The sequence below is a fragment of the Mycetocola miduiensis genome (genome assembly GCF_900115155.1).
GTDB classification, from domain to species: Bacteria; Actinomycetota; Actinomycetes; order Actinomycetales; family Microbacteriaceae; genus Mycetocola_A; species Mycetocola_A miduiensis.
The window spans coordinates 1-57671 of record NZ_FOVM01000008.1; the positions used below are offsets into that span (position 1 = coordinate 1).

The 57671-nt window shown below is 65.9% G+C and carries 53 protein-coding genes and 1 rRNA gene (1 of these 54 running past the window's edge); 40 read left to right on the forward strand and 14 right to left on the reverse strand.

Features of this window, described 5'->3' with window-relative positions:
- The 5 genes from rrf to BM197_RS12840 form a co-directional block, all read left to right on the forward strand.
- Window positions 1–88 (forward strand): 5S ribosomal RNA (gene rrf, locus BM197_RS12820); the annotation flags it as partial.
- 124 nt (window positions 89–212) lie between these two features.
- Window positions 213–1364: an NAD(P) transhydrogenase subunit alpha gene (locus BM197_RS12825; RefSeq protein ID WP_090712154.1), complete on the forward strand. Its 1152-nt coding sequence runs from the start codon at window positions 213–215 to the stop codon at window positions 1362–1364.
- A complete protein-coding gene (locus BM197_RS12830; protein WP_090712156.1) occupies window positions 1364–1672 on the forward strand; it encodes an NAD(P) transhydrogenase subunit alpha part 2 in 309 nt (102 codons plus the stop codon). The genes BM197_RS12825 and BM197_RS12830 overlap by 1 nt, the downstream gene beginning before the upstream one ends.
- Window positions 1669–3048, forward strand: a complete 1380-nt coding sequence (locus BM197_RS12835; protein WP_090712157.1) for an NAD(P)(+) transhydrogenase (Re/Si-specific) subunit beta — start codon at window positions 1669–1671, stop codon at window positions 3046–3048. The genes BM197_RS12830 and BM197_RS12835 overlap by 4 nt, the downstream gene beginning before the upstream one ends.
- 71 nt (window positions 3049–3119) lie before the next feature.
- Window positions 3120–3617 carry an FBP domain-containing protein gene (locus BM197_RS12840; protein WP_090712159.1) on the forward strand — a complete coding sequence of 166 codons (498 nt, stop codon included), beginning with the start codon at window positions 3120–3122 and terminating at the stop codon, window positions 3615–3617.
- A 4-nt stretch (window positions 3618–3621) separates the two neighbouring features.
- Here the strand turns inward: BM197_RS12840 and BM197_RS12845 are convergent, their stop codons facing one another.
- The 3 genes from BM197_RS12845 to BM197_RS12855 form a co-directional block, all read right to left on the reverse strand.
- Window positions 3622–4398 carry a DNA-formamidopyrimidine glycosylase family protein gene (locus tag BM197_RS12845; RefSeq protein ID WP_090712161.1) on the reverse strand — a complete coding sequence of 259 codons (777 nt, stop codon included), beginning with the start codon at window positions 4396–4398 and terminating at the stop codon, window positions 3622–3624.
- Complete coding sequence (locus BM197_RS12850; protein WP_090712163.1) at window positions 4391–9028, reverse strand: ATP-dependent helicase; 4638 nt, start codon at window positions 9026–9028, stop codon at window positions 4391–4393. The genes BM197_RS12845 and BM197_RS12850 overlap by 8 nt, the downstream gene beginning before the upstream one ends.
- Window positions 9029–9091: 63 nt before the next feature.
- Complete coding sequence (locus BM197_RS12855) at window positions 9092–9727, reverse strand: alpha/beta hydrolase (protein WP_090712165.1); 636 nt, start codon at window positions 9725–9727, stop codon at window positions 9092–9094.
- A 96-nt stretch (window positions 9728–9823) separates the two neighbouring features.
- On the opposite strand from BM197_RS12855, the gene BM197_RS12860 reads away from it, so the two are divergent.
- Window positions 9824–10393, forward strand: a complete 570-nt coding sequence (locus BM197_RS12860; protein WP_090712167.1) for an NUDIX hydrolase family protein — start codon at window positions 9824–9826, stop codon at window positions 10391–10393.
- 12 nt (window positions 10394–10405) lie between these two features.
- On the opposite strand, the gene BM197_RS12865 is transcribed toward BM197_RS12860, so the two are convergent.
- The 4 genes from BM197_RS12865 to BM197_RS12880 all read right to left on the reverse strand — a co-directional run bounded on the left by BM197_RS12865 (window position 10406) and on the right by BM197_RS12880 (window position 13830).
- Entirely contained in the window at window positions 10406–10924 is a 519-nt protein-coding gene (locus BM197_RS12865; RefSeq protein WP_090712170.1) for a GNAT family N-acetyltransferase, read from the reverse strand.
- A gap of 62 nt (window positions 10925–10986) precedes the next feature.
- Window positions 10987–11403, reverse strand: a complete 417-nt coding sequence (locus BM197_RS12870; RefSeq protein ID WP_245762537.1) for a DUF3052 domain-containing protein — start codon at window positions 11401–11403, stop codon at window positions 10987–10989.
- Between the two features lie 100 nt (window positions 11404–11503).
- On the reverse strand, window positions 11504–12985 hold the full coding sequence (locus BM197_RS12875; protein ID WP_090712507.1) for a DEAD/DEAH box helicase: 1482 nt from the start codon (window positions 12983–12985) through the stop codon (window positions 11504–11506).
- 332 nt (window positions 12986–13317) lie between these two features.
- On the reverse strand, window positions 13318–13830 hold the full coding sequence (locus BM197_RS12880) for a hypothetical protein (protein ID WP_090712171.1): 513 nt from the start codon (window positions 13828–13830) through the stop codon (window positions 13318–13320).
- 140 nt (window positions 13831–13970) lie between these two features.
- Here BM197_RS12880 and BM197_RS12885 point away from each other — a divergent pair, with 140 nt between their 5' ends.
- Together BM197_RS12885 and BM197_RS12890 are read left to right on the forward strand one after the other, a co-directional pair.
- The gene (locus BM197_RS12885; RefSeq protein WP_090712173.1) at window positions 13971–14435 is read left to right on the forward strand and encodes an EVE domain-containing protein; all 465 of its coding nucleotides are present in this window, start codon (window positions 13971–13973) and stop codon (window positions 14433–14435) included.
- Window positions 14436–14475: 40 nt separating this feature from the next.
- On the forward strand, window positions 14476–15027 hold the full coding sequence (locus tag BM197_RS12890) for a 2-phosphosulfolactate phosphatase (RefSeq protein ID WP_090712174.1): 552 nt from the start codon (window positions 14476–14478) through the stop codon (window positions 15025–15027).
- 21 nt (window positions 15028–15048) lie between these two features.
- On the opposite strand, the gene BM197_RS12895 is transcribed toward BM197_RS12890, so the two are convergent.
- The 6 genes from BM197_RS12895 to BM197_RS12920 all read right to left on the reverse strand — a co-directional run bounded on the left by BM197_RS12895 (window position 15049) and on the right by BM197_RS12920 (window position 19484).
- A complete protein-coding gene (locus BM197_RS12895; protein ID WP_090712176.1) occupies window positions 15049–15684 on the reverse strand; it encodes a CGNR zinc finger domain-containing protein in 636 nt (211 codons plus the stop codon).
- A 54-nt stretch (window positions 15685–15738) separates the two neighbouring features.
- Window positions 15739–16269, reverse strand: a complete 531-nt coding sequence (locus BM197_RS12900) for a DUF1697 domain-containing protein (RefSeq protein WP_245762538.1) — start codon at window positions 16267–16269, stop codon at window positions 15739–15741.
- On the reverse strand, window positions 16266–16760 hold the full coding sequence (locus BM197_RS12905) for a SprT-like domain-containing protein (protein WP_090712180.1): 495 nt from the start codon (window positions 16758–16760) through the stop codon (window positions 16266–16268). The genes BM197_RS12900 and BM197_RS12905 overlap by 4 nt, the downstream gene beginning before the upstream one ends.
- A gap of 43 nt (window positions 16761–16803) precedes the next feature.
- Complete coding sequence (locus BM197_RS12910) at window positions 16804–17328, reverse strand: tetratricopeptide repeat protein (RefSeq protein WP_245762539.1); 525 nt, start codon at window positions 17326–17328, stop codon at window positions 16804–16806.
- Window positions 17329–17449: 121 nt separating this feature from the next.
- Complete coding sequence (locus BM197_RS12915; RefSeq protein WP_245762540.1) at window positions 17450–18607, reverse strand: PQQ-dependent sugar dehydrogenase; 1158 nt, start codon at window positions 18605–18607, stop codon at window positions 17450–17452.
- A gap of 1 nt (window position 18608) precedes the next feature.
- Window positions 18609–19484 carry a spermidine synthase gene (locus tag BM197_RS12920; protein WP_090712183.1) on the reverse strand — a complete coding sequence of 292 codons (876 nt, stop codon included), beginning with the start codon at window positions 19482–19484 and terminating at the stop codon, window positions 18609–18611.
- Window positions 19485–19623: 139 nt separating this feature from the next.
- Between BM197_RS12920 and BM197_RS12925 the strand changes: the two genes are divergently transcribed.
- Genes BM197_RS12925 through BM197_RS12935 form a run of 3 tightly spaced genes read left to right on the forward strand, consistent with a single transcriptional unit; the run spans window position 19624 to window position 21868 of the window.
- Complete coding sequence (locus BM197_RS12925; protein WP_090712185.1) at window positions 19624–20379, forward strand: LamB/YcsF family protein; 756 nt, start codon at window positions 19624–19626, stop codon at window positions 20377–20379.
- On the forward strand, window positions 20376–20993 hold the full coding sequence (gene pxpB / locus BM197_RS12930) for a 5-oxoprolinase subunit PxpB (protein ID WP_090712187.1): 618 nt from the start codon (window positions 20376–20378) through the stop codon (window positions 20991–20993). The genes BM197_RS12925 and pxpB overlap by 4 nt, the downstream gene beginning before the upstream one ends.
- A complete protein-coding gene (locus tag BM197_RS12935) occupies window positions 20990–21868 on the forward strand; it encodes a 5-oxoprolinase subunit C family protein (RefSeq protein ID WP_245762541.1) in 879 nt (292 codons plus the stop codon). The genes pxpB and BM197_RS12935 overlap by 4 nt, the downstream gene beginning before the upstream one ends.
- Window positions 21869–21918: 50 nt before the next feature.
- Here the strand turns inward: BM197_RS12935 and BM197_RS12940 are convergent, their stop codons facing one another.
- Complete coding sequence (locus tag BM197_RS12940; protein ID WP_090712191.1) at window positions 21919–22878, reverse strand: DUF559 domain-containing protein; 960 nt, start codon at window positions 22876–22878, stop codon at window positions 21919–21921.
- Between the two features lie 390 nt (window positions 22879–23268).
- Here BM197_RS12940 and rpoB point away from each other — a divergent pair, with 390 nt between their 5' ends.
- From rpoB to BM197_RS13085, 29 genes are all read left to right on the forward strand, one after another.
- Window positions 23269–26760: a DNA-directed RNA polymerase subunit beta gene (gene rpoB / locus BM197_RS12945; RefSeq protein ID WP_090712193.1), complete on the forward strand. Its 3492-nt coding sequence runs from the start codon at window positions 23269–23271 to the stop codon at window positions 26758–26760.
- Window positions 26761–26804: 44 nt separating this feature from the next.
- On the forward strand, window positions 26805–30686 hold the full coding sequence (locus BM197_RS12950) for a DNA-directed RNA polymerase subunit beta' (RefSeq protein WP_090712195.1): 3882 nt from the start codon (window positions 26805–26807) through the stop codon (window positions 30684–30686).
- 158 nt (window positions 30687–30844) lie between these two features.
- Window positions 30845–31510: a hypothetical protein gene (locus tag BM197_RS12955; protein WP_090712197.1), complete on the forward strand. Its 666-nt coding sequence runs from the start codon at window positions 30845–30847 to the stop codon at window positions 31508–31510.
- 536 nt (window positions 31511–32046) lie between these two features.
- Window positions 32047–32439 carry a hypothetical protein gene (locus BM197_RS12960; protein ID WP_143095078.1) on the forward strand — a complete coding sequence of 131 codons (393 nt, stop codon included), beginning with the start codon at window positions 32047–32049 and terminating at the stop codon, window positions 32437–32439.
- 63 nt (window positions 32440–32502) lie between these two features.
- The gene (locus BM197_RS12965; protein WP_090712202.1) at window positions 32503–34173 is read left to right on the forward strand and encodes a GspE/PulE family protein; all 1671 of its coding nucleotides are present in this window, start codon (window positions 32503–32505) and stop codon (window positions 34171–34173) included.
- Between the two features lie 19 nt (window positions 34174–34192).
- Window positions 34193–35503 carry a type IV pilus twitching motility protein PilT gene (locus BM197_RS12970; RefSeq protein WP_090712204.1) on the forward strand — a complete coding sequence of 437 codons (1311 nt, stop codon included), beginning with the start codon at window positions 34193–34195 and terminating at the stop codon, window positions 35501–35503.
- Window positions 35504–36736 carry a type II secretion system F family protein gene (locus BM197_RS12975; RefSeq protein WP_090712206.1) on the forward strand — a complete coding sequence of 411 codons (1233 nt, stop codon included), beginning with the start codon at window positions 35504–35506 and terminating at the stop codon, window positions 36734–36736. It abuts the gene before it with no gap.
- 125 nt (window positions 36737–36861) lie between these two features.
- Window positions 36862–37272, forward strand: a complete 411-nt coding sequence (locus BM197_RS12980) for a type II secretion system protein (protein WP_090712208.1) — start codon at window positions 36862–36864, stop codon at window positions 37270–37272.
- 110 nt (window positions 37273–37382) lie between these two features.
- On the forward strand, window positions 37383–37826 hold the full coding sequence (locus BM197_RS12985; protein ID WP_090712210.1) for a hypothetical protein: 444 nt from the start codon (window positions 37383–37385) through the stop codon (window positions 37824–37826).
- The gene (locus BM197_RS12990) at window positions 37823–38377 is read left to right on the forward strand and encodes a PilW family protein (RefSeq protein WP_090712212.1); all 555 of its coding nucleotides are present in this window, start codon (window positions 37823–37825) and stop codon (window positions 38375–38377) included. Before BM197_RS12985 ends, BM197_RS12990 begins: the two co-directional genes overlap by 4 nt.
- Window positions 38368–39999, forward strand: a complete 1632-nt coding sequence (locus BM197_RS12995) for a pilus assembly PilX N-terminal domain-containing protein (RefSeq protein ID WP_090712214.1) — start codon at window positions 38368–38370, stop codon at window positions 39997–39999. Before BM197_RS12990 ends, BM197_RS12995 begins: the two co-directional genes overlap by 10 nt.
- Window positions 39992–40810, forward strand: a complete 819-nt coding sequence (locus tag BM197_RS13000) for a prepilin peptidase (protein ID WP_090712511.1) — start codon at window positions 39992–39994, stop codon at window positions 40808–40810. Before BM197_RS12995 ends, BM197_RS13000 begins: the two co-directional genes overlap by 8 nt.
- An 8-nt stretch (window positions 40811–40818) precedes the next feature.
- Window positions 40819–41874, forward strand: coding sequence for a type IV pilus assembly protein PilM (gene pilM / locus BM197_RS13005; RefSeq protein ID WP_090712216.1), 1056 nt, complete (start codon window positions 40819–40821; stop codon window positions 41872–41874).
- Window positions 41871–42539, forward strand: coding sequence for a hypothetical protein (locus tag BM197_RS13010; RefSeq protein ID WP_090712218.1), 669 nt, complete (start codon window positions 41871–41873; stop codon window positions 42537–42539). Before pilM ends, BM197_RS13010 begins: the two co-directional genes overlap by 4 nt.
- Window positions 42536–43204: a type 4a pilus biogenesis protein PilO gene (gene pilO, locus BM197_RS13015; RefSeq protein ID WP_090712220.1), complete on the forward strand. Its 669-nt coding sequence runs from the start codon at window positions 42536–42538 to the stop codon at window positions 43202–43204. The genes BM197_RS13010 and pilO overlap by 4 nt, the downstream gene beginning before the upstream one ends.
- A 293-nt stretch (window positions 43205–43497) precedes the next feature.
- Window positions 43498–44325, forward strand: coding sequence for an amino acid ABC transporter substrate-binding protein (locus BM197_RS13020; RefSeq protein ID WP_090712222.1), 828 nt, complete (start codon window positions 43498–43500; stop codon window positions 44323–44325).
- 25 nt (window positions 44326–44350) lie between these two features.
- The gene (locus BM197_RS13025) at window positions 44351–45022 is read left to right on the forward strand and encodes an amino acid ABC transporter permease (RefSeq protein WP_090712224.1); all 672 of its coding nucleotides are present in this window, start codon (window positions 44351–44353) and stop codon (window positions 45020–45022) included.
- Window positions 45009–45800 (forward strand): amino acid ABC transporter ATP-binding protein, encoded by a 792-nt coding sequence (locus BM197_RS13030; RefSeq protein WP_090712227.1) that lies wholly within the window; start codon window positions 45009–45011, stop codon window positions 45798–45800. The genes BM197_RS13025 and BM197_RS13030 overlap by 14 nt, the downstream gene beginning before the upstream one ends.
- 107 nt (window positions 45801–45907) lie before the next feature.
- Window positions 45908–47065 (forward strand): hypothetical protein, encoded by a 1158-nt coding sequence (locus BM197_RS13035; RefSeq protein ID WP_090712229.1) that lies wholly within the window; start codon window positions 45908–45910, stop codon window positions 47063–47065.
- A 1-nt stretch (window position 47066) separates the two neighbouring features.
- The gene (locus BM197_RS13040) at window positions 47067–47327 is read left to right on the forward strand and encodes a hypothetical protein (RefSeq protein ID WP_090712231.1); all 261 of its coding nucleotides are present in this window, start codon (window positions 47067–47069) and stop codon (window positions 47325–47327) included.
- Window positions 47328–47390: 63 nt separating this feature from the next.
- Window positions 47391–51893, forward strand: coding sequence for a type VII secretion EssC family protein (locus BM197_RS13045; RefSeq protein WP_090712233.1), 4503 nt, complete (start codon window positions 47391–47393; stop codon window positions 51891–51893).
- Window positions 51894–51995: 102 nt separating this feature from the next.
- Window positions 51996–52292: a WXG100 family type VII secretion target gene (locus BM197_RS13050; RefSeq protein WP_090712234.1), complete on the forward strand. Its 297-nt coding sequence runs from the start codon at window positions 51996–51998 to the stop codon at window positions 52290–52292.
- Window positions 52293–52391: 99 nt separating this feature from the next.
- Window positions 52392–52721 (forward strand): hypothetical protein, encoded by a 330-nt coding sequence (locus BM197_RS13055; RefSeq protein WP_090712236.1) that lies wholly within the window; start codon window positions 52392–52394, stop codon window positions 52719–52721.
- A gap of 32 nt (window positions 52722–52753) precedes the next feature.
- Entirely contained in the window at window positions 52754–54133 is a 1380-nt protein-coding gene (locus BM197_RS13060; protein WP_090712237.1) for a hypothetical protein, read from the forward strand.
- 20 nt (window positions 54134–54153) lie between these two features.
- Window positions 54154–54756, forward strand: coding sequence for a hypothetical protein (locus BM197_RS13065; protein ID WP_090712239.1), 603 nt, complete (start codon window positions 54154–54156; stop codon window positions 54754–54756).
- On the forward strand, window positions 54753–55376 hold the full coding sequence (locus tag BM197_RS13070) for a hypothetical protein (protein ID WP_090712241.1): 624 nt from the start codon (window positions 54753–54755) through the stop codon (window positions 55374–55376). The genes BM197_RS13065 and BM197_RS13070 overlap by 4 nt, the downstream gene beginning before the upstream one ends.
- Window positions 55369–56220 carry a hypothetical protein gene (locus BM197_RS13075; RefSeq protein WP_090712243.1) on the forward strand — a complete coding sequence of 284 codons (852 nt, stop codon included), beginning with the start codon at window positions 55369–55371 and terminating at the stop codon, window positions 56218–56220. The genes BM197_RS13070 and BM197_RS13075 overlap by 8 nt, the downstream gene beginning before the upstream one ends.
- 20 nt (window positions 56221–56240) lie before the next feature.
- Entirely contained in the window at window positions 56241–57074 is an 834-nt protein-coding gene (locus tag BM197_RS13080; RefSeq protein WP_090712245.1) for a PP2C family protein-serine/threonine phosphatase, read from the forward strand.
- Window positions 57075–57082: 8 nt separating this feature from the next.
- Window positions 57083–57671, forward strand: partial view of an FHA domain-containing protein gene (locus BM197_RS13085; protein WP_090712246.1) — the 5' portion only. It continues 710 nt past the right edge of the window; the window shows 589 of its 1299 coding nt (coding positions 1–589); its start codon is at window positions 57083–57085; its stop codon lies beyond the right edge, outside the window.

Here is a 57671-nt window from a genome sequence, read left to right on the forward strand (position 1 = left end):
CGGTCACATTCCGAACCCGGAAGCTAAGACTCTTTGCGCCGATGGTACTGCAGGGGGGACCCTGTGGGAGAGTAGGACACCGCCGGACTTAACTTGAAAACCAGAAAAGCCACCCTTCGGGGTGGCTTTTCTGCGTTAACGGCCTTTTCTTCACGACTGCAGCCGAACCGACTACTCTCGGAGACACCATCGCTCACGAACGAGGGAGTTCCGTGTCAAGCAGGGTTTTCGTCCGCGCTGAAAAGGTCGCAGGTGAGAAGCGGGTTACTGCGACGGCCGACAGCGTACGGAAGCTGAAAGCCGCCGGCCTCGACGTGAGTGTCGCGCCCGGGGCCGGGCGGTTCGCCGGTATCACCGATGAGGCGTACGCCGCAGCGGGGGCGACCATCGAGTCATCACTGCCACGGGGTGCGGGCGACGTGCTGTTCCACGTTCGTCCACTGACGGCATCCGACCTCGACGCACTGCCGTCAGGAACGGTCACGGTGGGCGTCGTCGACCCGTTCAACAACGTCGGGGTGCTGCAGAAGGCGGCATCATCCAGGCTCACAACCTTCGCGCTCGACTTCCTGCCGAGAATTTCTCGCGCCCAATCAATGGATGTGCTGTCGTCCCAGGCGCTTCTCGCCGGATACAAGTGCGTTCTCCTGGCGGCGGATGCCTTCGATCGCATGTTTGGGATGACCATGACTGCCGCGGGCACACTGGCGCCGGCTCGGGTGCTCGTCCTCGGCGCCGGAGTCGCCGGCCTGCAGGCGATCGCCACCGCGAAACGCCTCGGCGGGGTCGTCAGCGCGTATGACGTCCGTTCGTCCTCAGCCGACGAGGTGCGCTCAGTCGGCGGAACGTTCATCGCCCTCGACCTCGAGGCGGCGGATGCCAGTGGCGGTTACGCCAAGGAGCTGGGGGCGGCCAGGGCTCAACGCCAGCGGGAGCTGCTCACACCTTTCGTAGAAGCGGCTGACATCATCATCACCACCGCTGCGGTTCCCGGCCGGCCTGCTCCGCTTCTGATCACCTCGGCGATGATGGGCGGGATGAAGGCGGGATCCGTGGTCGTCGACCTGGCTGCCGAGACAGGCGGCAATGTCGAAGCGTCGATGCCTGGAACATCGATCCCGTTCCCGGTCGCGGCAGGCCAGGTCACGGTCATCGGTGTCCGGGACATCCACTCCGACCTGGCCATTGACGCGTCGAAGTTGCTGGCGATGAACTTCGCCAACTTCGTCACGGCCCTCACCGTCGAGGGCGAGGTGGTGCCCGACTTCAGCGATGAACTGGTGAGCGGGTCGTGCCTCACCCACGACGGCGCCATCATCCACCCCAGGATCACCGAACTCTTTCCCGAGGAGGTTGCACGCTGATGGACGTCTTCGCCCTGGTCACCATTACCGTCCTGGCGGTGTTCCTCGGTTTCGAGGTCGTCTCCAAGGTATCCAGCACCCTGCACACCCCACTCATGTCCGAGGCGAACGCGATCCACGGCATCATCCTGCTCGGGGCGATCATGGTCGCCGGACAAGCGACCGAACCCCTTCCGCTCGTACTCTCCGTGCTCGCGGTTTTCCTTGCCACCATCAACATCGTCGGTGGTTTCGTCGTCACCGACCGGATGCTCGTGATGTTCGCTGCCAAGCCTTCTCGCGCGGGGAAAAAGGAGGTCTCCAAGTGAAAATCCTCAACGAATCCGTCGTCCTCACGGGCTATCTGGTAGCCGCCATCCTGTTCATCCTTGCTCTCAAGGGCCTGAGCTCACCGCGCAAGGCGCGGCGCGCGAACCGGCTCGGAGCGACCGGTGCTGTCATCGCGATCGCCGCCTACGTGCTTGGCCATGACATCCGTAACGGAGCGTGGATCGCCCTGGCGGTTGTCGCCGGTGCTGCCATCGCCGTTCCGGCCGCACGTCGTGTGCACATGACCCAGATGCCTCAGCTTGTCGCGGCCTTCAACGGTGTCGGCGGCGGCGCTGCGGCGCTTGTCGCTGTCGTCGAGTTCACCCACGGTGCCGATGCCTGGGCAGGTAGCGTGATCGCGTTCACTGTTTTCATCGGGGGGCTGTCGCTGACGGGCTCCTTCATCACCTTCGGCAAACTGCAGGGCATCATCACCTCGAGGGCGGTCGTCTTCCCGGGGCTCGGCGTCCTCCTCGGGGTTCTTACACTCGCTGCGATAGCCACCGCCGTCGCGATGGTCATCACCGGCAACCTTCTCTACGCTGCGGCCCTGCTCGGGATCGGCCTGGTCATCGGAGTCCTCTTCGTCCTGCCGATCGGCGGCGCGGATGTGCCTATCGTCATTTCCCTGCTCAACGCGTTCACCGGGCTCGCGGTCGCGGGATCTGGCGTCATGCTCTCCAACGTGCTCCTCCTCATCGCCGGCACGCTCGTCGGCGCCAGCGGAACGATCCTCACCATTTCGATGGCGACCGCGATGGGCCGCAGCGTGACCGGGATCGTCTTCGGGGCGTTTCGACGCGCCAGGAAGAGCGGGGCGGATGCAGGTACTGAGGACCGCCCGGTCCGCACGGTAACGCCCGAGGACGTTGCGATCCTGCTCGAGTACTCGTCGAGGATCGTCATCGTCCCCGGTTATGGCCTTGCCGTCGCCCAGGCGCATCACGCTGCGGCGGAACTGGCGGAGCACCTGACGTCGAGGGGAGCGGATGTCGTCTTCGGCATCCACCCGGTCGCCGGACGGATGCCGGGGCATATGAATGTGCTGCTGGCCGAGGCGAACGTGCCATACGAATCGCTCGTGGAGATGGACGTCGTAAACGGGCAGTTCAAGTCCACCGACCTCGTCCTCGTGATCGGAGCGAACGATGTGGTCAACCCGGCCGCGAAGTCGTCACCCGGGTCACCGATTTACGGCATGCCGATCCTCAACGTGTCAGAGGCGAATCAGGTCGTCTTTCTCAAACGCAGCCTGAACCCCGGATTCGCCGGGATCGAGAACGAGCTGTTCTACGACCCGAAGGTGTCCATCGCCCTCGGCGACGCGAAGGCAACGCTGACACAACTGCTCGCGGCGGTCAAGGCGGCGGTGTAACCGGGGCTGCGGATTGAAGCGTCCTGCGCCGGACCTTATGCTGGGGACGCAGTGGCGATGAGGGAGACCTGATGCAAGAGCTGACCGAAGGGCAAATCCGGTCATCGTTCGTGAACTGCGGGACGGCTGACGCGACCCGCATGTTTGTGCCATCCGGCCTCGCTTTTGCGCCATGGGCTGAGCTCGACTATTTCGGTTGGGGCGATCCGAACACCCCAGGGCGGTACTCCCTCGTCTACTGGCGTGAAGATTCTCCGGCGGGGATCGTGCTCCGACGCGCCGACCGGGTCGCATCCCGTATCCAGGTCCACCTGTGCAGTTTCTGCCACACGCCGCAGCCGGCGAACGACGTTGCCCTCTTCGTCGCCCCTCTCGCGGGTGAGGCTGGCCAGAACGGCAGCACGGTCGGCACCTATATCTGCTCCGAGCTGACGTGCTCCGCGCACGTTAGGCTCCAACCGCACGCGGCGCCGATCCAGCCCTACCCGTCGACGGTCATGCGTGCGTACCGGGCACGGCTGCTCGAGAGGGTCGACCGCTTCGTCGCAGACATCGAGCGCGTACGCTGAGCGTTCAGGTCTGGCAGCGCGGGCACCAGTAGGTCTCCCGCTGCTGGGTCGGGGTAGGCCCGAGCAGACCGGAACGGATTCGTGTGCCGCAGCGGCGGCACGGTTTACCGCCGCGCCCATAGACCCAGGTCTGCCTCCCCGGCCGGGTGTCGCCGGTCGTTGTCCGTTCCACCCGATCGCGATTGGCGTGGATTAGGCGATGCGACAGGGCGACGAGGGCGACGGCATCCGTCTCGCCGATCGGATGGGTGGGAAGGATCCCGCGAAGAAAACACAGTTCGTTGGCGTAAACGTTGCCGAGGCCCGCGAGGTTGCGCTGGTCCAGCAGCGCGACCGCGGCGGGGCGCTCAGGCACGGCTTCCAACCGGGCGAGCGCCTCGGCGCTATCCCAGTCGTCGCCGAGAAGGTCAGGCCCGAGATGGCCGACGACCGTGTGCTCGTCGCTGCGGGCGATCAGCTCGACCACTCCGAGCTCGAAACCGACGCTGAGCCACTCCGCCGAGCCGACCAAGGCCCTGGCCTGGTACGCGGGTCGCTTCCATGCCGATCCGGGCCGGTAGAGGTGCCAGGTGCCCTCCATCTTGAGGTGACTGTGCAGGCTGTAGTCGCCGACGCGATGCAGCAGGTGTTTGCCCCGGCTGATGACCCCCTCGATTTGTTCCCCGGTGAGGTCGCTCGTCGCGAAGGCAGGTACGCGGATGTCCCACGTGGTCACGGTCGCGCCTTCGAGTACATCGTTCAGGTGGCGTGCCGCGCGGTAGACCGTGTCGCCCTCAGGCATGCCGCATCTTCAGCCCCCGCGGCGTCTCGGTGAACCCGGCCTCCCGCAACGCTGCTGCTACCGGCGTGCCGAGCACGAACGAGCCGTTCACTTTCTCGATGGCGAGCTTGTCGATCCGGCCCCGGCGCACGAGGTCGGCGACGGATGCCGCAGCGACCGCGAGTACGGATTCGTCGTCGGTGAACGTGAGGAGAGTCTTTCCTCCCCGCTCGACGTAGAGGGTGAGCGCGCCGTCGACGAGCGTGACGAGGCTGCCCGCTTTGCGGCCCGGACGGTGTTTCGTGCCGGCGCTTTCCACGGTTGGCCAGGCCAGGGCCGCGCCGTACGGGTTCGCCGGGTCGGTGGCGGCGAGCGTGACGACCGTGCGGTCCGCCGCATCCGGGACGTCGTTCGCGTCACTCCGGGCGAACGACCGCAACCGGTCAACAGTTCCGGCGGTGGCGAACTGGGCGGCGCCGAGACCGTCGATGAAGTATCCGCGGCGAGCCCGGCCGGTGTCCTCGAACGTGCTGAGCACCCGGTAGGTGAGCGCGAACCCGCCGGGGACGCCTTCGCTCATCACGGAGCCGCGGGTGACGACACCGTATCGTTCCAGGAGCGTTTCGGCGGTGGCTGCCGTCCGGACGGTCGGATCCTGTTCGCCCAGGGGCAGGATCGACCAGCGCCCACCGAGCGCCGGTGCCACACGTGTCGACATGCTCGGCCGGCTGAGCGGGCGGCCACGGTACATCCGGGACCGGGGCGCGGCACGCTGGGTACGGTGTGCCCCGCCGCCGTGACCGGTGAGGGTCCTCAACGGCGCGAGCGTGTCATTCGTGATGAGCCCGGCCCAGACCAGCTCCCACAGGGCGGCGACGAGGGCTTTGTCGTCGGTCGCCCCTGTGGCCTCGGCGAGCTGGGGGAAGAAGAACGCACCGCCACCGCCGAGGGCAAGCAGGACCTCGCGCTGAAGTTCATCTGGCTGGTGCTCCGGAACGAGGGGCAGGGTGAGATGCGCGGTTTCGGCCAGGTGCATCGCGACCCAGCCGTCGTTGCCTGGCAGTGCACCGGCTCCTGACCACAACACCTCGCCGGTTGCGGTGAGCTCGTCGAGCATCGCTGGCGAGTAGTCGGTCACGCGTTGGGGCAGGATGAGCGATTCCCAGGCAGAGGCGGGGATGTTCACGCCGGCGAGCTGGTCGATGACGGCTGCCACGCCGTCGACCCCGCGCAACCGGCTCCCCACGTTCTGCCAGCTCGGCAGGAAGCGCGCGAAGGCATCCTGCTCGACCGGTTCGACCTCGTGGCGGAGCGCGGCGAGCGACCGGACCCGCAGGCGTCGAAGTACTTCGGAGTCGCACCATTCGGTGTTGTCGCCGATGGATTCACGGCCGGTGGCGAGGAACTCCCCGCGCATCACCCTGCGGGAGTCGGCGAGACGGACGAGCGTGTGCTGGGCAACGGCGCTGCCGAGGCCGAAGCGGTCGGCAACCTCCTGTGTGGTGAACGGGCCGTGCGTGCGGGCGTATCGGGCGATGAGGTCGCCGACGGGATCCGCGACGGGGTCGAGGAATGCGTCGGGGACTCCGATCGGCAGCGGCACGCCGAGTGCGTCGCGCAGCCGCGCCGAGTCTTCGATCGCCGCCCACCAGGCCGTGCCGGCGAAGCTGACCCCGATGACACGTTTCGCCCGCGCGAGTTCGGCGAGGTGCACGGTGGCATCCTCGAGCGGATGCTCTGATTCGAGCCGGGCAGCCACCTCGTCGAGAGTGAGCGGGCCGAGCATGCGCAGCAGGTCGGCGACACCTTCGACGCCCCGGCCTTTGCGGGACTCCGCCAGCCGCTGCAGTTCGCTTTCGGTCTGCGCGATCACACCGGGGTCGAGCAGTTCGCGCAGCTCCACCTGGCCGAGAAGTTCCGCAAGGAGAGCCGAGTCGATGGTGAGGGCGGCGGCCTTGCGTTCGGCGATCGGGCTGTCGCCCTCGTACATGAACGCCCCGACGTAGCCGAACAGCAGGGACTTGGCGAACGGCGACGGTGAATCGGTCGTGGTTTCGACGATCCGGATGCCGCGGCTGGCGAGTTTCTTCGCGATGCCGAGGAGCGCGGGCAGGTCGTAGGCATCCTGGAGGCACTCACGAACGGTTTCGAGGATGATCGGGAACGCCGGGTATTTGCGGGCGACGTCGAGCAGCTGCGCCGAACGCTGGCGTTGCTGCCAGAGCGGAGCACGTTTGCCGGGGGAGTAGTTCGGCAGGAGGAGTGCGCGGGCGGCGCACTCGCGGAAGCGTGAGGCGAACAGCGCGGAGCCGCCGACCTGCTCGGTGACGACGGCTTCGAGTTCGTCGGCGTCGAAGACGAACAGCTCGGCGCCGGGGGGTTCGACCTCGGTGTCGGGGATACGCACGATGATGCCGTCGTCGCTCGCGATCGAGGCGCCGTCGATGCCGAACCGCTCCTGCACGCGAGCCCCGACGGCGAGAGCCCACGGCGCGTGCACCTGCATGCCGTACGGGGAGTGAAGAATCACCCGCCAGTCGCCGAGCTCGTCGCGGGAACGTTCGACGACCAGTGTCGTGTCGCTCGGGATGTGCCCGGTCGCCGTTCGCTGCTCGATCAGGTAGGCGATGAGGTTCGTGGCCGCCCGCGAATCGAGACCAGCGCCGGTGAGCCGCTGGGTGGCATCCGTCGTGCTGGCCGCATCGATGTCGCGCATGAACGCGCCGACGGCTTCACCGAGTTCCGCAGGCCGGCCGAGACCGTCGCCCTTCCAAAACGGGAGTCGACCGGGCTGGCCGAACGCCGGAGTGACGAGCACGCGGTCGTGGGTGATCTCCTGGATCTTCCAGCTTGTCGCGCCGAGCGCGAACACGTCGCCCACCCGGGATTCGTAGACCATCTCCTCGTCGAGTTCGCCCACCCGTGAGCCCGTGCCTTCCGCAGTGCCCGACACCATGTAGACGGCGAACAGTCCCCGGTCCGGAATCGTGCCACCGCTGGTGACCGCAAGGCGCTGTGCCCCCGGCCGCCCGGTGAGCGTTCCGGCGTCGCGGTCCCAGACGATGCGGGGACGCAACTCGGCGAACTCATCGCTGGGGTACCGCCCGGCGAGCAGGTCGAGGGTGGCCTCGAACGCCGAGCGGGGCAGCCGGGTGAACGGCGCGCTGCGCTTCACCTGCTCGAACCACACCTCCACGTCGATCGGCTCCAGCGCGGTCGCCGCGACGGTCTGCTGGGCGAGGATGTCAAGGGGGTTGGACGGGACGGCGAGGGATTCGATCTGGCCGGAGACCATCCGTTCGGATGCCACGGCCGAGTTCACGAGATCGGCTCGGTGTTTGGGGAACAACACCCCACGGGAGATCTCACCCACCTGGTGCCCGGCGCGGCCGACGCGCTGGAGCCCGCTGGCGACGGACGGTGGCGATTCCACCTGCACGACGAGGTCGACCTCGCCCATGTCGATGCCCAGCTCGAGGCTCGACGTCGCCACGACGCAGCGCAGGCGACCGGATTTGAGGTCGTCTTCGATGATTGCCCGTTGTTCCTTCGACACCGAGCCGTGATGGGCCCGGGCGAGCTGGGGGGTACTGTGGTCGCGGCCGGTGGTCTGCCCGCTGCCGCCCATCAGCGCGGCTGGGGGACGGGTACTCCGCTCGGCCCCGATTTCGACAAGGTCTTCGGCGGGTTCCGCTGCCGTGCGTTCCTCGTAGATCTCGTTGAAGCGGGCAGTGAGTCGTTCGGCGAGGCGCCGCGAGTTGCTGAACACGATGGTTGACCGGTGTTCGAGGATGCGGTCGACGATGGCCTCCTCGACGTGCGGCCAGATCGACCCGGCGCGTTCGCCGTCTTCCTGGATGGCGCCGGCGGCTGATCCCTCGCGGGGCTGGGCGGCCGCAGCAAGGTTGGTCATGTCGTCGACCGGCACGATCACCCGGAGGTCGAAGCGCTTGGAGGCGGGAGGTGCGACGATCTCGACCGGCGCGGTGCCGCCGAGGAACCGGGCGACCTCTTCACGCGGCCGCACCGTCGCTGAGAGCCCGATCCGCTGCGCCGGTTTCTCGAGCAGGGCGTCCAGCCGCTCAAGCGACAACGCCAGATGCGCGCCGCGCTTGGTTGCCGCGACGGCGTGCACCTCGTCGATGATCACCGTCTCCACCGAGCGCAGCGTCTCGCGCGCGGCCGAGGTCAGCATGAGGAACAAGGATTCGGGTGTGGTGATGAGGATGTCAGGCGGGTTCTTCGCCAGGGTGCGGCGGTCGGCAGCGGGCGTGTCACCCGAGCGGACACCGACGGTGACGTTCGGTGCGTTCGCCCCCAGCCGGATCGCCGTCTGGGTGATGCCGATCAGCGGCGACCGGAGGTTGCGTTCGACGTCGACGCCCAGCGCTTTGAGGGGAGAGATGTAGAGCACGCGGGTGCCTGTGCCTTCGGTGCCCTTTCCTTCAGGGCGGGTTTCGGCCATGAGCTGGTCGATCGACCAGAGGAAGGCGGAGAGGGTCTTGCCCGACCCGGTCGGAGCGACGACGAGGGCATGCGAACCGCGCGAGATGGCATCCCACGCCCCGACCTGTGCGTCTGTGGGCGCGGCGAATGCCCCACTGAACCACTCGCGGGTCGCGGGAGAGAACCGCTCAAGCACGTTGCTCACGTTCCCATCCTGCCTGAGACCACTGACATCATCGGCGGGTTGCCTTCGCCTGACCAGCCAAAGTCAGAGCTGGCGCTCGATGAACCCGCGCACATCTGCCAGTTCCTGTTGCGAGATGGCGTGGGTCAGGCCGTCGTAGATCCGGCCGACGAGGCGGGTGTGATCGGGGAGCCAGGCGGTGGTGTGCTCCACCGCTTCGGACGGGATGACATCGTCGTGGGTTCCCCGGCCCCAGAACACCGGCGGGCGGCGTTCGGCGAGGGCAGCGTCGCCTGGTGAGGCGTCCGCGGAAGCATAGCCGGACAAATTCACAGCGAAGGAGAACCGCTCGGGCGCCGCGCGAAGCAGCTCGATCGCCACGGCGCCGCCCTGCGAGAACCCGAGCAGGCCGACCGAGTCGGGGCTGTACGGCAGCGCATCGAGCCAGGCCAGGACCGCCGCTGTCGTATCTGCGAGCCCGGCTGCGTCGGGCTGGCCGGGTTCGTCGATGGGGTACCACGACCAGCCGTCGATCGGGAACGGCGCGACGAGCGGTGCGCGGAGTGAGGCGATCACCGGCTCGAGGGGGAGGAAGGGCGCGAGCTGGAAGAGGTCTGCCTCGTTGGACCCGTAGCCGTGCAGGACGACGAGGAGCGAACGGCCTTCACGGTCGTCGCCCGCGGCTGACCAGAGGACGGCATCCTCGTCGATTGTGTACATCGCCTGCTTCTCCTTCGTCGGGCAGGGAACAAGCCTACCGAGCGTCAACCGGGTGTCTGCCGAGCGGGGTTCAGGCTAACCGGGTAAGAATGGAGCATGAGCGTTCGCACCCCTGACCCTGACCAGCCGCAGGACCCCTCATCGAGCCCGACCCCAGGCTGGCTCAGCGACATCGAGCTGGAGGAAGTGCGTCGTCGCCTTCCCCTGCTCTATGTCGAGGCGGTCCCGGTGCGTGTCGATGGCCTCGGTATCGTCACCGAAGTGGGAATCCTGCTCCGGGCGACCGCGACCGGGCAGATGACCCGCACCCTCGTCTCCGGCCGGGTGATGTACGGCGAGACGCTGCGGGATGCGTTGTTCCGGCACCTCGAGAAGGACCTCGGGCCGATGGCGTTTCCGCTGCTCCCGGCATCCCCAACGCCATTCCACGTGGCGGAGTACTTTCCGATGCCGGGGATTTCCGCGTACACCGACGATCGGCAGCACGCCGTGTCGCTCGCCTATGTCGTGCCCGTCACCGGAACGTGTGACCCGCGCCAGGACGCGCTCGAGCTGACCTGGATGGCGCCGGAAGAAGCCCAGTCGGATGCCGTCAGCGACGAAATGGAAGGTGGCCGCGGCACGCTCCTGCGCCTCGCGCTCGCGTCGGTCGGCCGGTTGTCCTGACCCGCTGAATACCTAGCGGACGTACCGGACTTCGTGGATCTCTTCGCCGAGGAACGGTTCGGTGTGCTCGGCGCCGTCGGCGACGAAGCCGTTTTTCTCGTAGAAGTGCCGCGCGCGGTCGTTCGCGGAGGACACCCAGAGATACGCGGGTTCCCCGTCGGCGATGGCAGCATCGAAGAGTTTCTGCCCGGTTCCCGTGCTGCGGAACTCGGCGAGCATGTTGATGAAGTACAGCTCGCGGTCGCGCGGCGCGTCAGCGTCACGGGCGGGACCCGACCCGGAGAATCCGACGATATCGCCGTCCTTCACCGCCGCGAACTGGCGGTAGGCGGGACCCTGGTTCATCCAGTGCGTCCACAGCTCCGCCATCCGACGGGGCGACAGCCGCTCCAGCGCGGCCTTGCTGATGAGCTCGTCGTACGCCTCGTGCCAGCACTGGGCGTGCACCCGTCCGAGTGACTCGGCGTCGACGTCGCGCACCGGGCGGACAATGATCTCTGAAACGGAAGGAGCTGCAACATCGGTGTCCATACCGTGACCATACCCCGGCATCTGGTAAGCCGAGAAATCGACGGAAGTCGGGGTTGACACATTCAGGCACTCCCGTTCAGGCGGTCCCGGTTTTCGACCCGCCACACAAGCTTCAACCCGGACCAGTCCTCGGTCACGGCGGCGACCTTGACGTCGACAAGTCCGAGCTCAAGCGCGGCGACCCGAATCAGGTTCTCCGTGACCTCGCTGACGTGACCGGCCGCCTTCCTCGGCCACGCGATCCACAGCGCGCCGTCCGGATGGATCCGCTGGCCGAGCGCTTCGATCCGCGAACGGATGCCCGCCGCCTCGGTAACGAAACTGAGAACGATGTCGGCGCTCGCGGCATCCGTCACCACGTCGACGCCGTCGGGAGCCTCGTCGAGGTGCCAGCCCTCTGGAGCGGAATCCAGGAGCAGCCGCAGCCCGGGCTTCAATCCGAGTTTGCGTGCCTGCGACGACGACGAGTATCCGGCCACGAGCCTGAGGATACTGTTGCGGCGTAAACGGCGGAAGCCACCGCGACCGGTCGACGCGAATGCGGGAACCGGAAGCGATGGCTTCCTGAAACGATGCTGCCTAGCGACCGCTGGATACCCGGCGGTGGGTACGCTGCCCGCCAGTCGCTGCTCCGCCTGACGTGGCCGGCCGGGCTGAACGCTCGGGGCGGGACTGCGGGGAGCGAGTGGTCGAGCTGCCCTCGTGACGGCGAGCAGAGCTGCCGGCGGTCGAGGTGGAGTAGTCACGCGACGAACCGGACCGTGAGCGTCCGCCGCCCTGGCCTTCGCGGGCCGAACGCTTGCGCTGGGCGTTGGCGCCCTGCGAGCGTCCACCACCCTGCGCCTGGACGACGCGGGGCACCGGCTTGACGTACGAGGCGACCTCGCCGACGAGGGCGGTCACCTCGGGGGACTTCGCGGTCACAGCGACCGGAGTGACGGTGATGGCGGCCTTCTTCAGGAGCTGCGCGAGGTCCTTCTTCTGCGTCGGCAGGCAGATGGTGACGACGTCACCGGCGCTGCCGGCACGAGCGGTCCGGCCGGAGCGGTGCAGGTACGCCTTGTGCTCCATCGGCGGGTCGACGTGGATGACGAGCTCGACATCGTCGACGTGAACGCCGCGCGCCGCGACATCCGTTGCCACGAGAACGCGGGCGGACCCGTCGCTGAACGCGGCAAGGTTGCGGTCACGCTGCGGCTGCGAGAGGTTACCGTGCAGGTCGACGGCGGGGATGCCGGAGTCGGTCAGCTGCTTGGCGAGCTTCTTGGCGTGGTGTTTGGTGCGCATGAAGAGGATGCGGCGGCCGGTGCCCGATGCGAGGGTCTCGATGAGGTCCTTCTTGGCGTCCGGGCCGTTGATCTCGAAGACGTGGTGGGTCATCGCCGAAACATGGCTGGTCGCTTCGTCGACGGAGTGCAGGACCTCGTTGTGGAGGAAGCGCTTGACGAGCTTGTCCACGCCGTTGTCGAGCGTGGCCGAGAACAGCAGGCGCTGTCCGTTGGACGGTGTCTTGTCGAGAATGCGGGTGACGACGGGCAGGAAGCCGAGGTCGGCCATGTGGTCGGCCTCGTCAAGCACGGTCATTTCGACAGCGTCGAGGTTGACGAAGCCCTGCTTCATGAGGTCTTCGAGGCGTCCCGGGCAGGCAACGACGATGTCGACGCCGGCCTTGAGCGCGGTGACCTGGCGGGTCTGGTTGACCCCGCCGAAGATGGTGGTGGTGTTGAGGCCGTATGCCGCTGCGAGCGGCGTGAGGACGGCGGAGATCTGGGTGGCGAGCTCACGCGTCGGGGCGAGGATCAGGCCGAGCGGGCGGCCCGGGCGGCGCTTGCCGCCGGCGAGCTTGCCGCCGAGACGGGCAGCCATCGGGATGCTGAACGCGAGGGTCTTGCCCGAGCCGGTCTTTCCGCGGCCGAGGACGTCACGTCCGCCGAGGGTGTCCGGGAGGGTGTCGACCTGGATCGGGAATGCGAGGGTCTTACCGTCGGCGGCGAGTGCCGCGACGAGTGCCGCCGGAACGTTGAGTTCGGCGAACGTGGTTTCTTTGGGAGTTTCTGACAAGGTGGTGCCTTTCACAGCATCAGCGTCCCGTACGGATCTCGACAGGCGAAATCGCTGGAGCGGGAGAGTGGCGAAGGTGGCGAAGGCCACAATCGTTCGCCGTATGAAGAGTCATCGACCCGGGAATCAGTTGCGAATCCAGCGGGGAGAGAGGAGCGTTCTACGACGCAAGGGGCACATTGATGGGCCCGCAAGTACTCCTACTCTAGCGGATGCGGCCGGGTGCTGCCTGACAGGGCGCTCAATGCGTCCGGGAACGCCGGGATCACTGGCTCCGGACAGGTACACGCGGCACGCCCGGTGAACCCGTCCGGTGCGGGTGAATCCGCGCGTCAGGAAGCTGGGGTGGGCGTCTCCTGCTCGGGCCGCACCGGCTCGAAGGCCCAGTGCGGCGCCATCTCCTTCAGCCGGATGCCACGCCACTGCCACATCGTCCACATCGGCATCCACAGCAGGGCGGCGGCCGGCCCGCCGAAGTCGAGGCGGTCCCGGTAGAGCGTCTTCGTCGGGTCCCCAGGCGCAGGCGCGATAGCCATCTGGTGCCGCCACCCCTCGAGAAGGCTCAACGGGCCGGTCAGCGGTCGACCGGAGTCGACGAGGATCCGCACGCCCGGCATCCGCTTCAGGTCGAAGTCGATGTCGATCCGCTGGCTGCCGATCGGGACGACCCCGGCGCCGCGGACGGTGACGTCCATGCTTCCCGGTTCCCACAGCGTCGGGACAGGCCCGCCGGGATCGAGTTCGAGCAGCGGGGAGTAAAGCTCGCGGAGAACGGCGGGGGAGCGGACCGCACGCCACGCGTCGAACGGGTCGGCGTCGAGGATGAGCTTGAGTTGGACTCGCATGAGCCCAGTCTCGTCTTTCTTGCGGATCCACGGTTCTCAACTTCGGGAATTGACCCCCAAATCACAGCAAACGGACGGATGCCGGCCCGGGAAACCGAAATCTCCGAAGTTCGGTACGGCGGGTGCGCTAAACAGGGAGTATGGCGATTCGATACTGGCTGGCGGTGGCATCCCGCGACCACGTACGCAACGCCGTCGACCTCGGAATCGCGCAGGTGAACCACGGCACACGCCCCAACCTCGAACGGATGGGCGACGCCGACGGCATCGTTTACTACTCGCCGAAGACGGAATACCCGGAGGGGGACCCGCTCAAGCAGTTCACGGCGATCGGCCGGATCGCCGGCACCGAGCTCTACCAGGCCCTGTCGATGGACTGGAGGCCATGGCGCCGCCGCGTCGACTGGGACCTCACCGCCGAGCCCGCTCCAATCCGCCCGCTGCTCGGCTCGCTCGAGTTCACCCGGAATGCGCCGAACTGGGGGTACCAGTTGCGTGCAGGCTTGCTCGAGCTTTCGCGGCACGACTTCGAGATCGTCCGGGATGCCATGCGTCGCCCGTCGCCGGACGACCGCCGCTACCCCGAAGAACGTCACTGGCTGTAACAGTGCCGCGCCGCCGAGCGGCCGTCGTTACGCTGGAATCATGTCCGAACGCACCGCCACCCCTGCGCACTCTGCCACCGTTTCGCCGGCCGCCCAGGCGAAATACCAAGTCCGCTTCGACTCCGGCCGTGCCGGGCTGGACCGGGTCGCCGACGTCGATCTTCTGGTCTGGGTGGACGCCCTCGCGCTCGCCGACGCAAGCATTGCCCTCGACTCGCCCGCAGAGACCGTGCTGGCCGCGAACCTCACGAATCGCAGCGCTGTCGCGGGCTGGGTGCTCGATCACCAGGTGCGGCTGGGGCGCCGCGTGTCGATCGCCGTGGTCTCTTCCGGCCGGGGGAGCACGCTCTCTGCCCCGGACCTGCTCGCCGCCGGAGCCGTCATCGATGCCCTGATCGCCCGCGGCATCGACTTCACGTCGCCTGAGGCGGCTGTCGCCTGTGCGGCGTTCGACAACCTCAGGAATGCCGTCGGGCACCTCTTCACCGCGTCCGTCGACGGACAGTCGCTGATCGCAGACGGCGAGCGGGAGCGGGTTGTCGCAGCGGCGCGGGTCGACTCCACTGCCGAAGTCGCCATCCTCCGCGACTGAGTGAGACCCGGTCGGTGACGATCAGCGGGTAGAGACCGAACGAGCGGCCCTCGCGCGGTGCGCGCGAACCTTGTGCCGGTTGCCGCAGCGTTGCATCGAGCACCAGCGACGGTTCCGCCCGCGCGACGTGTCGAGGTAGATGATGTCGCAGTCATCGGCATCGCATTCCCGGATGGTGCCGGAGGTGGTCCCCGAAAGAAGTGCCACGGCATCCCGTGCGATCGTTGACAGCGCCTGGGCTGCCCGCGGCTCCGTGCGCCCTGCCTGCAACGCCCCACCAGCAAGGCGTGGCGGGATGTCAGGGGTGGCGGCATAGAGGTTGAGCAGGTCGACGTCGCGGGAATCCCCGGCACTCCCGGCGCTCGCCGCGAGGGCCAGCCGGCCGATCGCCCCGCGCAGGGTGAGCGCGTCGGCGAGGTCGCGGTCGCCTGCTGCTGCACTCGGCAACTTGTCGGCCATCCAGTCGGTGAGGTCGGCGGGCGATCCAAGTGCTTCCCGTCGCGCCGCATCGGTAGCCCCGAGCGGACCGGTGTAGACGAAATCGAGTGCGAGCGACCCTGAGTCGAACCACCAGCGGGTTCCTTCGAGCGTGGTGAGCCACTGGCCTGTGGAAGATTCCTGACCCGCGGCGGAGTCTGGGCTGCTCGGATCACTCATGTAACCACGATATCCGGTTACCGAACGCGTGATTCCAGCCCGCACTACGCGGGTTCAGGCCAGTTTGCGAAGGGTCCGCAGGTTTCTGGTCGTGGTCAGGATGCCTGGTGTGCGTGCCGTTTTCTTCGAGAACGGGCTGTCGGTCGACATGCCTTTGCGGACCTCCCAATAGAGAACGCCATCCCCAGGCTGTACGCGCTCCACGTCACCCTCGGTGTTCCCCGCAAGCTCGAGAAGGTTCCGGATGTCGCCCGGTTCCGACACGAACATCACATACGGCTGCCGGTCGTCGAATTCGTCGAACGGGTACGCCTCGATCACGGCCCTCACCGTGGCCTGGTCGGTGAGGATCACGCGCGCCCCATATCCAAAGGCGTCGGCCAACGCCTTCTCGATCGCATCGGCCTGCCCGGCGCCCGTGAACAGCACGTTGCCGCTGGCGAGCACCGTACGGACCTCGGTGAACCCCATGCCGCGAAACACCTCCGCCAGCGCCGCGGACTTCACCGTCACGCCGCCGACGTTCACTCCGCGGAGAAGGGCGATCCGGAGGTTGGTCATTTCAGAGCCTGGGCGTTCTGTCATGACGCCTTCGCCGCTGCCCGCTGCCGCATCGCCGGGGTGATGACGCGGTGCTGCCAGCTGATCGCGAACCGCGGGTCGAAGCGGCGGGAGCAGACACCGCACGAGGTGTGATGCTTGGGCTTGCGGTAGCGGTACAGGGTGTGGCCGTTCGGGCACGATCCCACCCACGGGGCGAGTTCGTCGGCCGTCTCGCCGTGGTGCTCGCGAGAACCGACGTAGCCCAGATCGGCGGCGATTCGCTTCCACGTCTGCCCGTGGCCGGCCCGGGGTCCGGCAATGGCGTGGGCTACCTCGTGCAGGAGGATCTGGTGGATCTCATCGTCGTCGAACCGGCTCGCCAGATAGCGGGACACGGTGATCCGCTTCGTCGTGAAGTTACAGAGGCCGGCCCTGCGCTTGGCGTTGTCGAATCCGAACGACCACACGGACGGATCGAGGTGGAGCTTTATCAGCGAGTCGGCCCACAACCGGACCCTGACCAGATCGGACATGGCAATACGCTAGCGCGAGCCGCCGACATTCGCTCGGCCGCGTTCAGCGGCCGAGGAACGACTCCGTGACGGCGACGGCGATGAGCGAGGATTCCATCTCTTCGTCGGTGGCGCCGAGGTCGGTGCGCAGCCGGACGGCCGACTTGAAGTCGACGAGCGCTGAGCGGTAATCCCCCTGGTCGAAGTACACCCGGCCGCGGTGCTGCAGCGAGAGCGCCTCAAGCATCCGCCAGTCGTGGGTGTGCGCCTCGTTGATGAGGGACGAGAGTTCGTGCAACGCTTCGTCGTACGCGCCGCGGAACTGCAGGACCTGGGCGCGGAGCATCCGGGGCTGCATCAGCCCCTTGCGGTCGCCGGTGAAGCGCGCGAGTCGCACGCACTGGTTCGCCATGTCGAGGGCCTCGTCGAGTTGGCCGGCGACTTTGAGAAGCCAGGTCTTCTCGCAGAGTGCGCTCATGTTGCGCATGTCACCGAGCTCGAGCAGTCGATCCCCAACAGCCTTGAGGTCGACCTTTTCGCGCAGGGTCTTTGCGTCGTAGCCAAGGATGATGCTCAGGGTGTACTCCAACGATGTCGGGAGTCCGGAAGGTGTCGCTCCGGTCTCTCATCCGACTTTAACCCGCGCCGCCCCGTTCGCGGGTCAGGTGGTGGCGCCTGTCGCCATTCACCGGTGCATTCCGAGCGCGCGGTCAGCCCTCGACGAGTGGCGCGAGCGTGATCTGGATCAGCCGGTCGTCGTCCTGCCCGGGACTGCCCCGGCCGTCGGTGTTGTTCGTGATCAGCCAGAGGGTGCCATCCGGTCCAGGAGCAACGTCGCGGATCCGGCCGAATTCTCCCTCGAAATACGCGGATGCGGTCACGACGCCCTCGAGACCACGGCTGCCCTCTGGCACATGGACGCCGTCGAGGATGCCCCACAGGCGCTGCCCGCGGAGCGCCGCCATAAACAGGGTGTCGTCCACGACGGTGAGACCGCTCGGGCTGGCCTCGTCCGTCGACCACTGGTAGGCCGGGTCGACGAAATCGGCATTTCCGGCCTGGCCCTCGACCACCGGCCAGCCGTAATTGTTGCCCGGTTCGATGAGGTTGAGTTCGTCCCAGGTGTTCTGGCCGAACTCGCTGGCCCACATCCGGCCGTCGGCGTCCCAGGCCAGGCCCTGCGGGTTACGGTGCCCGAGCGAGTAGACCGCCGACCCTTCGACCGGGTTGTCCTGCGGAACGTCGCCTGTCGCTGTGACGCGCAGGATCTTGCCGTTGAGCGAATCGGGGTCCTGTGCCGTGTCGCGGTTGCCGGCGTCGCCAACCGTGACGTACAGCATCCCGTCCGGGCCGAATGCGATCCGCCCGCCGTTGTGGTTGCCGGCCTTCGCCATCCCGTCGAGCACGACCTCGGTGCCGCCGAGGGTGAGGCTCCCCGGGGAGCCGCCGACCGGCATCCGGACCACCCGGTTGTCGTCGTTCGAGGTGAAATATGCGTAAACCCAGTGTTGTTCGCCCTGGTTTCGGGCGGCGAGACCGAGCAGGCCGCCTTCGCCACCTGCGTCCACGCCCGGCACCACCGTGACCTCGCGGAGGTCTCCGGCCGGAGTCAGTTCCATGATCTGCCCGGTGTCGCGGTAGCTGAGGAGAGTGCTGTCGCCCAGGCGCAGGATCGACCACGGCACGTCAAGGCCGGTCGCGAGAACGGAGTAGTCGCCGGTCGGGTATACCGGTCCTGTGCCCGTCGGGGCTGGGGCCGGAGTGTCCGGGCCTGTGGGGCGCTCGCTCGGCAGCGGGGCGGATGTCGTGCAGCCGCTCAGGATCATCACTGCGGCCAGAGCTGCGACCGCTGCACGTCTTTTGGGCACGTCAGTTGCCCGATCGGACCTGGAAGATCGTCTGCGCTGGGGCTGGCGACGGCACGGCGGTTTCGTCGGTGACGACGCTGGCGCCGGCGAGGAACTGGCGGAGTTCAGCCCCGACAACGGCTTTGGCCGGGTGGGGTCCTCCAGCCAGCAGCCGGGGGATGAAATGCATCGGCAGTTCCGTGTTCGAGCCGATCAAAACGACGTTTCCGAACCGCCGGCCTTTGAGGATCTGGGCCTCAGCCAGGACGGCGACGTGGCCGACGGCATCCTGAACGGTGGCGGCCTGCCCGCGCGCGAAGACGAGTCCAGGACCATCCGCGATGTTGATGACGAGGATGCCGTCGGGGGAGAGGAGCGCCGCCGCTTCGCGGTAGAACTCAATACTCGTCACGTGGGCTGGGGTGCGGGCGCCGGAGAAGATGTCGACGACGACGAGGTCGACGCTCCCGGCGAGGCCCTTGGGCAGCCGGCCGAGCACCTCACGGGCGTCGCCGTAACGCACCCGGATCGCCGCGCGCTTCGACCAGGGAAGGTGCTCGCGGACGAAGTCGACGAGGTCCTGCTCCAGTTCGACGACCTGCTGCCTCGAGCCCGGCCGGGTGGCCTCGATGTAACGGGGGAGGGTGAGCGCGCCCGCGCCGAGGTGGACGGCGGTGATCGGCTCGCCGGGTGCGCGAACCTCGTCGATCACGTGCCCGATGCGCTGGATGTACTCGAAGAACAGGTTCGACGGGTCGTCGAGGTTCACATGGGACTGCGGGGTGCCGTCGACGACGAGCTGGAAGCTGCCCGGAACCCACTTGTCCGCCTCGATGACGGCCATCTGACCGCTCGACGCGAGACGGATGCGGGGGTTGTCGGTCTCTCTCGCTGCCATGCGTCGAGCCTACCTTTCTCAACTTCGGAGAGTCCCGGGGAGTTGCGGTCCCGGGGCCGCTTTCCGCGCGGATCCGGCGCAAATCTCCGAAGTTCGCAAGAGCACTGCGGCCGGCATCCGTCGCCACTAGCCTGAACGTATGCGCGTCGACCTCAACTGCGACCTCGGTGAGACGGTGGATGGCCGTCCGACCGCGGACGACGCCGCCCTGTTTCCGCTCATCACGAGCGCGAGCATCGCCTGCGGATTCCACGCCGGCGACGCGGACTCGATGATCGCGTCCTGCCTGCTCGCCGTCGAACATGACGTTCGTGTCGGGGCCCACATCTCCTACCGCGACCGGGCCCACTTCGGCCGGGCCGACCTGGAGGTTCTCCCGGCCGTCCTCATCGATGAGATCCTCGAGCAGCTGTCGGCGCTCGCCGAAGCTGCAGAGAAGGCGGGCACGAGCATCCGTTACGTCAAACCGCACGGGGCGCTCTACAACCGCATCGTCCACGACAATCGCAAGGCGGATGCCGTCGCGACCGCCGTCGCGCAGTTCTCGCCGGGCATGCCGCTCATGGGCCTGTCCGGGTCCCGGGTCGAGGAGGCCGCCTCCGCCCACGGCCTGCCATTCTTGCGGGAGGCGTTCGTCGACCGCGCCTACCAGCACAACGGTTCGCTCGCGCCGCGGAAATGGCCGGGAGCTGTGCTCCACGGTGAGGACGAGATCGCCGCTCGCGCCGTCACCATGGTGACGGAGGGAACGGTGCGCGCGCTAGACGGAACCCTGCTGTCGCTCGAGGTCGACTCGCTGTGCGTGCACGGCGACACCCCGGACGCCGTCGCCATGGCCCAAGCCGTGCGCGGTGCCCTGGCCGCGGCCGGCGTTGAGGTTCGAGCGGCCGTATGAATCTGCTGCATGCGGTAGGAGACCGTGCGATACTCGTCGATTGCGACGACCTTGAAGCGGTCCTCGCCCTGAATGCTGCGCTCACGGTCGCTCCGCCCGACGGGATCGTCGACATCGTGCCCGCCGCCCGCACCGTCCTCGTCACATTCGACCCCGCGAGGCTGTCCGCGGACCGCGTGACCGGCTGGATCCGTTCCACGCCGCCCGTGCCGCCGGAAGTCTGGGGCTACAGCGACGTCGTGGAGATCGACGTCCAGTATTCGGGAGAGGACCTCGCCGAGGTCGCCGCCCTGCTATCCACCAGCGAACGGGAGGTAGTGCAGGCGCACACGGCATCCGTCTGGCGGGTCGCTTTCGTCGGGTTCGCTCCCGGGTTCGGCTACCTCGTGACCGATTCGCCGCAGCTCGTCGTGCCCCGGCGGGCGAGCCCGCGCACGAGCGTCCCGGCCGGATCGGTCGGCCTCGCCGGGGAATACACCGGGGTCTATCCGCGGTCGTCCCCTGGCGGATGGCAGATCATCGGACGCACAGACGCCGTGTTGTGGGACCCGGATGCCACCACTCCCGCCCTGCTCGTGCCCGGCCGCGTGGTCCGGTTCCGGGAGGCGTCGTGAGCACGCTAACCGTGGGAATCGCCGGACCGCTCACCACCATCCAGGATCTGGGTCGCCCGGGATTCGCCGCGCTCGGCGTGAGCGGCTCGGGCGCGCTCGACCGGGGCGCGCTCACACTCGGGAACCGTCTCGTCGGTAATGCGGAGCGCGCCGCAGCGCTCGAGATCACGGTCGGCCCGTTCTCCGCGGTTGCTGACCGGGATGTCTGGATCGCGGTCACCGGCGCCTGGGGGCGGGTAGCGGTCGGCGGGCATCCGATCGACCCGAACCATCCGACGTTCGTCGCGGCCGGGACCTCGATCGACATCGGACCGGCAGCATCCGGGCTGCGGTACTACCTCGCCGTCAGCGGCGGGATCGATGTGGATCCGGTCCTCGGTTCCCGATCGACGGATCTTCTCTCGGGCATCGGGCCGACATCCGTGCAGGGTGGAGATGTGCTACCGATCGGGCAGCCGCACACCGCCGCGATCCCCGCCCTCGACGTCGCGCCGTGGAGCGCTCCCGACGCGGGGGCAGTGACCGTGCCGATCCGGGTCGGGCCCCGGGCGGACTGGTTCACCGCCGCCTCGCTCGAGCGCCTGTTCAGCGGGACGTGGACGCTCAGCTCGGCGTCGAACCGGGTCGGGGCCCGGCTCGACGGTACGCCGCTTGAGCGGTCCGTCACGGCGGATGCCCACGGTGAACTCCCCAGCGAGGGAATGGTTGCGGGTGCCCTCCAGGTGCCGCCGTCCGGGCTGCCCACTGTGCTGCTGGCTGACCACCCGACGACCGGCGGATACCCGGTGATCGCGGTCGTGGCATCCGGTGCGCTCGACCTCTTCGCGCAGTTGCGCCCCGGCCAGCACCTGACCTTTCGGCACGCGCGGCCCTGACCCCTCCCGCGAGTTGCCCAGTTTTCAGGGTGTTCGCGCCGCACAACCCGTCAAACCGGGCAACTCGCGAAGATGTGGCGCCGGATGCGCTCGATCAGGTTGCGCGGATCCCTCAGATCCGCGGCGGTCACACGGATGATCCGCCACCCCTCATCCTCGAGGGCATGGGTTCGTTCGATGTCCCGCCGCCACTGCTCCGGGCTGGTCAGGTGTTGCAGCCCCTCGTACTCCAGGATCAGCCGGTACCGCCGGAACACGAGGTCTGCGCGGGCGAGGAATCGACCCACTGTGTCGAAGAGTTCGACGTTGACCTCGGGTGCTGGCAGCCCGGCAAGGACGAGGGCCACCCGCAGCCGGGATTCACGCGGCGATTCGGCTCGCTCATTGAGGAGCGTTAACGCCAGCCGCAGTTTCTTGACGCCGCGTTGGCCGCGGAACAGCTCGACGTTGGCGTTCAGTCGAGCAACGGTGGTTCGGGGTGAGCGCCAGAAGAGCAGCCAGTCCCCGGCAGCGACGAGATCGTCGAGGGGGAGCACGCGAGCGAGGTCGCACCAGGTCCGTTCGACGCTCGTGAGCCGCACGTCGTCCCGGGTGGTCACCTGAAGCGGATCGAGGTCGTAGCTATGGCCGATCGCCCCCACGATGTGCACCGCACGGCTGCCCTTCGGCAGCCCGACGTGAAGGCGCGGATCAATTGAGCGCGCGAGCGGCAGCGGCATCCCATGGACAAGAGCTGCGGTGGGTCCGCAGTAGAACGCGTCCGGCGGCATCCGTAACGAATACGCGCGGCACAGTTTTCGGGTCAGATCGCGACGGGACTCGACGGCCTCGCTCCATCCTGCGCTCCCAGTTTGGGCGGCTAGCTTATCGGCGGGCAGGCGGATGCCGCCGAATGGCTTGGCCAGGTCACTCGCCGAGAGGCGCCCCTTGCTGACGCCGAGTTCGCGCGCAAGCGCGGAGGTGAAGGGGTGGCCCCGAAGCTCGGCTGGAAGGACTTTTCGTCTGGTCATTCCCCCACGTTGAGACCTGCTCAGGCACGGCGGGGCCGACCCTGAAATCTGTGAATCCGCCGAGCAGTTTCCCCGCCTGTGGAGGAGCTCCCCTGGTCGCGAATTGCCGACTTTTCCGGGTATGAGCGGCGGATTACCCGGCAAAGTGGGCAACTCGCGGGGGGCTTTATACCGCAGGAGGTGGATGTCGTCAAGAATTTCGCTGGACACGGCGCGTTCGAGCGCCTATAGTAGATCCTTGCGCTCCCAGACGTTCCCCATGCCTTCATATTGCGGTCGGCCCAGTGTCCTTTTCCCCTGAAAAGTGCACCATTTTTTGATGGCGTTTGACGAGTTCTCCATTACTACCAGTAACTAGAGCCTGTACGAGGGCCCACGGAGGTTATTTCCTTGGCTGCTGCGCGCAACGCATCCACCAACTCACCCAAGAACGGCCGCGACGCTTCGCGTCTGTCGTTCGCGAAGATCACCGACACCCTGACGGTTCCGGATCTGCTTGCTTTGCAGACCGAGAGCTTCGACTGGCTCGTGGGCAACGACGTGTGGCAATCACGCGTCGCAGAAGCCACGAAGGCCGGCCGCCAGGACCTCGCAACTCACTCTGGCCTCGACGAGATCTTCGAGGAGATCTCTCCCATCGAGGACCTCGGCGAGACGATGCAGCTGAGCTTCACCAGCCCCTTCCTGGAGCCGGAGAAGTATTCGATCGACGAGTGCAAGGAGCGTGGCAAGACCTACGCCGCTCCTCTCTACGTCGAGGCCGAGTTCATGAACCACCTCACCGGTGAGATCAAGACTCAGACCGTGTTCATGGGCGACTTCCCGCTCATGACCGAAAAGGGCACGTTCATCATCAACGGCACCGAGCGTGTCGTCGTGTCCCAGCTCGTCCGCAGCCCCGGTGTCTACTTCGACCGCAACCAGGAGAAGACGTCCGATAAGGACATCTTCTCTGCTCGCATCATCCCGAGCCGTGGCGCATGGCTCGAGTTCGAGATCGACAAGCGCGACCAGGTCGGCGTTCGCATCGACCGCAAGCGCAAGCAGTCGGTCACCGTCTTCCTCAAGGCCCTCGGCCTGACCAGCGAAGACATCCTCGAGAAGTTCAAGGGCTTCGAGTCGATCGAGCTGACCCTGGAAAAGGACTCGATCCTCACCAAGGAAGACGCTCTCCGCGACATCTACCGCAAGCTTCGTCCAGGAGAGCAGGTCGCCGCTGAGGCTGCCCGCGCGCTCCTCGACAACTTCTACTTCAACGGCAAGCGCTACGACCTCGCGAAGGTCGGCCGTTACAAGATCAACAAGAAGCTGGGCCTCGACGCCCCGCTGAGCGACTCGGTCCTGACCGTCGACGACATCGTCGAGACGATCAAGTACCTCGTGCGCCTGCACTCGGGAGAGACCTCCTTCACCGGCATCCGTGATGGCAAGAAGGCTGAGATCCGCCTCGACATCGACGACATCGACAACTTCGGTAACCGTCGTATCCGCGCCGTCGGCGAGCTCATCCAGAACCAGGTCCGCACCGGTCTGTCCCGCATGGAGCGCGTCGTCCGCGAGCGCATGACCACGCAGGACATCGAAGCGATCACCCCGCAGACCCTGATCAACGTGCGCCCCGTCGTCGCCGCGATCAAGGAGTTCTTCGGTACGTCGCAGCTGTCGCAGTTCATGGACCAGAACAACCCGCTCGCCGGGCTAACCCACAAGCGCCGTCTCTCGGCTCTTGGCCCAGGTGGTCTGTCGCGTGAGCGTGCAGGTGTCGAGGTGCGAGACGTTCACCCGTCCCACTACGGCCGTATGTGCCCGATCGAGACTCCTGAAGGCCCCAACATCGGCCTGATCGGTTCGCTCGCATCGTTCGCCCGCATCAACGCGTTCGGTTTCATCGAGACCCCGTACCGTCGCGTCGTCGACGGACTGGTCACGAAAGACATCGACTACCTCACCGCGATGGAAGAGGACGACTACATCGTCGCCCAGGCCAACGCGCCGCTGAAAGACGATGGCCGCTTCATGGAGGACCGCGTCCTCGCCCGCCGTAAGGGCGGAGAGGTCGACCTCTTCCCGGCAGAAGACATCGGCTACATGGATGTTTCGCCTCGCCAGATGGTGTCGGTCGCGACGAGCCTCATCCCGTTCCTCGAGCACGACGACGCGAACCGCGCACTCATGGGTGCCAACATGCAGCGTCAGGCTGTGCCGCTGCTCCGCTCGGAGTCGCCGATCGTCGGAACCGGTATGGAGGGCTACGCAGCCATCGACGCCGGCGACGTGATCACCGCCGACAAGGCCGGTGTTGTGTCGGAGGTGTCGGCCGAGGTCGTCACCATCCAGCTCGACGAAGGCGGAACACAGGACTACTACCTGCGCAAGTTCGACCGCTCCAACCAGGGCACGAGCTTCAACAACCGCGTCATCGTCTCCGCGGGTGACCGCATCGAGGCCGGCGAGGTCATCGCAGACGGTCCTGCGACGGAGAACGGCGAGCTCGCACTCGGAAAGAACCTCCTCGTGGCATTCATGTCATGGGAAGGCCACAACTTCGAGGACGCGATCATCCTGAGCCAGAACCTGGTCAAGGACGACACCCTCTCCTCGATCCACATCGAGGAGTACGAGGTCGACTCGCGCGACACCAAGCTGGGCAAGGAAGAGATCACCCGTGACCTTCCGAACGTCAGCCCGGAGCTCCTTAAGGACCTCGACGAGCGCGGCATCATCCGCATCGGCGCCGAAGTCCGCCCCGGTGACATCCTCGTCGGAAAGGTCACGCCGAAGGGTGAGACCGAGCTCTCCGCCGAAGAGCGCCTGCTCCGCGCGATCTTCAACGAGAAGAGCCGCGAAGTTCGCGACACGTCGTTGAAGGTTCCCCACGGTGAGCGCGGCACGATCATCGCCGTCAAGGAGTTCAACGCCGAAGACGGTGACGACGAGCTCGGCTCGGGCGTCAACCGCCGCGTCGTGGTCTACATCGCCCAGAAGCGCAAGATCACCGAGGGTGACAAGCTCTCCGGTCGTCACGGCAACAAGGGCGTCATCTCGAAGATTCTGCCGATCGAAGACATGCCGTTCCTCGCAGACGGAACTCCGGTCGACATCATCCTCAACCCGCTCGGTATTCCGGGTCGAATGAACTTCGGCCAGGTCCTCGAACTTCACCTCGGCTGGATTGCCCAGCAGGGTTGGAAAGTCGAAGGCAAGCCGACGTGGGCGAAGAACCTCCCGGCAGAGGCGTTCAGCGCTGAGCCCGGGACCAAGGTTGCAACGCCTGTGTTCGACGGCGCGTCTGAGGAAGAGATCGCGGGTCTTCTCGACTCGACCAACGTCACCCGCGACGGCGACCGCCTCATCGGCTCAAGCGGAAAGGCCAACCTGTTCGACGGCCGTTCCGGCGAGCCGTTCCCGGAGCCGATCTCGGTCGGTTACATGTACATCCTCAAGCTGCACCACCTCGTCGACGACAAGATTCACGCTCGTTCGACAGGACCGTACTCGATGATCACCCAGCAGCCGCTCGGTGGTAAGGCGCAGTTCGGTGGCCAGCGGTTCGGAGAGATGGAAGTGTGGGCCCTCGAGGCCTACGGCGCGGCATACGCGCTCCAGGAACTTCTCACCATCAAGAGCGACGACATCCTCGGCCGCGTGAAGGTGTACGAGGCCATCGTCAAGGGTGAGAACATCCAGGAGCCCGGTATCCCCGAGTCCTTCAAGGTTCTGATCAAGGAAATGCAGTCCCTCTGCCTGAACGTGGAAGTGCTGTCTGCCGACGGCACCGCTGTCAGCCTCAAGGACACCGACGACGACGCCTTCCGCGCTGCGGAAGAGCTCGGCATCAACATTTCCTCCAGGTTCGAGTCCTCGTCAATTGACGAGATCTAAGCCTGGCCAACAGAAGATTCAGAGACCTTTCTTTAGGAGAGAAATTGCTCGACGTAACAACTTTTGATGAGCTTCGCATTGGCCTGGCTACAGCTGACGACATCCGTCGTTGGTCGTACGGTGAGGTCAAGAAGCCTGAAACCATCAACTACCGCACCCTGAAGCCCGAGAAGGATGGTCTGTTCGGTGAACAGATCTTCGGCCCGAGCCGTGACTGGGAATGCTCCTGTGGCAAGTACAAGCGTGTCCGCTTCAAGGGCATCGTGTGCGAGCGCTGTGGCGTTGAGGTCACCAAGTCCTCCGTGCGCCGTGAGCGCATGGGGCACATCGAACTCGCTGCACCCGTCACCCACATCTGGTACTTCAAGGGCGTTCCGTCGCGCTTGGGTTACCTGCTCGACATGGCGCCGAAGGACCTCGAAAAGGTCATCTACTTCGCCGCTTACATGGTCATCTCGGTCGACGAGGATGCTCGTCACCAGGACATGCCAGGCCTCGAGAACGAGATCCGCCTTGAGATCAAGACGCTCGGCGACCAGCGGGACTCCCGCATCGCCGACCGCCTGAAGAAGCTCGAAGACGACCTCGTCGCCCTCGAAGCCGAAGGTGCCAAGGCCGACCAGAAGCGTCGCACCAAGGACGCCGCTGAGAAGGAGATGAGCCAGTCCCGCAAGTCGTACGACGAGCAGATCGCTCACCTCGAGCGTGTCTGGGACGACTTCCGCAGCCTGAAGGTCGGCGACCTCAAGCCTGAGGATGCTGTCTTCCACGAACTGCAGGACCGTTTCGGCATGTACTTCGAAGCGTTCATGGGTGCAGAAGCGATCAAGAAGCGCCTGCTGAGCTTCGACCTGGCCGCTGAGAGCGAACTGCTTCACACGCAGATCGCTGAGGGCAAGGGCCAGAAGAAGATCCGCGCCATCAAGCGCCTCCGTGTCGTCAACTCGTTCCTGTCGACCGGCAACTCGCCGGCCGCCATGGTCCTCGATGTCGTCCCGGTGATCCCGCCGGAGCTGCGCCCGATGGTTCAGCTCGATGGTGGTCGCTTCGCGACCTCTGACCTCAACGACCTCTACCGTCGTGTGATCAACCGCAACAACCGTCTGCGTCGGCTGCTTGACCTCGGTGCCCCCGAGATCATCGTCAACAACGAGAAGCGCATGCTTCAGGAGGCCGTCGACGCACTGTTCGACAACGGCCGCCGTGGTCGTCCGGTCACCGGAACCGGTAACCGTGCCCTCAAGTCCCTGAGCGACATGCTCAAGGGCAAGCAGGGTCGCTTCCGTCAGAACCTGCTCGGAAAGCGCGTCGACTACTCGGGTCGTTCGGTCATCATCGTCGGTCCTCAGCTGAAGCTGCACCAGTGTGGTCTGCCCAAGCAGATGGCCCTCGAGCTGTTCAAGCCGTTCGTCATCAAGCGCCTGATCGACCTGAGCCACGCTCAGAACATCAAGGCCGCGAAGCGTATGGTCGAGCGCAGCCGTCCCGAGGTTTGGGACGTTCTCGAAGAGATCATCCGCGAGCGTCCGGTCATGCTGAACCGTGCACCAACGCTGCACCGCCTGGGCATCCAGGCCTTCGAGCCTCAGCTCGTCGAAGGTAAGGCCATCCAGCTGCATCCGCTCGTCTGTGCTGCGTTCAACGCAGACTTCGACGGTGACCAGATGGCTGTCCACCTGCCGCTCTCGGTCGAGGCCCAGGCCGAGGCTCGCATCCTGATGCTCGCCTCGAACAACATCCTCAAGCCGTCCGACGGTCGCCCGGTCACCCTGCCCACGCAGGACATGATCATCGGTCTGCACCACCTCACCACCCTCAAGGACGGTGTCGTGGGCGAAGGCCGTGCATTCTCCTCGATCGCGGAAGCAATTCTCGCGTTCGACCAGAAGACGCTCGACCTCAACGCCAAGGTGCGGATCCGCCTCGTCGACATCAGCTTCGGCAAGGGCGAAGGCCCCGAAGGTTATGAAGGCAGCGGAGTCGCCCTCGTCGAGACGACCCTCGGTCGCGCCCTCTTCAACGAGGCGCTTCCGGCGGACTACCCGTACGTCGAAGCCGTGGCCGACAAGGGCAAGCTCTCGTCGATCGTCAACGACCTCGCCGAGCGGTACCCGAAGACCGTCGTCGCAGCAACGCTGGACAACATCAAGGATGCCGGTTTCCACTGGGCGACCCGCTCCGGCGTGACCGTCGCACTGAGCGACGTTCTCACCCCGCCGAACAAGCGCGAGATCGTCCAGACCTACGAGAAGCAGGCCGCGAAGGTTCAGGGCCAGTTCGAGAAGGGACTCACGACCGACGCCGAGCGTCGCCAGGAGCTCATCAAGATCTGGACCGAAGCGACCGAAAAGGTCGCAGAGGCCATGCGCGCGAACTTCCCCGAGGACAACACGATCAACCGCATGGTGACATCCGGTGCTCGTGGTAACTGGCTGCAGATCCGCAACATCGCGGGTATGCGTGGACTGGTGAACAACCCGAAGGGTGAGATCATCCCTCGCCCGATCATCTCGTCCTACCGCGAGGGCCTGAGTGTTGCGGAGTACTTCATCGCAACCCACGGTGCTCGTAAGGGACTGGCTGACACGGCACTGCGTACTGCAGACTCCGGGTACCTCACGCGTCGACTCGTCGACGTGTCGCAGGATGTCATCATCCGCGAGGACGACTGTGGAACGACCAAGGGCCTCGAGCTCGCGATCGCCGCTGTCGACTCGACCGGAACCCTCGTGCGTGACGCAAACGTGGAGAACTCCGTGTTCGCCCGTTCGCTCGCCGCGGATGCCATCGACCCGAAGGGCACGATTGTCGCCGAGGCCGGTTCGGACGTCGGAGACGTGCTCATCGACCAGCTGGTCGAGGCCGGTGTCGAGAGCATCAAGGTGCGCTCGGTTCTGACCTGTGAGTCCGCCGTCGGTGTATGTGCAGCCTGCTACGGCCGTTCACTCGCCACCGGAAAGCTCGTCGACATCGGAGAGGCCGTCGGCATCATCGCGGCCCAGTCGATCGGTGAGCCGGGAACGCAGCTCACGATGCGTACGTTCCACACCGGTGGTTCGGCATCCGCTGACGACATCACGCAGGGTCTTCCCCGCGTGCAGGAGCTCTTCGAGGCCCGTACCCCCAAGGGTGCGACGCCGATCGCCGAAGCTGCTGGCCGCGTCACCATCGAAGACACCGATCGCAGCCGCAAGATCATCCTCACGCCGGACAACGGCGACGAGCCCGTGATCTACCCGGTTCTCAAGCGTGCGGTCCTCCTCGTCGAGGACGGACAACACGTCGAGCTCGGTCAGCCGCTGCACGTCGGCGCCGTCGACCCGAAGGAAGTTCTCCGGGTTCTCGGTGTGCGCGAAGTGCAGAAGCACCTCGTCGGTGGCGTCCAGGGCGTCTACCGTTCGCAGGGTGTGCCGATCCACGATAAGCACATCGAAGTCATCGTCCGTCAGATGCTCCGCAAGGTGACCGTGGTTGACCACGGTGACACCGGTCTCCTGCCGGGTGAGCTTGTCGACCGGATGAAGTACAACGAGCTGAACCGCGCCGCTCTCGCCGAGGGCAAGAAGACCGCATCCGCCCGCCAGGAAGTCATGGGTATCACCAAGGCTTCTCTTGCGACCGAGTCGTGGCTCTCCGCCGCCTCGTTCCAGGAGACGACCCGCGTTCTTACGCAGGCCGCCATGGAAGGCAAGAGCGATCCTCTGCTCGGCCTCAAGGAGAACGTCATCATCGGTAAGCTCATCCCCGCTGGTACCGGCCTTGCCAAGTACCGCAACGTCACCGTTGAGGCGACGGAAGAAGCGAAGGCTGAGCGTTACCCGAACCGCATCTTCGCAACGGATGGTGTGTTCGACGAGTCCGACCTCGGCTTCGTCGACTTCGACACCTTCTCGAACGACGATTTCACCCCGGGGACGTACAACTAAACCTGTACTGACCTGAACCCGAAAGGCCCCGACATTGCGTCGGGGCCTTTCGGCGTTTTCGGCCGATCGTTACTCGATCGCGCTGGTCTCGGTTTCGGCTGAGCGCGAGGCGGCGGTAGGCTGCGGACGGGAACAAGTACGCCAAACGAGGGGGAAACATGCGCGGAACCGCGTCATACGCGACTGCACGCGGCAGGTCGATCGGCCGTCTCGCCGCGCTCGGAACAGCGGCATTCCTGACGGCAGCACTCGTCACGGGATGCGCCGCTGAGTCTGCCCCCGAGGGCACGAAAGCCGCCTCTGAAGGCACGGCAGCCGCGTCGCCTGCTCCAACCGAGACCACCCGCCCGACCCCGTCGGCGGTCGCCACTCCCGAAGCGGTCGACGTCATCCTTCCTGGGTCGTGTGAAGACATCTACGGCCCTGCCATGTTCAAGAGCCTGCAGGCGGATCTGCCCCCGCTCAACGACCCCACGATGGCGGACCCCAACTTCTCGAACAACGATGAACTCGAAGAGATACTGCGCGGCCTCGACTACCTTCAGTGCACCTGGGGCGGCGCCGGTGAACTGGGCATCGTCACGGCGGTAGCCCGGGTGTCTGACGAGCAGGCGGACGAAGCTCTCGAGATGATGGAATCCGGCGGGTTCGACTGCTACGAGCAGCTGGGCGGAACCCGGTGTGTGACCCGCGAAGAACTCGAAGAAGGCGGCGTTCTCGGTGAGTCCCACTTTCTCCGTGAGGGCGTGTGGGTTTCGACGTTCTGGCTGAACGCGCCGATCCGCGGCTACACCGAGAACATCGTCGAGGCGATCTGGGAGTAGCACGCCGCCGTTCGACCGCGATGACTTCATCCGCGGGCGAATCGGTCACGCGCGGGTGACATTGCACCCGCGCACTGCAGAGTGACCCGCGGGATGCTGACCCTCCGGGCGCCGGTGCGCCGAAAAAGACCCCTCCCCACAGTCGTCACACAATCGTGATGTTTCCTCAGCTCTATTGCTCCCGCTGGCCGCTACCTTGAGCATCAGGGGTTAGGGGAACGGGGGAACGTATGTCGAACGACGGACGACACAGGGCGGGACGAGCGGGCGGTTTGCTGAACAGCAAGCAGGGCGCATTGCGGGTTTTCGGAGCCGGAACAGCGGCCGTCGGTTTCGCGGCGATTGTGGTGGGAGCCGCCGTGGCTTGGGCTGGCGTAACGCCGTCTCAGCCAACATCCGCGGCGTCTGGGCCGGATACGTCCGTCAGCTCGTCGTCTCCTTCGCCGGGCTCGCACCCGCCTTCGGCAGGCACCGTGTCCAGCGATCCGGATCTGGCCGCTGTGCCGGTGCGCTGCTCTGAGCTTTACAGTCCCGCCATGTTCGACATGCTGTCTGCGGAGCCCGCGTTGCCGTTGAATGACGGGACAACATCCGAGCCGCCGTTCTCCCGCTCACCCGGCGTCGCCGCCCTGCAGGGCGCGCCCGCTCTGAGCTGCACCTGGGGAAGCGCCGGAGATTTCGGGCTGTTGACCCAGGTGAACGAGGTGAGCGCGGAGCAAGCGGCCGCAGCAGGCGCAGCTCTTCGGGACGCCGGCTTCTTGTGCTCCGAGCGGGCCGGCGGCACGAGCTGTGAGGTTGTGCACAGCGAGGACGGTGCGCAATGGGGAGAGTTCCAGTTTCTCCGCGGCAATATCTGGCTGTGCACTTTTTGGTTGAATATCGCCGTGGACGGTTACACCGACGACATGGTCGCCGCGCTCTGGCCCTAGCCCTCGGTCAAAGCCGAATTCGTCCACTATGGTGTGAGAAGCGGCTATCGGGGGGAGTGACGCGTGGCAAGCCTGACTGAAATCCTGATTCTGCACGGTCTCTTGCCGATCGAGGACCTCGACGCTGCGATGGCCGGTGACCTCGCCGATGAAGCATCCGTTCGCGGGCTCGTGGATCGCGGTGTCATCACCGAGGTGCAGCTCGCAAAAGCACGAGCGGCGCAGGCCAACCTTTCGTTTGTGGAACTGCTGGATTATCCGGTCGACCAACTCGCCGTATCGCTCGTCACCGCCGCTGTCTGCCGGCGCCATGAGGTGCTGCCGCTCGCCATCGACGGCGACCGGGTGGTTCTCGCCATGGTCGACCCGGGCAACGTGATCGCGATGGACGACGTCCGCGAGGCCTCACGGTTGCGGGTTGCGCCCGTGGTCGCCGCGCGAACCGACTTGCTCGCTGCGCTGGCCCGCTACCACCGTGCAGACCAGGAGCTCAGCAGCCTCACCACGACCCTCGAAGAAGAGAGCGCGCCAGAGGAGAGCTCGACGTTCGGTATCGCGGATGCCATCGACGACGACGCCCCGATCGTGCGTTTCGTCAACCTGCTCGTCAGCCAGGCGATCCAGGACCTGGCATCCGACATCCACATCGAACCGGCCGAGCACAACCTGCGCGTCCGGTACCGGATCGACGGCGTGCTCCACGAGATGCCCAGCGCACCGAAAAGCATCCAGAGCGGAGTGATCTCGCGGCTGAAGATCATGAGCGACATCGACATCGCCGAACGCCGCAAACCGCAGGACGGGCGGATGTCGGTCAGTCACGGAGGCCGCAAGATCGACCTCCGCGTCGCCACGCTTCCGACCGTCTGGGGCGAAAAAGTCGTCATGCGAATCCTCGACAACTCGGGGTCCAGCATGAGCCTGCACGACCTGCACCTGCTCGAGAGCAACTTCAAAGCGTATAAGAAGGCGTACACGAAGCCGTACGGGATGATCCTGATCACCGGACCGACCGGCTCCGGCAAGTCGACGACGCTGTACACCACACTGAACTCGGTAGCCCGGCCGGAGATCAACGTCATCACCGTCGAAGACCCCGTTGAGTACCGGATGGCGGGTATCAACCAGGTGCAGGTGAACCCGAAGGCGGGCCTCACTTTTGCAAGCGCCCTGCGCTCGATTCTCCGTTCCGACCCGGATGTCGTGCTGCTCGGTGAGATCCGCGACCACGAGACCGCGCAGATCGCGATCGAGGCAGCGCTGACCGGTCACCTCGTGCTGTCGACCCTGCACACCAACGATGCGCCGAGCGCGGTGACCCGTCTCACCGAGATGGGGATCGAACCGTTCCTCGTCGGGTCAGCCCTCGACTGCGTCGTCGCCCAGCGCCTCGCACGACGGCTCTGTGACCGCTGCAAGGAGCCGGACCAGCGTCCGTTCGAGGACCTCATGCATCTTCGGTTCACCGTCGATCCCAACGTCGGGCCGCCCGTTCTCTACCAGCCGGTCGGCTGCGCCAGCTGCTCGAACACCGGTTACCGCGGGCGCATCGCGATCCATGAGGTGATGACCGTGTCGGAAGAGATCGAACGGCTTGCCGTCGCCCGCGCACCAAGCGCCGACATCGCCAGGGCTGCCCGGGAGCAGGGGATGCTTACCCTCCGCGAAGACGGCTGGGCCAAGGTCCGACTGGGCCTGACATCCATTGAAGAGATCCTCCGAGTGGTCTCCTGATCGTGAATGAGGACGCTTAATGAACCAGCCGATCTACGAAATCCCCGTCACGCCGCCTGGCGCTCCGGCGGCGGACTGGTCAGCACCCGAATTCGTGGACGCTGCACCGTCCACCTCGGGGGCTTTCGCGGCGCCGTCGTCCTCGCCGGCCGAAGACGCTGTCCCTTCAGGCAGGAGGGCGCGCGGGCAGGCCGGAGCCGACCCCGAGCTTCTCGAAGCCCTTGCCCTCGTGCTCGACCTCAGCGCCTCGGACCTGCACATCACCAACGGCGCCCCGCCGAGCATCCGCCTGGACGGTGGCCTCCGCCCCATCCCCGGCTCGAGCCCGTGGAGTGGCGACAAAGTCTCCTCCGCGCTCCACAGCATCCTCACCCCCGAACAGCGAAAGCACTTCGAGGAGAACCTCGAGCTTGACTTCGCGTACACCACGGGCGGCGCCCGGTTCCGCGTCAACTTCTACCAGCAGCGTGATTCGATCGGTGGGGCGTTCCGCTTGATCCCCCAGGAGATCAAGCAGCTCAAGGACCTGGGTGTTCCCGCCTCGGTCGGCCGGTTCGCCGAACTGGCCCGAGGTCTCGTCCTCGTCACCGGCCCGACAGGATCCGGCAAGTCGACCACACTCGCCTCACTCGTCGACCTGGTGAACCGCACCCGGGCCGACCACATCATGACTGTCGAAGACCCGATCGAGTTTCTGCACACGCACCAGAAGTCGCTCGTCAACCAGCGCGAGGTGGGCCACGACACACACAGCTTCGCCGCAGCGCTGAAACACGTACTCAGGCAGGACCCCGACGTCATCCTCATCGGTGAGCTCCGCGACCTCGAGACGATCTCCGTGGCGCTTACGGCGGCCGAGACCGGTCACCTGGTCTTCGCCACGCTGCACACGCAGGATGCCGCGCAGACGATCGACCGCGTTATCGACGTCTTCCCGCCGCACCAGCAGGGGCAGGTTCGGGCCCAGCTCGCCGCGACCCTTCAGGGAGTGGTCTGCCAGACCCTCGTCAAGAAGATCGGCGGCGGCCGCGTCGTCGCCACCGAAGTGCTCATGACGACGTCGGCGATCGCCAACCTCATCCGCGAGGGCAAGACCTACCAGATCGCGTCGTCGATGCAGGCGGGCCGGGCGCTCGGCATGCACACGATGGATCAGCACCTCGCAGATCTCGTGAACGCCGGCCAGATCACGCGCCAGGCGGCAGAGGAGAAGGCCCACGACACGGAGGGACTCGATCAGCTGATCCGCCGCGTGGGATCCGCCGGTTCAGGCAGCATGGCCGGCGGCGACATCGATTTCGGGGACTCGTACTCGGCGCGAGGGCGATAGATGGCGAGGTCGCCGCACGGGGCGTACAGAGGACGCAACGCGGCCGGCAAACGAGTCAAGGGGCGCCTTGATGCGCCGTCGGAGGGTGCTGCCGCGAGCCGGCTGCGTTCGCAGGGCATCGCGGCCACCTCGATCGCGGAATCGAATATAGGCACGGGGCTCAACCGGGACATCAGCCTCGGTGGTCTGTTCGAGAAAAAGGTCGAGCTGAAGGACCTTGCGGTGATGAGCCGCCAGATGGCGACCATGATTTCAGCGGGACTTTCCCTCTTGCGCACGCTGAGCATCCTGAGCGAGCAGAGCGATAACCCAACCCTCAAGAAGACCTTGGAAGAGGTAAGTGCAGACGTCGAAGCCGGGGCATCGCTCTCGGCGACGATGGCCAAGCACGACGTCATTTTCCCTCCGCTCATGATCAACCTCGTGCGCGCCGGTGAAACCGGTGGCTTTCTCGAGAGTTCGCTTGAGGCCGTGGCCGAGAACTACGAGAAGGAAGTGAAGCTCCGCGGCACCATCAAGTCGGCCATGACCTACCCGGTCGTCGTGTTGATCATGGCCCTGCTCGGCGTCGTCGGCATGCTCATCTTCATCGTCCCGGTCTTTAAGGAGATGTTCGATGGCCTGGGCGGCACGTTGCCGCTGCCGACTCAGGTTCTGGTCGTGCTTTCAGAAATCATGGTCTGGCTCGGCCCCATCCTTCTAGTGGGGATCATCGTGTTCTCGGTCTGGTGGGGTAAGAATCGGCATACCGAGCGTGTGCGCAAGGTGGTGGATCCATGGAAGCTCAAACTGCCGGTGTTTGGTCAGCTGTTGACGAAAATCGCGATCGCCCGGTTCAGCCGCAACTTCTCAACCATGATGAAATCCGGCGTGCCTATTCTGCAGGCACTGTCGATCGTCGGTTCCACTGCCGGTAACTGGGTGATCGAGGCCGCGCTCGTTAAGGTGCAGGAATCGGTGCGGCAGGGTCGGACGGTCTCAGGGCCGCTCGCCGAAGAACCGGTGTTTCCCTCGATGGTCACGCAGATGATCGCCGTCGGTGAAGACGCCGGGTCACTCGAAACCATGCTGGCCAAGATCGCCGACTTCTACGACCAGGAGGTCGAGGCGACGACCGAGCAGCTGACTGCTCTCATCGAGCCACTGATGATCGCCTTCATGGGAGTCGTGCTCGGTGGGATGATCGTCGCCCTGTACCTGCCGATCTTCAACATCTTCACGCTCGTCGAGTAGACCCCCAACAGGGGTGTCATACCTAGTGGGGGTGCGGCGCTCGAGCAGGGTGCCCCTACAATTCGAGTTGGGGGGCTAAATATGAGGGGCCACCTGTCTCAGTACTCACACAGGATGGAAAAACAATGCTTACAGCAGTCACGCGCTCACTCGCGGCCAAAAAGGCCCGCCTCGCTGAGGACGAGAAGGGCTTCACGCTCATCGAGCTTCTCGTCGTCGTCATCATCATCGGCATCCTCGCCGCGATCGCTATCCCGATCTTCCTCGGGCAGCAGTCCCAGGCTAAAGACTCGGCAGCTAAGTCCGCCGTGACAAACGCAAAGACCCAGATCGTCGCCGCAATGGTTGAAACGGGCACTTTCCCGGCAGACGCAGGGACCATTGCCACTACTGCAGCGGGTGACGCGAAAATCGTAATGACCGTGACGGGAACCGGAGCGGCAGGCGTAGGGTTCTGCGTCCAGGGAAAGCACACAGAAGCAGCCAAGACGTGGAAGGCAACGGATAAGACCGGCGTTGTCGAGGGGACCTGTTGACGACTCCGTAGCCGAAGGGGCCGATTGGCCATCGCCGGGCAGGGTGTCGTGGGTTGCGACATCTTGCCCGGCTATCTTTATCTTGAGACGTATCTGAGGGGATCGCCGGGGTGAAAAACACAACGCAGGGCGCCGCCGCGGACGACTCCGGCCTCGGCATCGTCGAGATCGTCGTGTCGATGTTCCTCCTCGCCCTGCTCGCGATGGCCTTTCTTCCGCTGCTGATCCAAGGGATGACGGCATCCGTCAAGAGCGCAACGGTCGCGACCGCGAGTCAACTGCTCAACCAGCAGCTCGACCTGGTGCGCGCCGTCCCTCCGAACTGTGCCGCCGTCCAGGCGTTCGACGATGCCGTTGTTCCGTCGACAACCGATGCCCGCGGCACGGCCTTCCAGCCCGTCCGCGAAGTTCTGGCCTGCCCGGCGAGCTACCCCGGGGTAGTGAACGTGAAGGTCATGGTGAAGGAGGGCGCCGACGTCCTCGCCGAGGCCGTCACCCTCGTCTATGTCGAGTCGGCGACCGCTCCCGCGCCCACCCCGGTGCCCGCACCATGAAGACCGAACGCGGGTTCACGCTCATCGAGCTGCTGGTCTACATGATGCTCGCCACCGTCGTGCTGCTCATCGTCGGCGGAATCCTGATCAACTCACTCAAAGCCGAGCAGACGGTGCGCAAGTCGGTTGAGGGCGCCGACACCGGTCAGCTCATCTCGCAGTCCGTCACCAAAGCGGTGCGGAACGCGAGCGCCATCCGGCTCACGGCGCCGGCGGCCGACAGCCAGCTGCTCACCGTGCGGACCACCGATGCCGCGAGCGAGTGGGTGTGCCGCGCCTGGTATTACGGCTCCGGCGAAGTGCGAATGACCACGTCAGCGACGGCGATCGCGACGCCGACCGAGTCAGAGGCACGCTCCTGGACCCTCCTCGGCGACGACGTCCGCGAGGTCGCCGGCGTGCCTGTCTTTACACTGACCGGCGCCGACCGTCAGGTCGACCTGACTCTCGAAGCAGAGACTGGCGCGGGCCGCCCGGTTCTCATCAGCACTTCGGCGTTCAGCCGACAGCCCGTGCCCGCGACCGGAGTGGAGACTGCCCCATGCTTCTGACATCCATCGCACTGCGGCGCCGCGGCGACGAATCCGGCAGCGCGCTCATCGGCGTCCTCGCGCTCATGATGGTGACCGCCGTCATCGGTGTGACGATCGTCACTGCCACCGTCCACGGCCTGTCGGTGACGAGCTCCACACGGGCAAGCGTGCAGTCGCGCGCGGCGGCAGAAGCGGGCATCGACGTCGCCGTCGTGGGTCTCAAGAACGGTTCCAGCTGTGCAACCGCTGGGGCCGTGTTCGAGTCGACGACGGTACCGGTCTTCCGCGCAGCCATCGAATACGAGTCCGGCGGCACCTGGCTGCCCGGCTGCCCGCCTCCCACCGCGACGCAGGTGCGCATCGAATCGACCGGGTCGGCTGCGACTCCCGGCGTCGCCGGTGCCACAGCAGGCAACCGCAGCGTTCTCCAAGCGATCTATAACTACATCCCCGACTACGTCGAAATTCCCCACATCGACGCGGCCGTTTATGCCCACACGATGACTGGCAGCCTGAAGAACTTCGACCTCGACTCGGCAGACAACAACCTGTCCGCCGACCTTCAGATCAAGAGCGGTAACGTCAACTGCATCAACGGCGCGCGGATCGCCGGCGATGTGATTCTGGCGGATGGGTCAGCCACCCTCAAGAACTGTGATGTGACAGGCTCGATCCACGTGTCCGGTTTCGCAAACATGGACGGCGGGAGCCAGGTCTTCGGCGACGTCATCGCTGTCGGGAACGGCGTCGCCGCCAGCGCAGATGTCGTGACCGTTCGAGGCGGAAGCATCACCGACGGTGACATCTACTCCGGTGGCAACGCAAGCGTGCTGAGCGGCAGTGCCTCAACGGCGAAAGGCAACGTCACCGTAGCCGGAACGCCGGCGAATAAGGCCACCGTCGCGTCGGGATCGCAAATACTGGGGAATGTTTTGTCGAGCGGGACCATCACCGCTGACGGCTCCATCGCCGGCACGAGAACTCCCGCTGTCGAGGGACTGCAACCCCCACCCGTTCCGCTGATCCCCAACTGGACAGATATGGCGTACCCGTCGACCACCTGGGCAGCCGAGGGCTATGAGGAAGTGCTCTGGACGGGCGATTGCACCGTGGGCGGTGAGCACCCCATGTGGGCGACGCTCTCTGCCCGCACAACTCCGACGGTCGTGAACGCGCTCGGTTGCACGGCTGGCGGCATCACCATCGACTCAAACGTCACCGCCCTAACGCTCCAGACCAACATCGCCTTCATCGCGCCCAAGTTCCACATCAACAAGCTCAAACTGGTGAGCCCGGACAACAGGAACCTCTGGTTCATCCAGCCAGACAACAGTGCCGACGGAGTGCCCACCTGCCCCACGCCAACCGCGGGCGGGATCACCCTGACCAACGAATCCAACATACCGAGCACCGTTTCCGTGATGGTGTACAGCCCGTGCAAGATTTACAGCAACCGCGACGGATTCCGTGGACAGATCTATGGGGGCGAAGTGGAATTCGGCCAGCAGGCGAAGCTGACTTTCTCCCCCGTCGGCATTCCTGGGGTCGACCTCTCCGGAGGAGTGCCTGCGACTGTGGTGCCGGACGGTGGACACCTGGGCAACCGGGTCAGCGTCCGGGAGCTGGGCAGCGGTGGTTAGTCTCCTGGCGACCGGCGCTGGGATCTTCGGCTCCCTGATCGGGTCGTTCCTCAACGTGGTCATCTTCCGCGTCCCAGCGGGGCGCTCCATCGTCTCACCGCCGAGCGCCTGCGGAGGCTGCTCGTCACCTATCCGCCCCTGGGACAACATCCCGGTGCTGTCCTGGCTACTGCTCCGCGGCCGGTGCCGGGACTGCGGAACCCGCATCTCCCCCCGGTATCCGCTGGTCGAGCTCGGGACGGCGCTGTTCTTCGCCGTCATCGCCGTCCGCTTCGCCAATACCCCGGTCCAACTGCCCCTGCTCGCGGCGACTCTGCTCACCGTTCTCTCTTTTTTGTACCTCGGCGCGATCAGCGTCGCTCTCGCCCTCATCGACATCGACACGCGCAAGCTGCCGAACGCGATCGTGCTGCCCTCGTACCCCGTGGCCGCTGTGCTGCTGGCCGCGGCCGCTCTGCTCGCGTCCGAGCCAGGCCGGATCGCCACCGCTCTAATCGGAGCGGTGTGTCTTTTCGGGATCTACCTGGTGCTCGCGCTGATCTACCCGGGCGGGATGGGCTATGGCGACGTCAAACTCGCCGGCGTGCTCGGCCTCTACCTGGGCTGGCTCGGGTGGGAAGCCGCCGTCGTCGGGGGTTTCGCTGCTTTTCTCCTCGGCGGGGTGTTCAGCCTGGTTCTGGTCGCCCTGAGGCGCGCGAACCTGAAGAGCGGGATTCCGTTCGGCCCGTGGATGATCGCGGGCGCGTGGGTCGGCATCCTCGTCGGTGAGCAAATCGCGTCCGGATATCTGTCATTATTCGGTGTGGGGTAGGGGGAAACATGACGGCACACATAGTCGGCCTGGACATCGGCGAAACCGCGGTGCGCGGAGTCGAGGTCCGGATCACGCCGAAATCCGGGGCAAGCATCCTGCGGTACCACGAGGTTCCGCTCAGCGAGGGCGCCGTCCGGAGTGGTGAAGTACTCGAGATCAACACCGTCGCCGCCGCACTCAAACGACTGTGGCTGGACGGCAAATTCAAGACCAAGGACGTCGTCATCGGCATGGGTAACCAAAAGGTGCTCGCTCGCGACCTGACCGTCCCGCGAATGCCGCTGGCCAGCATCCGTGAATCGCTGCCGTTTCACGTGCAGGACCTCATCCAGGTTCCGGTCGCCGATGCTCTGCTCGACTTCTATCCGATCGCCGAGGTCGAGGGGGAGAACGGCCCCGCTGTCAGCGGGCTTCTCATCGCAGCCGTCAAAGAAGCCGTGATGATCAACCTGCGTGCCGTGCGCGAGGCCGGGCTGTCGCCAGTCGGAGTGGATCTGATCGGGTTCGCCCTGCAGCGCGTTCTCGGCAAGTCGACCGGCGAGACGACCGCACTCATCGACGTGGGCGCTTCGACGACGAACGTCGTTCTCGCGATCGACGGGGTGCCCCGCTTCATCCGGATCATCCCTGCAGGCGGCGAGGACATCACCCGTGCGCTCATGTCACGGCTCGAAATCGACCGGCAGCAGGCCGAAGAGCTGAAACGGAGCATTGGTCTGGCGCCGGCGGCGGCACACCCGGAGCACCGGATCGCCGTCGGGGTGATCGAGGACACCGCCGGTGAGCTGCTCAGCAGCTTGAGGAACACCCTCAAATACTTCGCGAACACACGACAAGACGGCACGGCCCACCGGATCGCGTTGACCGGGGGTGCAGCCCAGCTTCCTGGTTTTGCGCAAGCACTCGGCTCGATCACGCGGGTGCCGATCACGCTGATGCAACCGTTCGGCCCGCAGCCCGAACCCGCCTCGCGCAAGCAGGCCGCGCCCGCGCCCGACGACGAACCCCGACGCAGCCGCATGGCCGTTGCACTCGGGCTCGGGCTGGGAGCAGTGGCATGAGCGCCTCGCGACCAGACCTGACGCTCGGCGGAATTCCGCGAGCCGATCTGCTTCCTCCTGAGGTGCGGAGCGAACAGCGCGGCAAGGCGCTCGTCCGCAAACTCCTCGCCGGTCTTATCGTCCTCGCCGTGATCGTCATCGGGGGATTCGCCTACGCGACGGTCCGCTCGGTGACGGCGGGGGTCCAGCTCGCCGTCGAACGGGCTCGCACCGATGCCCTGCTGGCTGAGCAGCTCAAATACGCTGACGCGCGCAGGGTCGACAACGCCATCGCCCTCGCCATCAGCGCGCGGGAAGTCGGGATGGCAACCGAGATCGACTGGGAGGCGTACCTCGATGAGATCAACGCGACGATCCCGACGGGAATCTCCCTGACATCGATCCGAGTTGACTCGATCTCACCGGCCGAAGCCTTGGTTGCGCCCGAAGCGCCGCTGCAGGGCGAGAGCGTCGCAACGATCTCGATCGAGGCGACGAGCACGACCGTTCCTGAGGTCGAAACCTGGCTGAATCGTCTCGCTGATGTGACCGGGTACGCCGGGATCGCGCCTCCGGTGAAGGTCGACGGCAATGAACAAGCGGGCTTTGTGGTCGGCATCCAGGTGCAAGTGAATGAAGAGGCGTTCACCGGCCGATTCGCCGAAGAAACTGAGGCCGACAAATGACTCGCACAAAGGCCTGGATCGCCGCGATCGCGCTTGTCGCCGTTGTCATCGTGCTCCTCGGCTGGTTCACCGGCATCCAACCGAAGCTCGCTGAGGCGCGCAAAGCGGACAACGAACGGGCTTCCGTCGCCACCATCAACGATGCGCACGAACAAACTGTGCTCGAGCTGCGGAAGCTCGACGACCGGCTTCCCGAACTGGAGAAGGAGCTCGCCGCTCTCCGGGTGGCGTTGCCGACCGACCCTGCTGTTTCGACGCTTCTGGGCCAGTTGAACGAGCTCGCGTTGGACAACTCGGTGGGGATCGAGTCGATCACCGCCGGCACCCCGCTTGAGCTGACCCCTGCCGCTCCTGCGCCTGGCGAGGTTCCGGCTCCTGCCGACGCATCCGCCGGTGCGCCCGTCCCGGACGAGACGACGGAGGCGCCCGCCGAAGCGGCACCGGTAGCGCCCGTGAGGACAGACATCGTCTCGATCCCCGTCACCGTGATCGTGAGCGGCGAAACGGATGCCCTTGCCGCGTTCCTGCGCAGCGTGCAGTACGGCCCGCGGCTCTTCCTGGTGACCGACCTGGTGGTCGACATCGAGGGTTCTGGCGGAAAGTCGACGATCGACGGGCTCATCTATGTGCAGCTCGACCCGAAGGCGGAGGCGTCGGCGGAGTAACGGCGTCGCACGCCGACGCCCGACGCTCAACAGGTGAGTTCGTGGCGGGCGGATGCTCAACAGGAGCGATCGGCTGATTTTTGCGGGGGCATCCTGATGTGGGTGCGAAGGCGGGCATAAAGTCGCGCCCCGCTGTGTTACCCCCTCCGTAGCCGTGCGTCATTCAACTTTTCAGGCGCTAAACCGCGGCTTACGTCACGCGCTAAACCGCGGCTTACGCTCGCATGCTGAGGCATCCGCTGAGTCCGATCGACCCGGATGCCAGATGCATTTCGAAAGGGAAACCCACCACTATGTCTTCACGCTCCGTTTTCTCCAGGATCGCTGCCGCCACCGTCGCGGCCGGACTCGCCGTCACTCTCGCCGGCTGCGCCACGGCATCCGGCGGCGGAACGGCCTCAACGGAGGCATCCGGCAGCGCCCTTGACCGCGTCACCGAAGCCGGCGTACTCGTCGTCGGAACCGAAGGTACCTACAAGCCGTTCAGCTACCACGAAGGCGGAGCAGGCGACCTCACCGGATACGACGTCGACGTCGTCACCGCTGTTGCCGAGAAGCTCGACCTCGACGTGAAGTTCGAAGAGACCCAGTGGGACGGCATCTTCGCCGGACTCGAAGCCGGTCGGTTCGACATCATCGCCAACCAGGTGTCGATCAACGACGAGCGCGAAGAGAAGTACACCCTCAGCGAGCCATACACCGTGTCGCCAGGGGTCGTCATCGTCGCCAAGGACAACACCGACATCACGTCCCTCGAAGACCTCAAAGGCAAGACCACCGCACAGTCCAACACGAGTAACTGGTACGCCGTCGCCGAAGAAGCGGGCGCCAATGTCGAGGCCGTTGAAGGCTGGGCGCAGGCCATTGAGCTCCTCGAACAGGGCCGCATCGACGCCACCGTCAACGACAAGCTCACCTACCTTGACTACATGAAGCAGAAGCCGGATGCCGCCATCAAGGTCGTCGCCGAGACCGAGGACCCGTCGCTCAGCGCTTTCGCGCTCAAGAAGGGCAGCGACGACCTCGTCGAGGCCATCAACGACGCCCTCGCCGAGCTTCGCGAAGAAGGAACGCTCGCCGAGATTTCCGAGAAGTACTTCGGCGAAGACGTAAGCAAGTAGCGGCGGCACCTGCGATACTGCCGTCATGGTCCCGGACGCCGCATGGCAGCTTTTCTGGAGTTCGCTCTGGCCACTCGTGTCCGGGGCGATCACCGGGACGATCCCGCTAGCGCTGATTTCGTTCGCGCTTGGCCTCGTCCTCGCGCTCTTCGTCGCCTTGATGCGGCTGTCCCGTAACAGAGTCGTCTCAGGCATCGCCCGCGGCTACATCTCGGTGATCCGCGGCACGCCACTGCTCGTGCAGCTGTTCATCATCTTCTACGGGCTGCCGTCAATCGGACTCACGATCGACCCCTGGCCGAGCGCCATCATCGCGTTCTCGCTCAACGTCGGTGGCTATGCGGCCGAAGTGATCCGCGCAGCGATCCTCTCGGTGCACAAAGGGCAATGGGAGGCCGCGTACACGATCGGGATGTCCCGGGCACGTGCCCTGCGCCGGATCATCCTGCCGCAGGCCGCCCGGGTCTCGGTGCCCCCGCTGTCGAACACCTTCATCAGCCTCGTCAAGGACACCTCGCTCGCCTCGGTGATCCTCGTCACCGAGATGTTCCGCGTGGCACAACGAATCGCCGCGTTCAGCCAGGAATTCATGCTCATCTACATTGAAGCCGCCCTGATCTACTGGGTGATCTGCCTCGCGCTGTCGTCCGGCCAGAGTGCGCTTGAGAAGAGGTTGGACCGCTATGTCGCCCACTGATTCGGCCAGGCAGGCAGACGCCGACGCCCTCCTCACGGTCACCGGCCTGCACAAGGCTTTCGGTGCCAACGAAGTGCTTCGCGGTATCGACCTCTCGGTGCGGCGCGGCGAAGTACTGGTTCTCATCGGGCCGTCCGGCTCCGGCAAAACCACCGTGCTGCGTTCGATCAACGGCCTCGAGATCCCGGATGCCGGTATCGTCACCGCGCCGGACGGCATCCGTATCGACTACTCGGCGAAACCCGCGAAGAAGGACATCCTTGCGATGCGGGACCGCACCGCGATGGTGTTCCAGCACAACAACCTGTTCCCGCACATGACCGTGCTCGAGAACATCATCGAGGGCCCGGTGCAGGTGAAGGGCGTCAGCAAAGCGGTCGCGACCGCAGAAGCCGTCGCCCTGCTCGACCGCGTGGGCCTGGCCGAGAAGCGTGACGTCTATCCGTTCCAGCTCTCCGGCGGGCAGGCCCAGCGGGTGGGCATCGTCCGCGCGCTCGCCCTCAAGCCGCAGCTGCTTCTCTTCGATGAGCCGACGAGCGCGCTCGACCCGGAGCTTGTCGGAGAAGTTCTCGCCGTAATGAAGGAACTCGCGGACGAAGGCTGGACCATGGTCGTCGTCACCCACGAAATCTCGTTCGCGCGCGGAGTGGCCGACGAGATCCTCTTCATGGACGGGGGCGTGATCGTTGAACGCGGCACCCCCAAAGAAATCTTCACGGCTCCGAAGCAGGAGCGCACCAAACAGTTTTTGCACCGGATCCTCTCCCCGCTCGACTGACCGGTGATCCGCGCGACGGACCGCGCGGTTCCGCGGAAATGCCCGCTTGCGCCGGTAAAGTGACTCGCACAGGGCACATCGGTCCCTGATCGACGAGGAGTGCCACCATGAGCAACACCACCCCCGATTTCAGCGACGCGAACCGCGACGGTGCTGAGCCGTCGACGGGTTCAGCGCCAGCCGCGAACGAGGACGCACCCCGCGACCAGGACGCCATCCACGAAACCCGCGAGTACGACGCTCCTCTCACCCCGGCGGTTCCGGCCGACCAGGACGCCGCCCGCCAGGGCGAGCACGCTCCGGATGCCGCAGAGCCGCTCTCCGAAGAATTCGACCCCGACGCATTCCGCGACTCTCTGCCCGCCCCAGCGCCAGTTCGCGAGCCAGCCGACGTGCCGACCGAGGAGCCGGCCGCGGTCGTGCACGAGCGCAGCGCCCCAGACAGCGCCACAGACAACGCCACTGACGCCGACCGGCCCGCAGCCCAGCACCACCACACGCCGGAGATCGCCGACCAGGCCTACTCCGAGACGGCTGACACCCACGTGCTCTCTTCCTCCGAGCCCACCGTGCTGACGCAGGCCGACCTGGATGCAGATAAAGTCCTCGCCGAAGAGTCCAAAGGCGGCCCAGCGGTCTACAGCGACGCCACCGCCCCGGTGATTCCGGCTGTCGTGAGCTCACCGCCGGCGCAGGAACGCACCGAGCCCGCACCCGTGCGCCAGCCGGTCTACGTGCAGGCTCCGAGCGAACCCAAGCCCAAGGGCAACCGCGGCTTCGGCATCCTCGTCTCTCTTCTCGCGACCGTCGCGTTCGCCGTCCTCTACGCCGCCGTCCTCGCCATCCTGCTCGTCGCCAATGACGGCTCGGTCAACACGGTCACCGATGTGCTCGTGCGGCCTCCGTTCTGGGTTCCCGTGCTCTTCTTCTTCCTCGGCATGGTCCTGCTGGTCTCCGTCGTCAACCGCGGCGGCTGGTGGGCGTACGTTCTCGGCGGCTTCGTCGTCGCGGCCATCGTCTACGGCTCGTACATCGGTGGCCTTCTGATCGAGCAGGCAGCGAACATCAGCCCGAGCGAAGTCGGCGGTGTCGTCCTGCGCGCTCTGCTCTCGCCCGCGGCCGTCGTCTCGTTCGTCATCGCCCGTGAGGTGCCGATCTGGTTCGGCGCCTGGGTGGCCTCGCGCGGACGCAAGGTCAGCCAGCGCAACCTCGAGGCGAAGCGCGAATACGAGCGCATCCTCGACCAGGGTCCCATCGTCTCCTGACGTGGCGCCCGAGTCGCGACCGCCTGAATCACGACGGTTTCGGGCAGCCCTGCCGACCACCCTCGGGTTCGGAGTCGCTCTGTGCATCGCCTGCTGCATCGTCTGGTTCGTTGTGCCGTACGCCGGTCCGGATGCCTCCGGCTGGCTTCTGGTCGCCATGATCGTCGCTGCTGCGGCGGGCTTCCTCGCTATGCCGCTGCGCTGGCGGTCACGTTCGGCATGGGGACTTCTCCACATCGCGACGGGACAGCACGCCCGCTAAGTTAGACGAAACCGGTCCTGGCGGAGCTTTCTCGCCGGGACCGACCTGTGACGAAGGACGGACATGCGCCTCAAACTGACCCTTGCCCGCCCGTCGGGCAGTCGCGACGACATCATCATCACGACGGATGCCGGTGCGACCATCACCGAAGTGGCGTCGACGATCGCACGGGTCGACCCGACACAGTCGGCGCCGCCTGAGGGCAATTACACGTTGCAGGCCGCCCTGCCAGGGCACACCGAATGGCTTGCCCTGCCACCGGACGCCCCGGTCGGCGAGTCATGGATCGGCTCTGGCGCCACTGTGCAGCTGTCGGATGCCGGCCGCTACTTCTCGCAGGCGAAGACCGGTCACGCACCCACCATCGCGACGATCACCCTGCTCAGCGGACCCGACGTGGGGCGCAGCATCCCGCTCGCCGCTGGCAGCTACACCGTCGGCCGCGACCCCTCATGCGACATCGTCGTGAACGACAAACTGGTCTCGAAGAAACACGCCCGGCTGGAAGTCGCCAACGCCGTCGACGTAATCGACCTCGGTTCGGCGAACGGTGTCGAGGTCGACGGGGGCATCGTCGCCCGGTTGCACGTCACCGAATCCGAGACCATCCGCCTCGGCGACACCGACCTGAAGATCGCGCTGCACCAGTCGGTCGCTGAGGCGGGGGTCGCCCCGAAGGCCGGCCCGATCTTCTTCAACCGTTCACCGAAGGTCGAGCGGCGCTACTCCGGGCAAGAGTTCACGGCGCCGGAGGTGCCCGCCGAGAAGGAACCACAGCCGTTCCCGCTGCTCGCCATGCTTACCCCAATGCTCATGGGCGGCGCGTTGTTCATGCTGACGAAAAACCCGATGTCGCTGCTGTTCATCGCCATGACGCCGATGATGCTCATCGGCAATTACATCACCGCCAAACGGCGCGACAAGCGCGCGCTCAAGAAGGCGATAGCGAAGTTCGACTCGCGCCTGGCCGACCTCGACGAACGGCTGCAGAAGGAGAGTGTCACCGAACACGACCTGCGGCTCGCCGAAGCACCGTCGACGGCCGAAGCCCTCGACGGGGCGATGCGTCGGGGCCCTCTGCTCTGGACCCGCCGGCCCGAGCACTGGTCGTTCCTCAACGTACGCCTCGGCATCGGCTCGATGACCACGCGCAACACGGTGAAGACTAGCGAGCACGGCGACCTCCTGCCCAAGTTCCAGGAACGCCTCGAGGCCCTGATCAAGAAGAACAAATACGTCGCTGGCGTGCCGATCATCGACAACCTGCACGACTCCGGAGCGCTGGGGATCGCCGGATCGCCCTCCGCCGCCATCGGATCACTCAACTCGATCCTCGTGCAGCTCACCGCCCTGCATTCCCCGGCAGAGCTCGCCGTGGCCGCCATGGTCACGCCGCAATGGTCAGACGAACTCGCGTGGCTTAAATGGATCCCGCACACGTCGTCACCGCACTCACCGATCGACGGCGTGCACCTGGCCGACAGCGCCGCCAGCGCGGCGAACCTGCTCTCGGCCCTCGAGGAGATCATCGAGACTCGGATCGCTGCCCAGAAAGCCAAGATCGAGCGACGCGGCGCGATGAAGCAGAAGAACGCCGCACTCGAACGCGGCGCCGTCGTCGGCGACAGCCACGACGAAGGCTTCCAGGCGCCGCTTCCCGCGATCGTCGTTCTCATCGCCGACGACGTCTCCGTCGATCGCGCCCGCATCGTGCAGCTCGCCGAGCAGGCGGCGGATGCCGGCGTCTATCCGATCTGGATGGCTCGCGACGTCACTTCCCTTCCTGCCGTCTGCCGCACCTGGCTCTCTGTGCCAGACGACGACGGCCACGCGACCGTCGGCTACGTTCGCATCGGTGAGACGATCACCGATGTCGTCACCGAACTCATCGACCCGCAGACCGCCCTCGACTACGCGCGACGTATGGCACCCGTTATCGATGCCGGCGCGCTCGTGTCGGACTCCAGCGACCTGCCCCGCTCCGTCTCCATGGTGGCCCTGCTCGGTCACGACCTCGTCGAGCACAGCGACGCCGTCGTCGATCGCTGGCGGCAGAACACATCCATCCACGATCGAACCCCCGGCATCCAGCCGAAGAAGCGGCGAGCAGGCAAACTGCGGGCTACCGTCGGCTCCGCCGGCGTCGACGCGATGCACCTCGACCTTCGCACGCAGGGGCCCCACGCCCTAGTCGGCGGAACCACCGGCTCAGGAAAGAGCGAGTTCCTGCAGGCCTGGGTGCTCGGCATGGCCGCCGAGTACAGTCCCGACCGGGTCACCTTCCTCTTCGTCGACTACAAGGGCGGGTCTGCATTCGCCGACTGCGTCAACCTGCCGCACTGCGTCGGCCTCGTGACCGACCTCAGCCCGCACCTCGTGCGCCGGGCACTGACCAGCCTGCGGGCGGAACTTCACTTCCGGGAGCACCTGCTCAACCGCAAGAAAGCCAAGGACCTGCTCGAACTGGAGAAGCGCGGTGACCCGGAGAGCCCGCCAGCACTCGTGCTCGTCATCGATGAGTTCGCGGCGCTCGCCGGTGAAGTTCCCGAGTTCGTCGACGGTGTCGTCGATATCGCCCAGCGGGGACGGTCCCTCGGCATCCACCTGATCATGGCAACCCAGCGCCCCGCGGGCGTCATCAAAGACAACCTGCGAGCCAACACCAACCTGCGGATCGCACTGCGGATGGCCGACGAGAGCGACAGCTCCGATGTTGTCGGGGTGAAGGACGCCGCACACTACGACCCCGCCCTCCCCGGCCGCGGCCTCGCCAAGACCGGACCGGGACGCCTGCAGACCTTCCAGTCCGCCTACGCCGGCGGCTGGACGTCACGCGAACCCGACCGTCCGGGGATCGAGGTCACCGAGCTACGGTTCGGGGCTGAAGCCCGGTGGGAAGAACCCGGGCGCGACAGCGTCGACGAATCACGCGATCTCGGGCCCACCGACCAGCAGCGCCTCGTGGCATCCATCATCGCCGCGGCCGACTCGGCCCGCATTCCAGCTCCACGTCGGCCGTGGCAGGACGAACTCGCCCCCGCCTACGACCTCGGAAAGCTCCGGCAGCGCACTGACGCCCAGTTGCTGCTCGGCGTGTCAGACCTCCCCGAGCAGCAGCTCCAGCTCCCGGTGTACTTCAACCCAGACGTCGACGGGCACCTCGTCATCTACGGCACCGGCGGGTCGGGTAAGAGCACGGTGCTGCGCACGCTCGCCACGGCGGCGGCGATCACTCCTCGCGGCGGGCCGGTCGAGGTGTACGGGCTCGACTTCGGAGGCGGAAGCCTGCGGATGCTGCAGGACCTGCCTCACGTCGGTGCGGTCATCCACGGTGATGACACCGAACGTGTGATCCGGCTGATGCGGCAGCTCAAGCAGGAACTCGAATCGCGCGGTCCCCGGTACGCGGAAGCCAACGCGTCCTCGATCGTCGACTACCGTCAACTCACCAACCAGGCCAATGAGCGCCGGATCCTCCTCGTGATCGACGGCTTCCAGAATTTCCGTCAGGACTTCGAGATCCCCGCAGGCCGGTCGCAGTGGTACAACGTCTTCGCCGACATCATCTCCGGCGGACGTCAAGTGGGCATGCACGTCGCCTTCGCCGCCGACCGCACCGGCTCCGTGCCGAGCTCGATCAGTTCGAGCGTGCAACGCCGGGTCGTTCTCCGGCTCGCGGATGAGACCGCGTACGCCATGGTCGACGTCCCAAGCGACATCCTCTCGTCGTCGTCACCGGCCGGCCGGGCGATCGTAGACGGCGAAGAGACCCAGATCGCCGTGCTCGGTGGCTCCGCCTCACTATCTGACCAGTCTGCGGCGACGAAGGAGCTTGCCGCGGCGATGACGCGCGCCGGTGTGATCCCGGCGCAGCCGATCCGGTCGCTGCCGAAGGAGTATCCCGTCTCCGAATTGCCCACCCGCGTGGGAGCCTTCCCGGCAATCGGGCTCAGCGACGAAGACCTCGGGCCAACGGGCATCGAACTGGTGGGCACCTTCCTCATCGCCGGCCCGCCGGCGAGCGGGCGAACCACCGCACTGCTCGGAATGGTCGAGTCGATCAGCCGGTTCGACCCGGAGATCCGGTTGTACTACATCGGGAACAAACGATCCGTCGTGAGCGGTCACCCGGGCTTCATTTCCGCCGCGCTGACGATCGAGGATGCCGCGTCGCTGGCGAAGGAACTGCTCGCGGCGATCGTCGATCCCGACACCGACGGCACCATCGCCGTGATCGTCGAACAGATCGGGGACTTCCTGCAGACGCCTGCGGACAACCCGATCGTCGACATGATCCGCGCCATCAAGCGCAGCGATCACTTCATCCTCGCTGAAGCGGAGTCGAGCTCCTGGTCGAGCTCCTGGCCGTTGCTGGGCGAGTTCAAGAACGCGCGGCGGGGGCTGCTCCTGCAGCCCGAGACCATCGACGGTGACATCGTGCTCAAAACCAGCCTGCCGCGGATGCAGCGGGCCGAGTTCCCGCAGGGGAGAGGCGTCCTCGTGTCCGGCGGCACGTTCGTCCGGGTTCAGCTTCCGCTCGCACACGCCCCGGTGCCCGTGGGCTGACATGGGGAGCACTCCCCATCGACGGCGGAGAGACGGCTCCGTTAGGTTGTTCACGTGGGGGCGATCCAAACGGGATCTCCAAGCAAAGGATTGGAACAGACCATGGCAAACATCAACGTAACCTTCCAGGACCTGAAGACCGCTTCCGGCCAGATTCTCACCGGCAAGGGTGCTCTCGAAGACAAGATCAACGAACTTCAGCGTCTCGTCACCGACCTGGTCTCCAGCGGCTTTGTGACCGACCAGGCCTCCGGCGCGTTCCACGAATCCTTCACCACCTTCACCCAGGGAGCGACCCAGGCGGTCGGTGGCGCACAGGGCATGGCCGACTACCTCACCAAGGCAGCAGACTCGCTGCAGAGCGCCGACCAGGAGCTCGCCAACGCGATCCGCGGCTAAGTCCGATCTTCTTGTCGGGGAGGGCCGGCTTCGGCCGGGCCTCCCCGATTCCTGATTCATTACGTCATCTTCCGCGCACGCATCTTCCAGGGGGACACCATGGGCGACAGGCTCGTCATCGAGGGTGAACTGCTCACCCAGACGCAGACTCATCTGCAGTCGATCCTCACCGAGTTCGAGGGTGCTGAGAAATTCAGCGAGCACGTCGCCTCGCTCACCGGCCACCCGCGGCTCGAGAACGAAGTCCGGGGGTTCGCGTCCAGTTGGAACATCAAACGCGCCGAAGTCATCAAATCCGTGACGGCGCTGAAAGAGTCGATCGGCGCGATCAGCGACGCCTTCAACACCCTCGACGCCGACCTCGCGAAGGCGCTCGCCGACACCGCGGGGCCCGTGCAGGCCGTGCCAGGCATCCCTTCGGCATCCTGAACTGCTTTCGTCGACAGATAGGTACGACTCTCATGACTGACTTCGCTGATCTGACCGGGGAGCCCGCGTCGCTCAAGACCTATGCCACGCGCTACCTGCAGATCGCCGACGCGATTCAGAGCGCATCCGCCGCGCTCAAGGCCGTCGGTGAGGGCAGCGACAGCATGGTCTCGCTGGCCGTCAACGAGGTTCGGGGGAAGGCGAAGAAGGGCGGTGAGGACATCGCGGAGGCCGAGACGCGCTACCGCACGACCGCGCAGGCCCTTCTGACCTATGCCGGCGCACTCGAGGATGCCCAAGCCAAAGCCGTCCAGGCCCGCGGCGAATACGAGGCGGCCCAGGGCAGCCACGCCACCGCACAGGCTCGCGCCCAGGAGTTCGACGACAAAGCACAGGTGCCTGGCGCGGACCAGGCGGCCGACGCCAGGTCCGCGTCGACCTGGAGCACCCGCGCCTCGAACCTCGCGGCGAACATGGGGTCGGCCGAAGCAAAATACAACGAAGCGGTCGCCGACAAAGACCGGGCGGGCAACGCAGCCGCGGATGCCATCAGCACCGTCGTCTCCGATGACGGCATCAGTGACAGCTGGTGGGACAAGCTCGTCGACTTCTGCGAGAAGATCGGCGACGGTCTTGCGATCGCCGCGCTGCTCCTGTCATGGGTGCCCATCCTCGGGCAGGTGCTCCTCGTCCTCTCCGCGATCGTCAGCATCATCAAACTCATCGACTCCCTGATCAAGTTCGTGAAGGGCGAGATGACTCTCGGAGAAGTCGTCGGCGCCGCCGTCGGCGTCGTGCTGAGCGTCATCGGCGGTAAGGCGCTCATGGTTGCCCTGAAGGGGCTGAAGTCGCTGCAGGCAGGAAGCAAAGTCGCGACAGCAGCTCAGAAACTCGCCAGCAGGCAGAACGCCGGACAGTCAAGCCGCAGCGCGCGCAAGGCGCTGAACCGGGCGAAGGGCAAGAAAGAAGCCGCGGCCAAGGATTTCCGGGACGCCTTCAAGCCCAAAGGCAAGGACATCACTGACGAATTGAAGAGCACGTTCGTCAAACCGTTCACGGAGTTGAAGGACGCCTTCACGAAGCGACCGGAGGCATCCGACCTCGTCAAGGCCCTCATCCGCGGCAACGAGGACATCCTCCCCGCCGCCATGTCGGCAGGCGGTGCCCCCAAATATCTGCAGCTGTTGAAGCAGAACACCACCAACACCATCTCGTTCGAGGACCTGCCGACGAGCCTCAAGGTCGTCATCCTCTTCGAGGCGTCGAAGGTCTTCGGTGGTGCTGCTGAGACGCTGACCGCACCGTTCATCGGGGATGTGCCGTTCACCATCGAATCACTGGCCGGCAAGATCACCGAGTCAGTCCCCGACCGGGTCGCCGACACCGTTGACGGCACCGTCGGCGCTCGGTGAGCCCGATAGGTTAGAGATCTATGGTTTCCCGATCGCACATCTCCGCCGTGCTCCTGAACCTGCCCGAAGACTGGTTCGATGTCGACCTCGAGTCCGACGACCCGACGGCCTGGATCGACGGGCTTGACCTCGACTTCACAGAGAACGCCGACCGGGTGGCGATGGTCCGCGCGCTTGAATCGGTCCGGGCGGCCTTCGTTGAGGACTCGGTCGATGTTGCCGCGCTGTACCTCCCGCAGCCGAACGACGGGATCATCGGCGCGGCGATGGTGCTCGACGTCTTCGAGATCGCTGAAGGAGACTCGCCAGAGAGTTACCTCGACTTCGTGGAGTCGCACCGGAACCTCCGCAGCCCGGAGCTCGACATCTCCGCTTTCCAGTCCTGGCGCTCCGCCCACCCGAGCGGCGAACTCGTCGGCTACAGCCACCTCGCCCTCGTCACCCCGGGGCCCGACTCCGAAAGCAGCCTCGAGGAACGAGCGGTATTCGCCATCTTCCCTCCCGGTGCATCGCAGATGGTCCGCATCACCTTTCGCACCGCGCGGCTGGGCGCGTTCGTCGACATCGCAACCGAAGCGAGTGCCATGGTGAACGACATGACCTTCGACTTGGAGCCCCAGTGACGCGCCAGGTGACCCTGACCGGGGAAGACCTCTCGATCGTGCTGCCCGGCTCATGGGCCGTCATCCCGCTGACGACGGCCGAAGCCGGTGAACGCCGTGTTTCGGCGCTGATCAAGAAGCAGCTCGGCCGCAACGACCGGCTCGCCGGACTACGCCGCGAACTCCGCGAGAGCATCAACATGTCCGTCCGCGAAGCCGTCGACCTGGGTGCCGTCGGGCTCGCCATCTCGCTTGAAATCCTGCCCGGGATCCCTTTCCCGGCCTCGCTGCTGATTCTGCCGCTCGACTGGCCGACCACGGCCGGCGATCCGGATGCTCCTCAGGCGCAGCGGCTGCTCGCCGCTTATCCCGGCTCGGTCCTCGTCGAAGAAAGGGCAGTGCGGCCGATCGTCCGTCGTCACGAGCTCGTCTCGACCAGCTACGACACCGAGTCCTCACAGGACCTCAGAATCAACTATTGGCTCCCAGCCGGCGATGGCAGCAGCATCGTCCGGGTCTACGTCAAAGCTCCGATGGCGCACACGCCGCCCCTGTGGCTGGAGCTCTTCGACACCATCATCGGGTCACTTGGCTGGCTCAACGACGTGCCCGTCGGCGCAGAGGAGGCCGTTCGTGGCTGAAGAAACCGACACGATTTCACATGAGCCCCGCGCGGACCGTGAGGAACGCGCGGCGAAGCTGCGTCGCGGCGTCGCACTCGTCGGAAACCTTATCGGTGCACTCGCGCTTCTCGCCGCCGTCGCATCCGTTGCCGCAATACTGTGGTTCACCTCACACGATGTGTCGATCGGTTCTGTGATCGACGACGACCCAGCAGGGACGATGACGATCGCGTTCCCGTTCCTGATGGTTGCGCTGTCGATGATCGGGTTCTTTTTCGGCCAGTTCGGTGCTAGGGGGCGCTGGGGAACCAGCGAGAAGACCTCGGTACTGCAGAGCGGCTCGTTCCGGGTGGAGCTTCGCCCGATCAGCGTCGGCCTGCATGGTCTTTTTCTCGGCCTGGCGGTGCTCGCCTGGGCACTTTTCGTTCTTGTGCCCGTCGCGCTTGAGGCCGCAGGCACGCTCAGCCCTGCACCGGGCGGATCAGCCGCCGAACAGTTCTGGTTCACGGTCGTCGTGTACGCCGTCGTGACGGGGGCCATCGCGGCCGTCGTCGCCGTCTCGCTGCTCAAGAAGGTCACGTACAACCGGTCGCTCGAGCGCGGCCGAAGCACGATCGTCGACGGTTCGCCGTCGCAGGTCGCCTGGCGGCGGTTCTCCCACGTCTGGCGTGGTGAGCTGATGATCGCTGCCGCGGCGGGTGCTGCGATCGGGTTGAGCCCGATCGGTTTCCACCTCGACAGCCTCGCGTTCGGCCTCGCCTTCGCAGTGGCCGGGGCCGCTCTGCTCGCCGCGTCGATCGCATTGGCGCTCAACTCATGGCGTTCCGGCCTGCCGGTCGAGCGCGTCGAGTCATACACCTGAGCCAGGGGCATTGACGAACCATGGCTCCACGGACCGAAACCATCAGAACGTCACGCTCGGCGGTCACCATCTCGGTGACCGGCCGGACCGAGACCGGGCATGTGCGTGAACACAACGAGGACAGCCTGCTGGCGTCAGCCCCGATCTTTGCCGTGGCCGACGGTATGGGCGGGCACTCCCGCGGCGACCTTGCCAGCCAGACGATGGTGCATCAGCTGTCGCACAGCATCCGGCCGGGCGAGCCGACCACCCCGGAGGCCGTCTTCACGGCGATCACCGCCGCCAATTCCTTCATCATGTCCTGGGCTGAGCAGACGGGAATCGCGGGCACAACCGTTGCAGGCCTGGCGCTCGTGACGCTGTCGGCCCAAGCCGATTGCCACTGGATGGCCTTCAACATTGGCGACTCGCGCGTCTACCTCTGGGAGAACAACTCCCTGCGACAGGTCACCGTGGACCACTCGGCGATCCAGGAACTCCTCGATGCAGGAAGCATCACCGCGTTCGAAGCGCTCACGCACCCCGAGCGCAACGTCGTGACGCGCGCAGTCGGGGTCGAGACGGATGCCGACCCCGACGTCTGGCTGCTCCCCGCGTCTGATCACCAGGTCTTCCTTCTGTGTTCAGACGGGCTCACCCGTGAAGTGTCGACCGAGCAGATCGAAGCCGTCCTCCGTTCAGGAGCGGCCGACCCAGCGGACCGGCTGGTCGAACTTGCGCTCGAAGCGGGCGCCCGCGACAACGTCACCGTGCTGGTCGTCGATTCAACAAGCGTCGACACCACGCCACCGCGCCCGGGATATCATGACAATCGGTCGCTCGGTTATCTCGAGCAGACCCTGCCGAGAGTGTGAGGGGTGGCATGACCGGGTATAGCTACGAGCCTGCGCAGGCGCATGAATGGCTGGCCGTTGCGACGGCCGGCCGTCTTCTTGTCGCCCGGGTAGACGACAATTCCGAGCGTGTGGCGCAACTCGCGGCAACGGGTGACCCGTCCACATCCGTCCAGGGAGTGCTCGAAGTCCTCACCGCTGATGGGCTCGGCGCCACCGGGCCGTTCGCGCTCCTGTTCTGGGTAGACGGAGATCTCACCGACAAGGGACTCGGCGTCATCGTACGAGGCGATGCCGCTGTGATCGTCGACACTTCCGACGGCGAGGTGACGGTGTCATCCCGCGGCGTCACCACCTGGACGGAGCAGGTCATCGAGAGCCCCACCGGGTTCCGCGTTCAGTTCGACGCGTCGTCGCCATCGGGCCTACCGCAACTCCCGCTCCAGCAAGGCGCAGCCTGGGTGCGCCGCGTACAGCTCGCCGGTGTCGGTGCGACCGGCAGTGCGCGTGAGGGCACGGGAGCCGCCTCACGCACGTCGGCGCGGAAGTCCAGGCGCGAAACCGCCGCCGCCGCTGTCGAGCAAGCACCAGTGGCGCCCACTGCCGCAAAGTCGGCAG

What these genes read in the sequence shown, in the direction of transcription:
- BM197_RS13020 (WP_090712222.1), top strand. Translation starts at nt 43,498, where the DNA reads ATGTCTTCACGCTCCGTTTTCTCCAGGATCGCTGCCGCCACCGTCGCG.
- BM197_RS13060 (WP_090712237.1), top strand. Translation starts at nt 52,754, where the DNA reads ATGACTGACTTCGCTGATCTGACCGGGGAGCCCGCGTCGCTCAAGACC.
- BM197_RS12980 (WP_090712208.1), top strand. Translation starts at nt 36,862, where the DNA reads ATGCTTACAGCAGTCACGCGCTCACTCGCGGCCAAAAAGGCCCGCCTC.
- BM197_RS12970 (WP_090712204.1), top strand. Translation starts at nt 34,193, where the DNA reads ATGAACCAGCCGATCTACGAAATCCCCGTCACGCCGCCTGGCGCTCCG.
- BM197_RS12860 (WP_090712167.1), top strand. Translation starts at nt 9,824, where the DNA reads ATGAGCGTTCGCACCCCTGACCCTGACCAGCCGCAGGACCCCTCATCG.
- BM197_RS13030 (WP_090712227.1), top strand. Translation starts at nt 45,009, where the DNA reads ATGTCGCCCACTGATTCGGCCAGGCAGGCAGACGCCGACGCCCTCCTC.
- BM197_RS12830 (WP_090712156.1), top strand. Translation starts at nt 1,364, where the DNA reads ATGGACGTCTTCGCCCTGGTCACCATTACCGTCCTGGCGGTGTTCCTC.
- BM197_RS12925 (WP_090712185.1), top strand. Translation starts at nt 19,624, where the DNA reads ATGCGCGTCGACCTCAACTGCGACCTCGGTGAGACGGTGGATGGCCGT.
- BM197_RS13065 (WP_090712239.1), top strand. Translation starts at nt 54,154, where the DNA reads ATGGTTTCCCGATCGCACATCTCCGCCGTGCTCCTGAACCTGCCCGAA.
- BM197_RS12975 (WP_090712206.1), top strand. Translation starts at nt 35,504, where the DNA reads ATGGCGAGGTCGCCGCACGGGGCGTACAGAGGACGCAACGCGGCCGGC.
- BM197_RS12855 (WP_090712165.1), bottom strand. Translation starts at nt 9,727, where the DNA reads ATGTACACAATCGACGAGGATGCCGTCCTCTGGTCAGCCGCGGGCGAC.
- BM197_RS12865 (WP_090712170.1), bottom strand. Translation starts at nt 10,924, where the DNA reads ATGGACACCGATGTTGCAGCTCCTTCCGTTTCAGAGATCATTGTCCGC.
- BM197_RS13035 (WP_090712229.1), top strand. Translation starts at nt 45,908, where the DNA reads ATGAGCAACACCACCCCCGATTTCAGCGACGCGAACCGCGACGGTGCT.
- BM197_RS13055 (WP_090712236.1), top strand. Translation starts at nt 52,392, where the DNA reads ATGGGCGACAGGCTCGTCATCGAGGGTGAACTGCTCACCCAGACGCAG.
- pilO (WP_090712220.1), top strand. Translation starts at nt 42,536, where the DNA reads ATGACTCGCACAAAGGCCTGGATCGCCGCGATCGCGCTTGTCGCCGTT.
- BM197_RS13025 (WP_090712224.1), top strand. Translation starts at nt 44,351, where the DNA reads ATGGTCCCGGACGCCGCATGGCAGCTTTTCTGGAGTTCGCTCTGGCCA.
- pxpB (WP_090712187.1), top strand. Translation starts at nt 20,376, where the DNA reads ATGAATCTGCTGCATGCGGTAGGAGACCGTGCGATACTCGTCGATTGC.
- BM197_RS12960 (WP_143095078.1), top strand. Translation starts at nt 32,047, where the DNA reads ATGTTCGACATGCTGTCTGCGGAGCCCGCGTTGCCGTTGAATGACGGG.
- BM197_RS12900 (WP_245762538.1), bottom strand. Translation starts at nt 16,269, where the DNA reads ATGACAGAACGCCCAGGCTCTGAAATGACCAACCTCCGGATCGCCCTT.
- BM197_RS13010 (WP_090712218.1), top strand. Translation starts at nt 41,871, where the DNA reads ATGAGCGCCTCGCGACCAGACCTGACGCTCGGCGGAATTCCGCGAGCC.
- BM197_RS12955 (WP_090712197.1), top strand. Translation starts at nt 30,845, where the DNA reads ATGCGCGGAACCGCGTCATACGCGACTGCACGCGGCAGGTCGATCGGC.
- BM197_RS12905 (WP_090712180.1), bottom strand. Translation starts at nt 16,760, where the DNA reads ATGTCCGATCTGGTCAGGGTCCGGTTGTGGGCCGACTCGCTGATAAAG.
- BM197_RS12885 (WP_090712173.1), top strand. Translation starts at nt 13,971, where the DNA reads ATGGCGATTCGATACTGGCTGGCGGTGGCATCCCGCGACCACGTACGC.
- pilM (WP_090712216.1), top strand. Translation starts at nt 40,819, where the DNA reads ATGACGGCACACATAGTCGGCCTGGACATCGGCGAAACCGCGGTGCGC.
- BM197_RS12990 (WP_090712212.1), top strand. Translation starts at nt 37,823, where the DNA reads ATGAAGACCGAACGCGGGTTCACGCTCATCGAGCTGCTGGTCTACATG.
- BM197_RS12890 (WP_090712174.1), top strand. Translation starts at nt 14,476, where the DNA reads ATGTCCGAACGCACCGCCACCCCTGCGCACTCTGCCACCGTTTCGCCG.
- BM197_RS13045 (WP_090712233.1), top strand. Translation starts at nt 47,391, where the DNA reads ATGCGCCTCAAACTGACCCTTGCCCGCCCGTCGGGCAGTCGCGACGAC.
- BM197_RS13080 (WP_090712245.1), top strand. Translation starts at nt 56,241, where the DNA reads ATGGCTCCACGGACCGAAACCATCAGAACGTCACGCTCGGCGGTCACC.
- BM197_RS13050 (WP_090712234.1), top strand. Translation starts at nt 51,996, where the DNA reads ATGGCAAACATCAACGTAACCTTCCAGGACCTGAAGACCGCTTCCGGC.
- BM197_RS12880 (WP_090712171.1), bottom strand. Translation starts at nt 13,830, where the DNA reads ATGCGAGTCCAACTCAAGCTCATCCTCGACGCCGACCCGTTCGACGCG.
- BM197_RS12845 (WP_090712161.1), bottom strand. Translation starts at nt 4,398, where the DNA reads ATGCCTGAGGGCGACACGGTCTACCGCGCGGCACGCCACCTGAACGAT.
- BM197_RS12920 (WP_090712183.1), bottom strand. Translation starts at nt 19,484, where the DNA reads ATGGCAGCGAGAGAGACCGACAACCCCCGCATCCGTCTCGCGTCGAGC.
- BM197_RS12940 (WP_090712191.1), bottom strand. Translation starts at nt 22,878, where the DNA reads ATGACCAGACGAAAAGTCCTTCCAGCCGAGCTTCGGGGCCACCCCTTC.
- BM197_RS12895 (WP_090712176.1), bottom strand. Translation starts at nt 15,684, where the DNA reads ATGAGTGATCCGAGCAGCCCAGACTCCGCCGCGGGTCAGGAATCTTCC.
- BM197_RS12840 (WP_090712159.1), top strand. Translation starts at nt 3,120, where the DNA reads ATGCAAGAGCTGACCGAAGGGCAAATCCGGTCATCGTTCGTGAACTGC.
- BM197_RS12995 (WP_090712214.1), top strand. Translation starts at nt 38,368, where the DNA reads ATGCTTCTGACATCCATCGCACTGCGGCGCCGCGGCGACGAATCCGGC.